Genomic DNA, 57,032 nt, shown 5'->3' with positions numbered 1-57,032 from the left:
CGCCGAAACGGACCGGATCGGCGATCCTGTGCTGCGGCGGCGGGCCCGCCATATCGTCGCCGAGAACGCCCGGGTGCTCGCGGTCGTCGACACCCTGCGCGGTCGTCACGATCCGCGCGAGATCGGGCCGATCCTCACCGCGGGGCATACATCACTGCGCGACGATTTCGAGATCTCCACACCGCAACTCGACACCGCTGTCGATTCGGCGCTAGCGGCGGGCGCCTATGGCGCCCGTATGGTGGGCGGTGGCTTCGGCGGTAGCATCATCGCCCTGACCGATGCCGATCGCACGCGGGACATCGCCGCTGCCATAGCGACACGGTTCCGCAGCGAGGATTTCACGGCGCCCCGGACCTTCGTGGCGCTACCGTCGGCCGGGGCACGTCGGATCTCGTAATCAGCGCCAGCCGGAATCCGTTGTGGTCGATCTCGGCGTGCGATCGTGGTCGACAGCCAGGCGCGGCACGCACAGCACGACCGCGCCGTCCGTCCATGATCGGCGACGACCTAGCCGGACGATCCGGTACCGTGGCCCTCGGGGTGGATCAACGGAATCGAGAATGGGTAGGTCCGATACGAATGAGCCTTCGAGACGTTCCGCTGCGCACGTTGTCCGGTGCGCCGACCACGCTGGCCGACTTGGTCGGCGACCGCGCTGTCCTGCTGGTCAACGTGGCCTCGAGATGCGGCCTGACACCGCAGTATTCCGGCCTGGTCGAACTGCACAAGTCCTACGGTCCCCGCGGATTCAGCGTGGTCGGCGTGCCCTCCAACCAATTCATGGGCCAGGAGCCGGGCACCGCCGAGGAGATCCAGCAGTTCTGTTCCACCACCTACGGCGTGGACTTCCCGCTGCTGGAGAAGACCGACGTCAACGGTGACAACCGCCACGCCCTCTACCAGAGCCTGGTGGAATCTGCCGACGCCGACGGCAACGCCGGTGACATCCAGTGGAACTTCGAGAAGTTCCTCATCGACCGGGATGGGAAAGTAGCGGGCCGCTTCCGCCCGACGGTGACGCCCGAGGCGCCCGAACTCGTCGCAGCGATCGAAACCGTTCTCTGACACAGCCTCGGAAACCGGAGCGGTCGTCCGCCGACGGCCAGTGTCGTGGGACGTGGCTCCGGTGGGTTCGGGTCCGGGATGAAAGCCCTCGCCGTCGAGTTCTATGCCGAGCGCGAAAACGCCCATCCGACACCTTCTTTCGTACCGCGATCGACCACAGCGCACCGATTGCGGCTGCCCGGCTCCGAGGTGACCCGGGCCGCCGCCGGCGCACCCCTTGCGAGCATGGCGTGCGGCGGCAGCCGGGCGCGATGGTTTGCGTCGCGATGATTCGAAGGTTGTCGAATAGCAGCGTGCGGTTACCGCGCCGCGCGGGCCGCGAACGCCGCGGCGAGCAGGACCGTGACGCCCTCGGCGATCGACGTGACGCCCAGCGCGTGCGCCGCGCTCGACACCGTGCTGCCCGTGAGGCCGAGGAAGAGCGACCCGAAGGTGGCGATGCCGACCACTATGCCGAGCTGCACGGTGGTCACCAGGATGCCGCTCGCATCGGCCGCCAGAGTCATCGGGACCTTGGCCAGCGTGCGCGTCATGAGCGGACTGAACGCCAGGCCGTTGCCGACGCCGCACAAGCCGAGCAGTACCAGCGCGATCACGCCGACATCGGCTCCGTCGCGCAGCAGCGTGCCGAGCGCGACCATGCTTGCCGCCCCGAGCACGAGTCCGAGCGGGATCATGGTGGCGTGGAACCGATTCGGGATTCGCTCCCAGTTCAGGCTGGCCACCGCGAAGGTCACCCCGAGCGGGACGAACAGCAGGCCCGCATGCAGCGCGCTGTAGCCGAGCGTGCTCTGCAGGTGTATCGCCATGACGAACATCCATCCGCCGAAGGTCGCCATGATCACGAACAACGTGACCGCGGTGAGCACCAGGCCCGGAGCCGGGAGGACCGGCCGAGCGAACAGTGGTTCGCCGCCGCGCGCCGCGACCAGCCGCTCGATGGTCACGAACAGTGCGAGGCCGATAACGCTGGCGCCCAACGAAATCCACGACCACAGCGGCCAATCCAGCTCACGGCCGAGCACCAGCGGAAGCACCAGCAGCAGCACCGAAACGGTGAGCGTCGCCAACCCGGGCAGGTCGAGCTTGCGCTCGACGCGCTGGGTCGCCGACGGCAGGACGCGCGGCGCCACGGCGAGCAGCACCACGCCGATCGGCACGTTCACCAAGAACACACCGCGCCAGCTGCTGCCGAACAGGTCGGCGTTGACGATGAGGCCGCCGAGCACCTGTCCGGCGACCATGCCGCCGGAGATGATCGCCGAGTACACACTGAGCGCCCTGGCCCTGGCGTCACCGGTGAAGACGCGCTGGATGAGCGTCATGATCTGCGGAACCATCGCCGCCGCGCCGACGCCCTGCGCGAACCGGAAGACGATCAACGATGTCTCGTTCCACGCCAGCCCGCAGGCCAGTGAGGCCACCGTGAACCCCGCCAGTCCCGCGATGAACGTGCGGCGCTGGGTGAACCGGTCGCCGAGCCGCGCGCCGGTGACCAGCAGGACGGCGTAGGCGATGACGTAACCGGCGACGATCAGCTGCAGAGCCGAGCCGCTGGTGTGCAACGAGCCGCGAATCGAGGGAATCGCCACGTTGACGATGGAAGCGTCGAGCACGGCCATGAACTGGCCGGTGAGGATGACCGTGAGGATGGCCAGCGGACGCCGCGCTCGCAGCGCGGCGGGCGGTGCGGCGGCGCGCGTCGCCGCCGCACCCGACGGGATGGTCTGTGTCATGCTCCGAGCTTGCGGTGTGCCGGGCACCGGTAACAGGAGCCCAATAACACTGGTACCGGCAGCACCAGGCTGAGCGCCTGTGCCACAAGGGATGGAGTTTGGGCACAGTGCCTGCTCGACCTGAGATTGCGAGAAATTAGCCGAACGGATCGACATCGTCGGGCGGCGGATCGAAAACCATTCCATCCAGCGGCTGTTCGAGGCCGTGATCATGGACCGGCAAATCTGGCTTCTGCGTGGTGCGTCCCACGTAGCGGTGCAGGAGAGCAAGTCGGGCACGCTGGCGGGTACTTCTCGGCGCTTCAGGGACGCAACTCCGTCTCCGGAGTAAACTCCGGTTTGCTCGTTAGTGTCTGAACGGTGAACACGACGGAGTGAAAATGAACATTTCCGAAGGCGCGGTGGACGTGATCACCCGGACAGCCGACGCGACGGCGGCTGCGGCCGGGGCCGTGGGCGGTGCCGCCGTCAATGGCGTTATCGGCGGCTTGCAGGGCGCCGCCTCCGGCGTGAAGAGCGGGCTGAGCAGAGGCAGCCACTCGACACCGGCGGCCGCGCTGACTTTGGCGGCGATCGGTGCCGCGGGTTTGGTGGACTGGCCCGTGCTGCTGGGTGTCGGAGGCACAGCCCTGGTGATCCGGCAGCTCAATCAGCGGTCGAGCAAGCAATCGGCGCCCGGCGCTTCCGGTCGTCCCGAACGCCTCGAGCCGCATTCGGAAAGCGGCCGAACGCCCGGCAAAGGCGACGAAGGCGTGACCCCCGCGCGTAAGAGCAAGGCGCCGACGCGGCGCTCGCCGGGCAAGGGTTAGCCGCCGACGGTGGATCTGAGCCGACTGGTCCGGCGCCGTTGGATCAGTCGACGATCTCGATGACGCCCAAGCGCCACAGCACCGCGTACATCTCGCGCAACGGCACGGTCAGTACCTGCGTCAGCGCATCCGTCAACGGTTCCGAGCCGGCTCCTACACCAGTTTTCATCACGCCAGACACCGTGCGGACGTCAGGCGTCGACTTCGCGAATGCACCATGACCGGGAGGCAACAAATGGCCGAAAAGTCGGCTACAAGCCACAGGAACGCCGTCGATCGGGTGCTGGCTGCGCAGGGTTTCGCGGTGGAGCTGCCGGTGGTCGGCCGGGTCCGCATCCCTCGGCCCGAGCAGTTGGCATACTACGGCGCACTCGGCGCGCTGGCCGCGGCGGAGATCATCGAATGGCCCGTCGCGCTGGCCCTCGGGGCCGGTCATTGGCTGGTGCAGAATCAGCACAATCGCGTCGCCCACGAAATCGGCGAAGCCCTCGAAGAGGCGTGACCGAGCGGCGACTCCTGCTCGACCGGGCGAGCACACTCATGCGGATTCGAGGGCGCCGTCTAGGACGGGGGCACGAGATCCAGCAGGGCTTTACCGATCCGCTCGGCTTGGACGAGGACGTTCGTCTGCGCTGATATGTAGTCGCCGATACCTTCCTCTTGGGCGTCCCGCAGATACGGCGGCAGCGGCTGCTGGATCTCGTTCCGGATGACGTTGTCGAGCAGCGCTTCCATCTCGCCGCGCAATGGGTTTCCGGTGGCGGCCTGATTGTCGAGCTCGAGGCGGCCGCCGTCGCTGCTGTAGTCGTAGAGTTCGAATTCCTGCTCGCTCGCCGCATCGATCTGGATCTGGCCGCGCACCCAATGCGAGTAGGAAGTGAATTTCGCGTCGGCGGTGCGCACCATCGCCACGTGGCCCGGCGCGTTCTGGTTGAACAGGATCGCGGCTTCTTCGATCGAGTCCTCGTCGGTGGTGTGCGCGACCCAGGGACGGCCCGCGGCGCCCGGGTTACGGCAGAGCGCGGCGAGGTCGAGTCGCCCGCTGAGGTGTTCGTAGCGTCCGTCGCCGCGCCAGCCGTTTCCGCCGGTGGCGATGGTGAGCAGCAATGGCGTGAAATCGACGCTCGAGGTGAGCTGGGTCCTGGTGCTCGTACCCGCGACCGGGCTGAGGTAGCCGCGCGGATCGTGGACGTAGAGCGGAACCCGGATCGCCTCGTCGTAGGCGGCGCCGCCTTTGCCGTGCAAGCCGTGCGAACCGGCGTAATCGCCGTGGTCGGAGGTGAAGACGATGACGGTGTTGGCCGCGACCTCTGGACGGGAGTTCAGGGTGTCGAGCACGCGCCCGATCTGGATGTCGACCTGCTGCTGGGCCCAGAGATAGAGGTTGCGCATGTCGATCCACGCGTGCACGGCTTCCGGCGTTCCATAGGGCGCCGGCCCGAATGCCACGGCCGAGACCTCGACCAGCGCCATCTGCAGCCGGGGCTTCTTCGATAGTTGGTCGAGCGATTCGAAATTGGGCGGAAGATCGTTCATCCAGCGCGGGATGTCGGCGTTGAATTGGTCGCGGCGGGTCCAGCGTGGCCACCACTGGATGTCGTGCGGGTTGACCAGCGACACGGTGGTGCACCACGGTGCGCTGCCGGAATCGTTGTGGAACCAATCGACGAATTGGTCGACGATCTTCGGATCCGCTTGCAGCCCTTGGCCCGGAGCGCCATTGGGCGAGGGATAGGTGCCGCCGTGAAACCCGTACGCTTCGAGCGCGCCCGGCGTCCGATCCGGGTAGCTACCGAGATGCCACTTGCCCCAGTAGGTGGTGTCGTACCCGTGCTCGCGCAGCATCGACCCCCACGTCGGGAACAGCGGTGTCAGCGTCGACTCCGACACGACCATCACGCCGGTCTGCTGCGAGTAGAGGCCGGTCAGCAGGCAACCGCGAGCCGGTGTACAGTCGTTCGCCGCGGTGTAGTGGTTCTCGAATGACACACCGCCCTCGCGTATCCGGGCGATATTCGGCAGCACGCCATCCAATATTCCCTGATCGGGAAACCACATCGGTGTCCGCATCTCGTCCACGATGATCACCAGGATGTTCGGCTTGTCCGGGTCGATATCCGCTCGCGCTTTGCCCGGGGCGGCCCCGGCCGAGACAGCGGCCGCGGCCGTTGCCGACGTGGCCGCGCTGGTCAGGAATCCCCTTCGAGTGAACGAGCTCGGCAATGTTCCTCCACGAGTGAGTGATGTTCGGTCATCGAGCGGAACGCGGCGTATCTCGGTGCTGTCACCGTAGCGTCGAGCGGCGGATGGCCGCCCGAACCGGCCGCAGACACGCCGTTGCCGAGCCGGACCGGCTACGGCAGGCCCACCAGATCCGCCATCAGGTTCATGTGGTGGGCGAAGTACTCGGCACGGGCTTCGATGATGGTGTCGAGGCGGCCGAAGATTTCGAAGTTGAGCAGGCCGAACAGGTGGGTCCAGGCGACGAAGACTCGGTCGAGCACCTCCTCGGGCAGGTCGGATGATTGCTGCTCGATGAGGCGGCGCAGGTCGGCGCGCACGGGCGCGGGCAGCGGAGTCGGAAGCGGTGGCGGCGTCAGCTCTTCCGCGCCGGCCTGCGCGATCGCGACCAGCCGGAGGACAACGGCGGCCGCGGGCGCCACGGTGTCCTCCGGTGCGTGGTAACCGGGTGCCGGACTGCCGTACAGCAGGCCGTACTCGGCCGGATGTGCCAGCGCCCAGTCCCGGACGGACGACCACACCGCAAGCCATCGCCGGCGAAGGTCGGTGGCGGGCGGCCTCGCGTCGGCGGCTTCGGCGGTGGCGGCGAGCGCTCGGTACGCCTCCATGATCAAAGCCGTCAGCAGGTCGTCGCGGCTCGGGAAATACCGGTAGAGCGCGGAGGCGACGATGCCGAGGTCGCGCGCGACGCCGCGGAGGGACAGATTCGCGCCATCCACCGCCAGTCGTCGGCGCGCGGCCGCCTTGATCTCCTCGGTCATCTCGGAGCGGACGCGGGCGCGCAACGACGAAGCGGACATGCCCGAAGTATAGAGAACAAGTAACCGTTCAGAGAACATCTGGCCGGATAGAGAACGGTGTTCTTGACTCGGGTCGGTGTTCACGGCTATGGTCATCGAGAAAGAGAACAATGTTCTCGGAACGGAACGCCAGACAGGATGGATTGCCATGTCTCTGCACGTCGTCATCGGGGCCGGCCCGGTTGGATCGGCGACCGCCCAGTTGCTCGCCGCGCGCGGCGACCGGGTGCGCTTGATCACCCGCAGCGGTAGCGGCCCGGGTCACCCGCTGGTTGAGCGGATCGCCGCCGACGCGACCGATGCTGCTGTTCTGAGCAGGCATTGTGCGGGCGCGGGCGTCGTCTTCCAGTGCGCTCAGCCCCCGTATCACCGCTGGATCACAGATTTCCCGCCGCTGGCCGCCGCAGCGCTCCATGCGGCCGAGGCGACCGGCGCGGGATTGCTCAGTGTCGGAAACCTTTATGGCTACGGGCAAGTCGACGGGCCGATCACCGAACGGCAACCGCTGCGCCCCAACAGCGAAAAAGGTCGGGTGCGTGCGGAACTATGGGGCCAGGCGCATGCCGCCCACGAGGCGGGCCGGATCCGTACCGCCGAGGTGCGCGGGTCGGATTATCTGGGTGCCGGGGCGAAATCGGTCTTCACCGCCATTGCTCTGCCCGCCTTGCTCGCGGGCCGCCGGGTGCTGTTCCCCGCCGATCTGGACGCAGCGCACAGCTGGACCGATGTCGGCGACACCGCGCGCACTCTGGTGGCGGTTGCGGATGACGAAAACGCCTGGGGTCGAGCATGGCACACGCCGACAGCGCCGCCGATGTCCATCCGCGAGCTTGCTGAACTAGCCGCGACGGTCGCCGGTGCATCATCCGCGCGCGTGCGCAGAATGCCCGCCGCGATGCTCTGGGCCGCCGGGCTTTTCGATCCCGACGCCCGCGAGCTGCCCGAGCTGCGCTACCAGTTCGATCGTCCGTTCGTCATCGATTCCTCCGCCGCCACCGCGGAATTCGGCATCGAACCGACTCCTACCGCAGACGCGCTGCGCGCCACTATCGCCGCCTTTCGTGCCGAACCGGCACCCCACTAGCCAGGCATGGTGCTCAGGTGCGGTCACACGCCCGCCCCTTACTGGTGGAGCTGTCCGGGGACGAGCACGATTCAGCCGATCCTGTCGTGACTCCGCCTGCGGCTTGCGTTCCGTTATGAGGCGGAATGGTGCCGCCCGGCCACAGCGCGCGGTGATGTGGGAATGGTCCGGTCCTCCAGCGGCACGCGCCGGTCAATCGGCGAACGATCCGGGTGAGGTCACACGGTCGTGCAGAGTCAGCAGGAGATGGTCGAAACGGGTGCGCTGCTGCACCAGCGCACCGCCCATCGCGACGATGTCGGAGACCAGTTGCTCGGCCAGCGTGCGGATCTTGATGTTGGTTTCCTGGGAGCGCCAGCGCAGCACCCGGAACGCCTGATCGGCAGTGATGCCGTAGACGAACATGACGATGCCTTTGGCCTGTTCGATCACCGCGCGGGCGTCGATGAGATCGGGTAGCAGGTCATCGAGGGTTTCCTGCCGGTTGTCCTGCAGCGTCTCGGTGACATCGAGATAGTAGCCCGCGGTGCCGACGACGGTGCCGTCCTCGTCGACCAGTTGATCGCCGATCACGATCACGTCGTGCGTGTCGCCGGACGTGTCGATGATCCGGTGGCGGCTGCAGAACGGCGCAGCCGTCTCGATGGCCTCGGTGAGCGTTTCGGTGACCTGCTCGCGGTCGTCGGGGTGCTGATGCCTCAGCACCAGCTCGGTGGAAGGCTCGGCCTCACCGGGGGAGTAGCCGTGCATCGCGGCGACGTCCTCGGACCACTCCCACCTATGATCGGCGAACCAGAATCGAAAGCTGCCGATGTCGGGGCAGCCGCCGAGCACCGTGTGAGCGGAGTCCTGCTGGCACCGTCCCGTCTCTGTCATTTGTCCAGTATGGCTCCGCCACCTGCTCGGCTCGGGCCGAGGTCCCCAGTGGCCCGGGTACCCGTGACCATTGCGTTTCGGCCGCCGCCGGGGGTCAGGGCATGCGGCGGACCCAGAAGCGGATCGCGGCGAGCGGGCCAGGGCGCGGACAGCGATGCCGATGCCACCTGGCCATCGGACGGGTGTCGTCCGCGTGGGCATCGGAAGCATCGCGTCAGTGTTCGCCAGTCCATCGAAATTCCGATGTCTGAAATCGGTCCTCTTATCCGTCAGCCATGGATGTGCAGGACTACCGTCGACGGTGTCGCGGCTGATGACCAGCGTGCCTGGAGAACCGCCGAGAAGTGCGGGTCAAGCGCGACCTTGTTCGATGATCGAACCCCGGTTACCGGGTTCCGGACGACGGAGACAACATGTCGAAGATCCTTTTCGTGATGACCGGCGTCGACCACTGGACGCTCGCCGACGGGACGAAGCACCCGACCGGCTTCTGGGCCGAGGAGTTCGTGGTGCCCTTCGAGAAGCTGAAGGCCGCGGGCCACGAGATCGTCGTCGCCACGCCCGGGGGCGTCGTACCGAGCGTGGACGAGAGCAGCCTCGCCGCGGAGGTCAACGGCGGTCAGGAGACCGCCGAGCATCGGGCGCAGGTGATCGCCGCGAGTGCCGAGCTGAACAACCCTGTCGTCCTGGCGGACGTCGGCCTCGCGGACTACGCGGCGGTGTTCTACCCGGGCGGGCACGGACCGATGGAAGATCTCGCGGTCGACGCCGACTCCGGACGCCTGCTCACCGCTGCCTTGACATCGGGCAAGCCCTTGGCGGTGGTGTGCCATGCACCGGCCGCATTACTGGCCGCCACCGAGGACGATGGCGCCGACAGCTTCGCGGGCTACACCCTGACCGGCTTCACCAACGCCGAAGAGACGCAGGCGGGTTTCGCCGGAAAAGCCAAGTGGCTGCTCCAGGACCGCCTGATCCAGATCGGTGCCGATTTCCGCGAGGCCGACCCGTGGACGCCGAACGTGGTGGTGGACCGCACGCTGATCACCGGCCAGAATCCGGCTTCGTCGGCGGGCGTCGCGGACGAGTTGCTGAAGACGCTGCCCTGATGACGGTCGCCGGCCGGCTCCGGTGACGTGCTCGGCGGCCGGGGCCGCTCAGAGCCCGGTCTGGATGTCGGTGTGTCCGACAGTCGATTCAATTCTCAATTAAACAAATTGTATGACCCATAAAGGACTCCTTTCGAGTAGTTCGCTACTCGTGCAGCTCGCTGTCCGGCGAGCCCAGGATGGTGGTGGCTGGTGACTTGCGCCCGGCGTCACCAGGTTCGTCCGAACATGGAGTCGACAATGCCTGCGAAAAACCCTTTATCCGACCGTCGGCAGGGCGATCTGATCCTCGCCCTGCGAAAGTTCCTCCGGACCACCGGTGAGGATTTGCTGGCGGATCCCGACATTTCCTCGATCGGGGTCGGCTGCAAGGAGATCGACGGGGAACCGGCCACCGAGATATCGGTGCGGTTCACCGTGAACGAGGAGGTATCCGAACCGGAAGTGTTCGAAGCGCTGGCAACGTCGGTTCCGGAGCGCCTCACCGTGACGGAGGCCACGGCCGCAACCGGATACGACCCGCGGTTCCTCGCGTCGCAGATTTCGCCACCCGTGGTCGACGCGGCGGTTCGTCCCGACATCGCGACGTCGTTCGACGGCTCGGAGGTGCTGCATTACACGCATTTCTCCCTCGCGATGCGCCGCTCACGCCGGTTTGCCGTCTGGGTGGCATGGAACATCGACGGCGCCTCGATGAAGAAACTCTCGCGAAAGAAGATCGACTTCGTCAAAGACCCGAGACTCGATGCGGATGCACAGGTCGGCAACGAGTTGTACCGCGAAAACCGGCTCGATCGCGGCCACCTTGCGCGACGGGCCGATCTGCTCTGGGGCAGTCCGAGTGAGGCCGCGAAAGCCAACAAGGACTCGTTCTTCTACACCAACATCACCCCGCAGATGGACGACTTCAACCAGAGCGCGCGCAACGGGATCTGGGGCCGTCTCGAAGACGCGGTCTTCGCCGACGCCAGCGTCGACGACCTCAAAGTGAGCGCGTTCGGCGGCCCGGTCTTCGCCGACGACGACCGGGAGTTCCGGCAAGTCAAGATTCCGCGCGAGTTCTGGAAGGTCATCGCGTTCGTCGAGAACGGCGAACTGAAGGCCCGCGGATTTCTGCTGAGCCAGAACCTGCAGCCACTCGAAGCGCTGGACCTGGACGAGTTCCGCGTCTTCCAGGTTCCGCTGACCGAAATCGAGCAGCGGGCACTGGTCCACTTTCCGCAAACCCTGCGAGACGCAGACCTCCACGTGGCGCCGGAGGAAGTGTCCGGTCCGTTGAGCGCGGTTTCGGAGATCCAGTGGTGAATGGAAGGCGAATATTGCCCCGGGATCACGTACTGGGCTACTCGTGTCAACAGTTCGTGGTATGGGCATGATTTCTGCTATGGGGCAGCCGAAATCCACCGGCCCGCCGTACGTCATCGAAATGAAGACCGACGTCGCGATCGAGTAGTGAAATGGTGCTCATCGACCACAATGCCATGAATACAACATGTTTCCAGCTCACGTTGGTCGAGGAATTCGCCGTGCGCGGCGGCGGTCGCCGGCTTTCCGTTCCGCACGCGGCAGAACGGGTGCTGACCTATCTGGCACTGCTGAATCGACCGGTCGCCCGTGGCCGCCTTGCCGGGGCGTTGTGGCCGGAATGTGCTGATCGTTGCGCGGCGCAACGTCTGCGAACCGCTCTGTGGCGCTTGCGCCGCGTCCAGGACGCACTCGTGGAGATCAGCGGTGATCGGCTTCGTCTCCACCCGGATGTATCCGTGGACCTGGCATACCTCACCGAATTGGCGCACAAACTGGTTCACCAGCCTTGTTCGGAGGATCTCGCGCGAGTTCCGCTACTACTGACTCGCGGGGAGCTGCTGCCGGACTGGGACGAGGAGTGGGTGGTCGTCGACCGGGAACGTTATCGATTGGCCCGGGTCGCGGCGCTCGAATCGGCGGCCGAAGCATTGCTGGAACGTCGGCAGGTCGGCGCCGCCCTGATGGCGGCGTCGGCGGTCGTCGCGGCCGAGCCACTTCGAGAAAGCTCCCGCCGCATTCTGATGCGGATTCATCTCGCCCAGGGCAACAAGGTCGACGCCCTCCGCGAATACCAGCGATACCGGAACCTGTTGTGGGCCGAGTTCGACGCGGAGCCGTCGCCTGAGATCGAGGCACTGCTGCTTCGCGTCCACGAGTGCGATGCCGTGACGATCGAGCGCCTCCCGGATCACGGGCACGAGGCACTGCGAACTCCGTGACGACGATGGCGAACCTCATCGGGTGAGACCTTCCGCGCCGGGGAGACGGCGAGGTGACGGTGGTGTGACGCGCACGAGGAAGACTCCGCCGGGAGCGAACGTGACAACACCAACTTCTGTTCGAGGCGGATGGACCATGAATTCTCGCGAAGAAATCCAGGCGGCGTTTTTGAAGCAGATCGAGGCCGCCGCAGGGCGTTACGCTGCGACCGAGACCAAGCGCGAGGACATCGAGCAGCTCCGCAAAATGAAGGACAGCCCGGTTGTCGACTCCCCGGAACAGATCAGCGCCCGCGCGCAGCGTCTGGCGGCCAGCGGCGAGATGCCCGTCGAGGCCATGATCGAAGTCGGCCGGACCGAGCCCGCCGACCGGATCACCACCCTCGAGCGGATCATCGGCGCCAGCAACGAACTCCAACCGGCCAACTTCCTGGCCCGTGGCGCTCGCACGGCGGCCACGGTCGGGCGGATCTCGCTGCTTCGCAACGGCCGGGAGATACCTATGGGCACCGGGTTTCTGGTCTCGCCCAGACTGCTGCTGACCAACAATCACGTCCTGCCCGACCAGGACACCGCCCGGCAGGTCGTGGTCGAATTCGGCGCCGAGACGACGATCGACAACGACCCTTGCCTTCCCCTGCGGTTCCGTCTCGATCCCGGCTTTTTCGTGACCGATGAACACTTGGACTTCACGCTCGTACCGGTCCGTTCCGGGACCGACGGCAAACCGCCCGGGGACGTGGTCGGCTGGTGGAACCGCCTGATCCTGCAACAGGGAAAGATCGTCATCGGTGAGGCGATGAACATCATCGGTCATCCGATGGGCCGGCTCAAGGAGATCGGGATCCGCAAGAACCAGCTCGACCTGCAGCTCGATCACTTCCTGCACTACTCGACCGACACCGAACCGGGAAATTCCGGCTCGCCGGTCTTCAACGACCAGTGGGAGGTCGTCGCGCTGCACCACTCCGGCGTGCCGCGCACCGACGAGCAAGGACGAATTCTGCGCCGCGACGGCACACTCTGGCACCAGGGCGACGGCGACGACGCGATTGCCTGGACAGCCAACGAAGGTGTGCGAATCAGTGCGATCCTCGAGCATTTGGCCGGACTACAGCACTCGGCACGCGACCAGGAGCTCCTCGCCGAACTCGGTCCCGACTGCGGGCTTTCCGCCGGACCATCGGCAATCAGCCCCCAAATCGCACCTACCGAGGACCACGCCGAGTTGGTGACGCGACCACCAACGCCACGTGAGAGCACCGGACTGCGCGGCGGCCTGACCGCCCGGGCAGGCGCCTTCGGCGGCACACGTCATCTGTTGTTCCTGCATGGCCGCAGCCAGCATGGTCGCGATCCCGAGCTGCTGCGCCGGGAGTGGACCGCCGGACTCAACAAAGGCCTCACCCTCGCCGGGCTCAGCCCGCTCGATCCCTCGGATGCGTACTTTCCCTACTACGGCGATCGTTTGGCGGCGCTACTGCAGCCCCTCGGGAGGGCCACCCTCGCGCCCGAAACCATGGCCGTCGACCACGCCTTGGCAATGGCTCCGACCGCACCGCCGGCTCGCCGGCTGTACGAGCAGATCTTGCAGAACGCGGCCGCGGATGCCGGCATGCCCGTCGACGTCGAAGAACCTGCACGTCCCATGGAAGTGGAGGGTTTCGGTTCGCTCGGCGCTGCGATCGTGAGCACCCTGCAGCGACAGCTCAGCTGGGTCGCTGCCCGCAGTGAGCTGGACGAACTCATCATCGCCCAAGTGTTCCGTGACGTCGCCACCTACCTCGCCGACGAGCAGATCCGCCGAGCGGTACTCGACTGTGTCCTCGAGACCGTCCCCGCTTCTGGGCGGCTGACCCTGGTCAGCCACAGCCTCGGCACCGTGGTCGCGATGGATCTGCTCACCCGGCTCCAGCCCCAGCTCGACGTCGCCGTATTCGTCACCCTCGGCAGCCCCCTGGGGTTGGACGCGGTCCATGACAAGCTCCTGGTTCGAGGGCCGCACCGGCCAGAACGCGTTGGCGACTGGCTCAATGCCTGGTCCGCGGTGGATCCGATCACCATCGGATGCCCACTACGCCATATCTGGAAGGGGCAGCTCCGGGAAATCCCCGTCGACAATCCCAAGGAACGGGCACACAGCATCGCCGAATACCTTGCCCATCCAGCTGTCGCGCAAGCCATTCACAACGGTGTCGTGTCACCGACGACGTGAACATGACGGGGGAGTCCGATTCCGTTTACCGCGTCCACGTCGGTGGGGCGGTAGCCGGTCAGGTCGTCGTGGGGAATCACAACGTTGTCATCAACGCGCAGAATTCCTCTGTCGTAGTCCGCGACGAACCGGCGCCCGTCGTGACGCGGCGGACGCGGCCGGTGAGCACGGCGCTGCCCAGAGTAGGTGCCGGTCTGCTCGGCAGGCGAATGGAATTGGCGCTGCTGATGCAGTGGCTCTCGGAAGGACTGCCGGTCGAGGTATGCGGCGGTCCCGGAGTCGGCAAATCTGCACTGCTACGGCGGTTCGCCGCCGATCGTGCGGCCGAAGGCCGCGACGTGGTGTTCCTGCACGCCGCCGGGTTGGCGGCGCCGGATGTGATCCAGGAGCTGTTCCAATCCTGTTATGACGCCCCGGGATACCTTCCCGACCTGCGACGGTTGCGCAGCCTGATGATGTCCATCCACGCGCTGGTCGTGGTCGACGATTTCGAGGGTTCCGTGGAGGAGTTCTCGACACTCGTCGACGTGCTGCCTGCGGGTGACCTCGTCGTGTCGACCAGCCGGCGAGTCGCCTGGGGGCGGGGTCGTTCGCTGGAGCTGCAGGGTTTGGACGAACAGGCGGCCCTGGCGCTGATGGCCCGCGAACTCGACCGCGGGTTGGACGAGAACGTGGCGGCGGCACTGCAGTTGTGCCGAGCGGCCAACGGCTATCCGCGCGGCTTACTGCAGGCCGCCGCATGGCTTCGGAGCGGCGGCGCGGCCACGATGCCGGCTGCCCCCGAAGTGCCACAGCGCGCTTTGGCAGGCGGCCTCGGAGAGCGGTCGCGTCGCGTTCTGACCGTGCTGTGTGCCGTGGCGGGGGCCCATCTGTCGCCAGCTCTGTGCCGGGCGATGACTCGCGATGCGGGAAGCCCCTCGGCGCTGGAAGAACTGGCTGGTCTGCATTTGGCCGAACGCTCCGGTGCGGGCTACCAGCTGGCCGTGGACCCCCGTACGGTGGCCGGCGAATGGGGGATCCCGCCGCCGAACGCCGCCGACTACCTCGACGCCCTGCTCGACTGGACGAACCGGGTGGCCGCACCGAGGGACATCGCGGATGCCGCACCGGTTATCGAACGTGTGCTGGAGGCCGCGGTCGCACATGGCCGGCCCGCGCCCGCGTGCACCCTGGCGCGCAAGGTCGCGCCGGTGCTCGGCTTGACCCTGCTGTGGGGTGCGTGGGGGACGGTCCTGAAACTCGGTCGAGATGCCGCCCTGGCCAGCGGATCCGCCGCTGACCTGGCCTACTTCGAACACGAGGACAGGGTTCGCCGTCAGGCACTGGCGGCGGCGGCCGGTGCGGTCGTGGTCTCCGGGGCGGCCGGGAAGTTGCCCGGCGTCCATCTCGCTTCCACCCACACGGAACGTAAATCCGTTCCGGCCATGATGTCTTCCCATCCGGTCGCGACCGGATGGGTCGTCGCGCTGGTCGTGGCGGCCGCCGTTGCGGGGTTCATGCTCGCCAACGGCCGGCCGGCGGAGGTCGAATCGGAGGCTTACATCACCAGGCTCCCTCCACCGCCGACGGATACCGGCGGAGAGCTGCCCGGGGCGTCCGTACCCGCGTCGGGCGGGTCGCGTCCGCTGCCGCCGCCCGGTGGTGATTCCTGTACGCGGTATGCGGACAGCGTCGACTTCGGTGCGGTCGCCGTCGGCACCGCCACCGATCGGGATGTCTCGTTCCCATCGCTGGACTGTGACGACGAGTCAGCGGCTTTCCTGGAGGCCGACTCCACATTCGCCGCGAAGCGAGCCAGTTGCCCACCGTCAGGCGGTTCCGGGACCTGTGTGTTCCGAGTGACTTTCAGCCCGCGGGCGCCTGGCTCGTACACCGCGACATTGATCGTTCCGGACGACAACGGCGGGCGAGCGGTGACCATCGCCCTCACCGGCCACACGCCGGGGCCGGGTACCAGCGCGAATTCGGTATCACCGACACCATCGTCGCCGGGTTCGCCGTCGCCGAAGGTGAGCGCGGTATCGCCGTCGCCGAAGGTGAGCGCGGTATCGCCGTCACCGACTGTGCCGCAGCCGCCGCCGACTGTGCCGCAGCCGCCGCCGACTGTGCCGCAGCCGCCGCCGACTGTGCCGCAGCCGCCGCCGACCGTGCCGCAGCCGCCGCCGACCGTGCCGCAGCCGCCGCCGACCGTGCCCCAGCCGCCGCCGACCGTGCCCCAGCCACCGCCTTGGGACTGGCCGAACCCCGCCCCGAACCCAGATTGAGAAACTCCGATGACCGATACACCAGGGGATCGCTACAACATTCGCGTGGACGGCGGCGTTCCCGGGCAGTTCACCGTCGGCTCGGGCAACACGGTAAGCCGAACCGAGGCCGGACGAGACGCCATCCAGGTGACACCGGCCGACATGGACTCGCTCCGAAGCGAATTCGCCCGCCTGCGTACCCAACTGCCCCCGGACACCGCCGTCGCCGATCAGGCCCGCGAACGCCTCGACGAACTGGAGGAGGCGGTCACCGCGCCGGAGCCGGATCTGTCGACCATGGATTACGTCCGCAACTGGTTCATCCGGAACGTCCCCGAATTCGCCGGCGCCGTCACCGGATTGATCGTGCACCCGATCGTGGGGCGGCTGGTCGCAGCGGTCGGCGGCAGTCTCGCCGCTGAATTCCAGCGCCGCTTCGGATCCGGCGCCGCTTCCCGATGAGAAGAACGGACAGAAAGAGTACCGAGAATGTCAGCATCACTGGAATCTCTGCACTACCACGTCGCCGACGATCCGGTAACGGGACCCGACGTCTCCGCACGCTCACGCGAGTCGTTCCCGGCCGGTGCTGCCCCGCCGGAATTCGACGCGCCCGCAGTGCCTTTCACGAGTAACGAGGCGGCGGCTCGGTTCTACCTCGACCAAATCCTTCGTCGCGACAACCGGCCCGCACTGGAGTCACTGGTCGAACCCCAACGTGCCGAACGGGTGCCGAGCTTGATTCTGGAGAGCGAACAAGATCTGCGGCGCCTCGGAACTCGGCAGGTGCGTTTCGCGCAGACCGCCCGGAGCATCCCTGTCTTCGGCGCCGGCGCTGTGGTCGAACTCACCGAGTCCCGGGAACTGGTGAGCGTGAACGCACGGCTCGACGAGGTCTCCGGTGTGGACCCGGTCGAGTCGCTCAGCCGTTCCGAGGCACTGGAGCGGGTGGCGCGGTACACCGGAGTGGATATTTACCCCGAGGCGGGCGTGGGCGGCAGGCTCAATTTCTACAAGGACGAAGACACAGGATCATGGCACCTGGCCTGGTTCCTTCCCGAAATTCCTGCCGAACCTCCGAGGCCGGCGGCAGACGTGGACACGGATATCGAGGCAACCGAGGGCCACGGATTGGGGCGTCGGCCGATCCCACCGAGCTTCCATTACCTGGTCGACGCACACGACGGCGAGATCCTGTACTACTACAGTGCGGTCCCCACGGCACTGCCGCGCCCGACCCGGTGCAAGGGAACCGACGAGAACGGCGTGGAGCAGACTTTTCTCGGAAAGCTGGCCTCGCCCGCTGGAACGACTTGCCAGCTGGATGACCCCCTGCGAGCGGTAAGGACCTACGACCTCGAGTTCGCGGATCTCGACAGCGGTCCTCCTGTGCCGAATCTGCCTGTGCAGGCGGACAGCAGCGATTTCGGTACGGCGAACCGCGCCGCTGTCTCGGCTCATCTCAACGCATCCCGGGTTCAGGACTTCTACAAGGCCGTTCTGCAACGAGACGGCATCGATGACCAAGGTATGGACCTCGTGTCGTTGGTCAACGCCACTGCTTCGAGCATGGAGCGACCGCCCGGTCTGCTCAACGCCTTCTGGTGGAAGCGCAAGATGTGGTACGGACAGATCCAGCGGAATGGCCGACTGGTCAGCCTTTCCCGCTATCTCGACATCATCGGTCACGAACTCACCCATGGCGTGATCGAGTCGACGTCGAAACTGGTGTATGCGACGCAGTCGGGTGCGTTGAACGAGTCGTTCGCCGACATCGCCGGCATCATCATCAATAACTGGTACAACGCGCCCGACTCGGAAGACGTGGGAACGTGGAACTGGGAACTCGGTGCCGGTCTGCGCAACGATGGTCGCCCACTGCGCGATTTCGCGGACCCGGCTCGCACCGGACATCCCGGGCACATGGACCAATTCCGCGCGCTCAGCCCCGGTGAGCGTCCCGGTCCCGGGAACGATCAGGGATGGGTGCACCGCAACAGCAACATCCACAACAAGGCGGTGCACAACCTGCTCACCATGTCGAAGAATGGCGAACGGGTGTTCCGCGTGCAGGACGTGGCGGTGCTGACCTATCTGGCAATGGCCCGTTTGACGCCACGTGCGACGTTTGCCGAAGCGCTGCAGTCCATAGTGGATGTCGCCCGAACCTACTTCGGTGGCGACCCCGATCGGAAAGACAAAATCGACGCGATTCGCGAGGCGTACCGATTGGTAGGGATCTCCTCTCCCTGAAACCGTGCCCGGCGCCTGTTGGTCTGCCCGGTTGACCCGGGCGCCGCTGGCGGGCATGGTGGGCCGATGGGCAGCGAAGAGGTCCGTCACGGGGTGGCATTGACCAACCTCGATCAGCCGCTGTTCGATGGTGCCGAGGCGACCAAACGCGACCTGCTCGACTATCTCGAGGCCGTCGGGGAGCGCCTTGTGCGGGTGTTGCGCGACCGGCCGCTGTCGGTGGTGCGCGTGCGCCCTGGTCAGGACCCGTTCATGGATTAGAACTGCTCGCACTTGGTGGACGCCTGCGGCGCTCTCTGCAATCACCTGCTGAGATCCTGTGCCGAGCTGCGGATCCTGACCACCAGCCGCGAGTCCCTCGGGATCGTGGGCGAGCACGTGTACCCGGTCCTGCCGCTGTCGATGCCAACCCCGGACACGCCGGTCACCCCGGCGGCGCTGGCCGCCTACGACGCGCCGGCGCTGCTGGTGGAGCGAGCCCAGGCAGTACGCCCGGACTTCACGGTGACCGAACGTGATGTAGATCCAGTGGTGCGGGTGTGCCAGCGGCTGGACGGGATCCCGCTGGCCATCGAGCTGGCCACATCCCGGCTGCGATCGCTGTCGCTGCAGGCGATACTGGACCGGCTCGAGGACCGGTTCGCGCTGCTGACCGGCGGCGCCCGGGCCGCGGTACTGCGGCAGCGGACGCTGCGGGCGCTGATCGACTGGAGCCATGACCTGTGCACCCCGCCGGAACGGCTGCTGTGGGCGCGGCTGTCGGTGTTCGCCGGAGGATTCACCCTGCCCGCCGCCGAGGGCGTGTGCGCTGGTCCCGACCTGCCGGGCGAGCAGATTCTCGACCTGATCGACCCTCTTGTGGCGCGATCGATCCTGACGCTCGTCTCGACCGACGACCCGCCGCGGTACCGGATGCTGGAAACGATCCGCGAATACGGGTGGCGCCAGCTGATCGAGCGAGGCGAGACCGATTTCCTGCGCAAGCTGCACTTCGACCATTACCTCGCACTCGCCGAGCAGCTCGCCGGCCGATGGAACGGGCCCGGGCAGGCAGCCGGGCTGGCGCAGCTGCGCGCCGAGCACGGCAACCTCCAGGCGGCACTGGGCTGGGCAACGAGCGAACCGGCCACTTCCCGCGACGCGCTGGCCCTGGTCACGGCACTGCGCTATCACTGGGCCACCGATGGGTTCCTCGGTGACGGACGCCGGTGGATAGACCGAGCGCTGCGGATCGCCGACCCGAATTGCCCCGAGCGGATCCCGGCGCTGTGGGTGGCCGGATGGGTGATGCTGCTGCAAGGCGACCACGACGCCGCCGACCAGGCCCTCGACGAGTGCGCAACCCTCGCCGCCGTGGCAGACCACCGTGCCCTGGGCTGGGTGAGCAGCCTACGCGGCACATCGCTGTTTTTCCGCGGCCGCCTCGCGGAAGCCATCCCGGAATACGAGCGGGTTGTCGCGGATTTCCCGGAGGACGACAGCCTGGTCCAGCTGACACTGTTCCAGCTCGCGTTGGCGCAAGCGCTGACCGGTGATCGCCGGGCTGGCGCGACGGCCCGGCGGGGGATCGAGCTGGCCGACCGGCATGGCGAGCGATGGACCAAATCGTGCAACCTGTGGGCTCTCGGCTATCACCAGCACGCCCAAGGCGCGCATGAGCAGGCGGCCGCAACGGCGCGCACCGCGCTCGAGATGCAGAGCGAGTTCCACGACCCTGTGGTCACGGCACTGATCCTCGAGCTGCTGGCATGGATCGCCGCCGCTCGCGGCGACCACCGACACGCAGCGCGACTGCTCGGCGCGGCTGCCTCGGAGTTCCGGCGGAACGGTACCGCGATCACGGCCTTCGCACCGTACGGAGGGAAACATGCGGACTGCGAGCGCCTTCTCGCCGAATCGCTGCCCGTGGCGGTGCTGCGCGCGGAACGCGCCCGCGGCGAAGGGCTCGACCACGACCAGGCGATCGCCTACGCGCTCGACCGCCACCAGCCCGCGCCCGAACCCGCCAAGCCGGACGACACCGTGCTGACCGAACGCGAACAGCAAGTGGCCGGACTCGTCGCCCAAGGCCTCGGCAACCGTCAAATCGCCCAACGGCTCGTGGTATCGCCACGCACCGTCGACCGGCACGTCGGAAACATCCTCACCAAACTCGGCTTTTCCGGTCGAGCCCAGATCGCCGCCTGGACAACGCTCCCGGCCATGCGGCGATAGAACGCCCGCCACCCCGCGTGATCGAACAGGATGGCGCGAGCTTGACGGACCTGCTCGGCGGCGATTCACCGACGCGCGCGCGAGGCGTTGCCCGCAGACGCGGGTGGCGGCGAAGCCCTCATAAGTGCCCTGCGCGAGAAGATCCCACCCGGAGCAGCACGCGAAGTCAACCCGATCAGCATTACCAGAAGCCCACAACAGCCACACCCACACCTGACCACTCCGCATCCCCCAGACTCCTCTGGTCAATGGTCGACAAGCAAACCCTGTCCATAATCCAGGCCGCGGCGGCTGCGCCGTTATCTGCCGGACGCGGCGTGGCCGACGTGGCTGAACGGACCTGCCAGCACGCCCGTCGGATCTCGGGTGCTGCCGCCATGAGGTACGCGGCAGCACCTGGCGACTCCAGTCAACGCACGCCGCTGCGCCCGGCCGCCGGTGACATTTGCGCCGCCGCCTGGGCTGAGCTACGACGCAACGTGAGCGATCACAACTTACGAAACGGGTGAGTTCTTGACAACGGGCAAATGTTCACGCTAACAATGTTCGCGTTAACATTGTTAGGAGCGTCACAGTGGCGGACACGTATGTGGTGGGCGTCGACTTCGGCACGTTGTCCGGGCGGGCAGTCGTTGTCAGGGTGCGGGATGGGGCTGCGTTCGCCAGTGCGGTAAGCGAATACCGGCACGGGGTCATCGATCGAGTCCTGCCTGCGACGGGGGTTGAGCTTCCGCCGGACTGGGCGTTGCAGGATCCTGAGGACTATCTCGATGTGTTGCGGACGGCGGTGCCTGCGGCGCTGGTCGAATCCGGGGTCGACCCGGCCGATGTCATCGGGATCGCTACGGATTTCACAGCCTGTACGGTGCTGCCCACGCTTGCCGACGGGACGCCGCTGTGTCGGGTGGCGGAGTTCGCGAGGCGTCCGCATGCCTATCCGAAGCTGTGGAAACACCATGCGGCGCAGGCACAGGCGGATCGGATCAACACCCTTGCCCACGAACGGGCCGAACCGTGGATCAGCCGGTATGGCGGGAAGATCTCGGCGGAGTGGGAGTTCGCCAAGGCGCTGCAGATGTTGGAAGAGGATCCGGAGACCTACGCCCGGGCCGAGCGTTTCATCGAAGCGGCAGACTGGATCGTTTGGCAGCTGTGCGGCACGGAGACCCGCAACGTCTGTACGGCTGGTTACAAGGGAATTCACCAGGATGGAAGCTGGCCGAGCGGCGACTACCTTGCCGCGCTGAATCCGGACTTCGCCGACTTCGCCGTCGGCAAGCTGGTCCACCCGCTGTCACCGCTCGGCGGCCGTGCCGGAGGCCTGACCGAGCGGGCAGCGGGATGGACGGGACTGCGGCCCGGGATCGCGGTCGCGGTAGGCAATGTCGACGCGCACGTCACCGCGCCCGCCGCGCAGGCCGTTGGCAATGGGCAACTGCTCGCGGTGATGGGTACCTCCACCTGCCACGTCATGAACAGCGATCACCTGGCCGAGGTGCCGGGCATGTGCGGGGTGGTGAATGGCGGAATCGTCAGTGGCAGTTGGGGTTACGAGGCGGGGCAGAGTGGTGTCGGCGACATCTTCGGTTGGTTTGTCGACTCGTCGCTGCCGGGGCGCTATCACGCCGAGGCCGCCGCGCGCGGCTTGGATGCCCACGCCTATCTCAGTGACTTGGCGCAGCGGCAGCGGGTCGGCGAACACGGACTTGTCGCGCTGGACTGGCACAGTGGAAATCGCTCGGTGCTCGTCGACCACGATCTGTCCGGAATCCTGGTCGGCCTCACGCTCGCGACGAAACCCGAGGACATCTATCGCGCATTGCTGGAGGCCACCGCCTTCGGCACACGCATCATCATCGAAGCCTTCAATGCCGCAGGCGTTCCCGTTCGCGAACTGGTGATCGCCGGTGGCCTGTTGAAGAACTCGTTGCTGATGCAGATCTATGCCGATGTGACGCGGTTACCGCTGTCGATCATCGGTTCGGATCAGGGCCCGGCGCTCGGCTCGGCCATCCATGCCGCTGTCGCTGCCGGGTCCTACCCGGATGTCCGTGCTGCCGCCAAGGCGATGGGCCGGGTGCACCGGAACGCCTACCTCCCCGATCCTGATCGCGCGGCCGCCTACGACGCGATCTACGCCGAATACCAAGCCCTACACGACCATTTCGGCCGCGGCGGCACCGAGGTGTTGCACCAGCTGCGGCGCATCCGTAACGACGCACGAAGGGAAGTCGCCACCGCATGAGTGAGCGAACCGCCATTACCGGGCTGCGCAAGCAGCTGGTCGATCTGCATCGAGAACTACTGCGCTGGGGTCTGGTGGTGTGGACCGCGGGCAATGTATCCGCCCGCGTCCCGGGCGAGCAATTGCTGGTCATCAAGCCGAGCGGGGTGTCCTATGACGAACTCACCCCGGACTCGATGGTGGTCTGCGATTTCGACGGCAAGCTGGTCGAGGGCGATCTGTCACCGTCCAGCGACACCGCCGCGCACGCCTATATCTACCGGTCCATGCCCGAGGTGGGCGGTGTGGTACACACCCATTCGACCTACGCGAGCGCGTGGGCCGCACGCGCGGAACCGATTCCGTGTGCGCTGACCGCGATGGCCGATGAGTTCGGCGGCGAGATCCCGGTCGGCCCCTTCGCGCTCATCGGCAACGACGATATCGGCCGGGGTGTGGTCGCGACGCTTACTGGGCACCGCTCGCCCGCCGTCCTGATGCGCAATCACGGCGTCTTCGCGGTCGGACGCGACGCCCGCGCCGCGGTCAAGGCGGCCGTCATGTGCGAGGACGTGGCTCGCACCGTGCATATCGCGCGCCAGCTCGGTGAAGCGATCCCCATCGCGCAGGCCGATGTGGACAGCCTGCACGACCGCTACCAGAACGTATACGGCCAGCACTGAATTCCGGTCGCCGACAAAGGAGTACGTCCTCGATGAACCCGAAACCACACATCGGCCTACTTGGCATCATGCAGGGCCTCTACGACGACATGATCCCGGGTATCGCCGAGCGACAGGACCGCTACGCCCACGACATCGCCGAACAACTGGCCGATCTCGCCGACTGGACCGTCGGGCGCCCGGTCAAGGACCGGCACGACGCCGAGGCGGTAATGCGCGAATTCGTCAATGCCGATCTCGACGGTGTCATGGTCGTGATGCTCACCTACGGTCCGGCGATGCGAGTGGCCCGGTTGTTCAATGAGAATCGACTTCCCGTGCTACTGGCCAATATTCAGCCCGAGCCGACCGTCACCCCCGCCTGGGATATGGCGGATATGACCTACAACCAGGGCATCCACGGCGCTCAGGACACCGCGAACGCTATGGTCCGCGCCGACCGTCCGTTCACGGTCGTCACCGACGATTGGCGCAGCCCGGAATTCGCTGTGCGCGTCGATCGTTGGGCTCGCGCCGCACGCGCGGTCACCGCATGGAGGTCGCTGAAGGTCGGCGTATTCGGCTATGCGATGAACGATATGGGCGATATCCGCGTCGACGAGAACGCGCTCTTGCGGGCCCTCGGTCCGGAGATCAGCTTCGTCGCACCCGGCGACCTCTACCGCGGCAGCCAGGCGGTGACCGATGACGAAGTAGCGGCGCTGATGGCCTGGGAGGACCGGGAATTCGCGATCGATCCGGCACTGACCGGCGCGGAACGCGAAGACCACGCCCGGATGCAGATCGCCATCGAACGCATTCTCATCGACCGCGGCTACGGTGCGTACTCGACGCATTTCGATGCGATCGGCGAGGACGGCCGGTTCCAGCGACTGCCGCTCGCCGCGGCATCGAGTCTGATGGCAAAGGGCTACGGCTATGGCGCCGAGGGTGACGCGCTGGCCGCCGCCATGGTCTACGCGGGACATCAGTTGATCGGCGACGGCCATTTCACCGAAATGTATGCGATGGACTTCCCCTCCGACTCGATCCTGATGAGTCATATGGGCGAGGGGAATTGGCGCATCGCACGCACCGATGAGCCGGTCCGGCTGATCCGTCGCGAGCTCGGCATCGGCAAGCTCGACGAACCGCCGACCTTCCTGTTCCGCTACCAGCCGGGGCCCGCGACGCTGGCCTGTCTGGTCTCGCTCGGCGGCGAAAAATTTCGCATGGTGGTGGCCGAGGGCGACGTGCTCGACAGCCAGCAACTGCCCGCACTGGAGATGCCATACGGCCAGTTCCGCCCCGCGAGCGGGGTACGTGCATGCATGGACGGCTGGCTCACCGCGGGTGGGCCGCACCACCAGGTCATGAATATCGGCCACCGCGCCGCCGACTGGCAGGTCTTCTGTCAGCTCGCGGGTATCGAGTTCGTTCAGGTCTAGTCAAGGAGTTGTGCCATGCCCACCATCAACCGACGCGGACTCTTCGCCGGCGCCGCCGGTGTCGCCGCGCTGTTGGCCGCGGTCGCGTGTTCCGTTGAGGACAGCGGGAATTCGTCCGTAGCCCGCGGCATGATCGGCATCGCGATGCCGACGAAATCCTCCGAACGCTGGGTCGCCGACGGCAACAATATCGTCAAGCAGTTCAAAGACCTCGGCTACGACACCGATCTGCAATACGCCGAGGACGTCATCGAGACGCAGGTTTCGCAGATAGAGAACATGATCACTCGGGGCGTCAAGGCCTTGGTGATCGCGGCGATCGACAACAAATCGCTCACCGGCGTGCTGCAGCAGGCCAAAACGAACAAGATCGCGGTGATCGCCTACGACCGACTCATCCGCGACACCACGAATGTCGACTATTACGCCACCTTCGACAACTTCAAAGTCGGTGTGCTGGAAGCGAATTACGTCGTGGATCGACTCGGTCTGCGCGATGGCAAGGGCCCGTTCTCGATCGAACTGTTCGCCGGTTCCCCCGATGACAACAACACCTACTACTTCTTCAACGGCGCCATGTCGGTGATCCGGCCCTATCTCGACTCCGGCAAGCTGGTGGTCCGCTCGGGGCAGATCGCCATCGATCAGGTGACCACCCTGCGCTGGGACGGGGCCACCGCCCAGTCCCGGATGGAGAACCTGCTCAGCGCAAACTACTCCACCGCGAATATCGATGCCGTACTGTCCCCCTACGACGGCCTCAGCATCGGCATCGTCTCGGCCCTCAAGGCGGTCGGTTACGGCAGGGGCGATAAGAAGATGCCGGTGGTCACCGGTCAGGATGCCGAGAAGGCGTCGGTGAAGTCGATCATCGCGGGCGAGCAGACCATGACCGTGTTCAAGGACACCCGCGACCTCGCCAAACGCGCCGTGCAGATGGTCAATGCGATCTTGACCAGCGGCACGCCGGAAACCAATGACACCACCTCCTACGACAACGGCGCCAAGAAGGTTCCGTCGTATCTGCTGCAGCCGGTATCGGTCGATAAGGACAACTACCGGAAGGAGCTCATCGACTCCGGATACTACTCCGAGCGCGACTTCGCCTGACGACCAGGAAACGGCTGCCCGGATGGCCGACTCAGGGCCCGAAGGAGGCGGCCTGCGTGACCACGGAGGGGCCCTCGGGCATGCAGAAAAGGACACAGCATGACCAAGCACATTCTCGAAATGCGCGGGATCACCATGGAATTTCCGGGTGTGAAGGCGCTCGACGCGGTGGATTTCGCGGTGGCCGACGGCGAAATCCACGCTCTGGTCGGCGAGAACGGCGCGGGCAAATCCACGCTCATGAAGGTGCTCAGCGGCGTCTACCCGCACGGCTCGTACACCGGGCAGATCTGCATGGACGGTACCGATGTGGCGTTCAAGGATATTCGCGGTAGCGAGGCGGCGGGTATCGCGATCATCCACCAGGAATTGGCGCTGGTGCCGCAGCTTTCGATCGCGGAGAACATCTTTCTCGGCAATGAACGGCTACGCAGCTGGACCGTAGACTGGCACGAGACCAACCGGCAGGCGATGCTGCTGATGCGGCAGGTCGGTCTCGTCGAGGATCCCGAAACCCTGGTCGCCGCTTTGGGTGTCGGCAAGCAGCAACTCGTGGAGATCGCCAAGGCCCTGTCCAAACAGGTGCGGTTACTCATCCTCGACGAACCGACCGCTGCGCTCAACGAGACCGACAGCGCGAGCTTGCTCGCCCTGCTGCGACAACTGCGCGGACAGGGGATCACCTCGATCCTTATCTCGCACAAGCTCAATGAGGTTTTGGCAGTTGCCGATTCGATTACCGTGCTGCGCGACGGCCGGACCATCGAGACCCTGGATGCGGCGGCCGAGGAGGTCACCGAGGATCGCATTATCAAGGGGATGGTCGGGCGCGATCTCGATCACCGGTTCCCGCCGCGGGCGGATCCGCAGATCGGTGAGGTGTTCTTCGAGATCGCCGATTGGAATGTCGATCACCCGACCATTGCCGATCGCCGCATTGTCCGGGACGCGGCTCTGAATGTGCGGCGCGGTGAGATCGTCGGCATCGCCGGATTGATGGGCGCCGGGCGCACGGAATTGGCGATGAGTGTTTTCGGCCGATCCTACGGTCGCAATATTCGCGGCACGATCCGCAAAGATGGTTCGGTACTGAACGTTTCGTCGGTACATGACGCTATCGGCGCCGGGATAGCCTATGTCTCGGAGGACCGCAAGCAATACGGATTGATCCTCGATGAGGACATCCGGCGCAATATGACTCTCGCCAATCTTCCCGCGGTCTCCCGGCACACCGTCATCGACACCCATCGCGAGATCGTCGAAGCCGAGCGCCTGCGCACCCGGCTGACGGTGAAGACGCCGACGGTGTTCCAGAAGGTGGGTAACCTCTCCGGCGGGAATCAACAAAAAGTCGTACTCGGCAAATGGATCTTCACCGAACCCGATCTGCTGATCCTCGACGAGCCGACCCGCGGCATCGATGTCGGCGCTAAATACGAGATCTATCTGATCGTTCAGCAGCTCGCCGCCGCCGGAAAAGGCGTGCTGATCATCTCCTCGGAACTGCCGGAACTACTCGGCCTGTGTGACCGCGTCTACGCGATGAGCCAGGGCCGCATCACCGGTGAACTACCGAAACACGAAGCCACACAGGAGGCTGTCATGAAACTGATGACGCGCGGCAACGCCACGGTCGAGGCGGTACCCGAATGACGTTGCTGGACAAACTGAAAGACGACGACTCCACCGATGTTATCGCGAAGGCCGTCGAGCAGAAACAGATCGGAGCACTCGCGGCCCTGCGCGGCACCCTACGCGGCAATGTGCGCCAATACGGCATGATCGTGGCGCTCGTGGTTATCACGCTGCTGTTCCAAATTCTCACCACGGCGAAACTTTCCGACGGTGTCAGCCTATTGACGCCGCTCAATGTCACGAATGTCATTCTGCAGAACGGCTACATCCTGGTGCTGGCCATCGGGATGATGCTGGTGATCATCAACGGGCACATCGACCTATCGGTCGGATCACTGTGCGCGCTGGTCGGCGCGGTGACCGGTATCGCCATCGTGCAGTGGCACTGGCCGTGGCCACTGGTCGTGCTGGCGGCCGTCGCGATGGGCGCGGCCATCGGTGCGTGGCAAGGATATTGGATCGCCTACGTCAAGATTCCGGCGTTCATCGTCACCCTGGGCGGCATGCTGCTGTTCCGTGGTCTGGCGCAGTTGGTGCTCGAAGGCCAGTCGATCGGCCCGTTCCCACAGGGCTTCGTGAATATCGCGGGCGGGTATCTGCCGAATTGGCTACCGCTGCATGCGGTCCAGTTCGCCGGGTTCAACGGAATCGCCATCCGGCTGCGCGTGGGCGAGCTGAACGGTTTGACCTTGCTTATCGGCGTGCTCGCGGTGGCAGCCCTGGTGTGGTCGCAACGGCGGGTGCGCCAGCGCCGTCACTCCTACGGCCTGCCTGCCGGACCGCGGTCGCTGTTCATCGCGAAGTTGGCGGCGCTCGGCGCTGTCATCCTGGCCTTCAGCTTCGTATTGGCGTCCTACAACGGGATTCCGATTATCGGCGTTATCCTGATCGTGTTGATCGTGCTGTATTCGTTCGTCATGAGCCGCTCGGTGATCGGACGCCGGATCTACGCCGTCGGCGGCAATGAGAAGGCCGCACAGCTGTCCGGGGTGAACACCAAGGCCAATACATTCTGGGTTTTCGTGAATATGGGTGTGCTCGCCGCACTTGCCGGCGTCATCTTCGCGGCCAGGCTCGGCGCGGCGACTCCGAAGGCGGGCCAAAACTTTGAACTCGACGCCATCGCCGCGGCTTTCGTCGGTGGCGCATCGGCCAGCGGCGGTATCGGCACGGTCGTCGGCGCGATCGTCGGGGCACTGGTGATGGGCGTGATGAACAACGGCATGTCGATGCTCGGCGTCGGCAGCGACTGGCAATTGGTCATCAAGGGCCTGGTGCTGCTGGCCGCGGTAGCATTCGACGTCTACAACAAGAAGCGCGCGGCGGCCTGAGCCGGCATCACCGCTGGGCCGGTGCCGCCGTGCTGTCGCGGGTAACCAGCGTCGGCACCACCGAAGGCGACGCCGGTCCGGCGGTGGTGCCGTCGAATTCCAAGAGCCGCAACAACATCTGCATACTGCGACGGCCCACCTCGTCGAAGTCCTGTCGGATGGTTGTCAGCGGCGGCGAAAGGTAGGCGGCCTCCGGGATATCATCGAAACCGACCACCGAGATGTCGGCGGGCACCCGGATGCCGCGTTCGGCGAAAGCGCGCAGCATGCCGAGCGCCATTTGGTCATTGGCCGCGAATACCGCGGTCACATCGGGCTGTGCGGCGAGCAGCAGGCCCGCTTCGTAGCCGGAGCGCGCACTCCAATCCCCGCCGATCACCGGGGGAATCGGTGCGCCCGCGGCCTCCAGCGTGCGTCGCCAACCCTCGATCCGGTCGCGTGCCTCCAGCCAGTCGCTGGGTCCGGCGACCTGCCAGACTGTGCGGTGACCGAGGTCGAGCAGATGCTGCACCGCCAGCCGTGCACCCTCGACCTGATCGACCGAAATCGACGGCAAGCCACTGTCCTGCCCGGCCTCGACCGCGACGGCCAGCAGACGTTCGGGCAGATTGTGCAGTGCCGCGGCGGCAGCCATCTGCGGGGCGATGACAATGATCCCGTCCACACCCTGATCGGCCAGACTGTTCGCGGCCGCAAGCACACTGGAGCGGTCCACCGTATCCAGCGCGAATATGCAGATGCCGTAACCCGCTGTGCGAGCGGCATGTTCGATACCGAGCAAAGTGCACGCCGGACCGTACAGGATGGTGTCGAAACTGACCACGCCGAGCATATTCGAGCGTCTGCTGACCAGCCCCCTGGCCATGGCGTTGGGGCGGTAGCCGAGTTGTTCGACGGCGCGCAATACCCGCTCGCGGGTCTCCGGGCGCACGTTCGCGCTGCCGTTGAGCACCCGCGACACCGTCTGGTGGGAGACTCCGGCGAGTTTGGCGACATCGGTCATGACCGCCGGCCGCGCCCCCGTCGGCCGAACCGCGGTAGAGGTATCCCCGGCGGCAAATCCGTCCCTATCCCTCACATGCCACCTTCCAAGCGTCGCGCCGAATAGTCGTCCCGGTTACACCAGGTTAACGCTCACACGCCGATGACCGCAGCACGACCCGAACTGCGGCGCCGACCTCGGCAACCGGCATCCGGTCGTCGCCACCAGATTACGGCCGTCAGAGCTCTTGACTAGAAGAATGTGAGCGCTAACACTAACAGGACTACCGCACCTCGGTGCAAGACGTTTCACAATCCAAGGGAGAGCCTGATCGTGTGGAAGAGGCTTCTGATCACCGCCAGCGCACTTGTCTTCACCGCAGCAACAGCCGTCGGCTGCGGCAGTTCGGGAAGCGACCAGACCGTACTCGGGTTCTCCCAGGTAGGCGCGGAAAGCGGTTGGCGCACCGCGAATACGAAATCCATCCAGGACGCCGCGTCCGCAGTCGGCATCCAGCTGAAATTCGCTGATGCCCAGCAGAAACAGGAAAACCAGATCAAGGCGATCCGCACCTTCATCCAGCAACGCGTGGACGTCATTGCCTTCTCGCCCGTCGTCGCATCCGGATGGGACACCGTCCTCAAGGAGGCCAAGGACGCCAAGATTCCGGTGATCCTCACCGACCGCGCGGTCGACTCGGCCGACACCTCGCTGTATGTGACCTTCCTCGGCTCGGATTTCGTCGAAGAGGGCCGCAGGGCGGCGAATTGGCTCGTCGACGCGACCAAGAACTCGAACGACACCGTGAATATCGCGGAACTGCAGGGCACCACCGGATCCGCGCCCGCGACCGATCGGAAGAAGGGCTTCCAGGAGGTCATCGGCGCCGATCCGAAGTTCAAGATCATCGCATCGCAGACCGCTGAGTTCACCCGCGCGAAGGGTAAAGAGGTCATGCAGGCGTTCCTGGCCGCGCACCGGGATATCAACGTGTTGTACGCGCATAACGACGATATGGCGCTCGGTGCGATCCAGGCGATCGAGGAGGCCGGGCTGAAGCCGGGTAAGGACATCAAGATCATCTCGATCGACGGAACCCGAGATGCTTTCCAGGCCATGGCCGACGGCAAGATCAATGTGGTCGTCGAATGCAATCCGCTGCTCGGCCCGAAGCTGATGGAGATCACCAAGGAGGTCGTGGCGGGTCACCCCACGCCCAAGCGGATCGTCACCGACGAAGGCGTCTACACTCAGGACCAAGCCGCAGCCGCGCTGCCCACCCGGACGTACTGAGCCGGAGCGAGTGCATGTCGGAACCGACTGTCACACCGGCACTTCGGATGTCGGGCATCGTCAAACGATTCGCCGGGGTCACCGCGCTGTCCGAAGTGGTCCTGCGGCTCTTTCCCGGCGAGATACACGCACTGGTCGGTGAGAACGGCGCGGGAAAATCCACCCTCATCAAGGTGCTCACCGGAATTCACGACGCCGATGGCGGGACGATCGAACTCGACGGTCGACCAGTGCGATTCACCGGCCCGCAGCAGGCGCTGCGGGCCGGGGTGAGCACCGTCTATCAGGAGGTGAATCTGTGCCCGAATCTGTCGGTCGCGGAGAACATCTACATCGGACGGGAACCGCGGCGGGCCGGTCTGATCCGCTTCTCCGCTATGCGTCGCGATGCCGCCCGACTGCTTGACAGACTGCGCTTGAACATCGATGTGGCTGCCCAACTCGGCTCGTATTCGCTCGCAGTGCAACAGCTTATCGCTATCGCTCGAGCCGTCGACCTGGATGCGAAGGTCCTCATCCTGGACGAGCCCACCTCGTCTCTGGATACCGGTGAGGTCGAGCAGCTGTTCGCGGTGATGCGCAGGCTCGCCGCCGAGGGCGTGGCGATCGGATTCGTCACCCACTTCCTCGATCAGATCTTCGAAATATGCGACCGGGCCACGGTGCTGCGCAACGGAAACCTGGTCGGCGAATATCCGGTGGCACAGCTGAATCAGAAAGATCTCATCGCGCACATGCTCGGCACGGCGCTCAGCACGCTCGACGAGATCGAGCACGAGAAGCCGGATCCGGCGGTGGTGGCACGGCAGGATCCGTTGTTGCAGGCAGCGGGGATCAGTGGGCGCCGCAATTCCGTCGCGCCGTTCGATCTCACCGTTCGGGCCGGCGAAGTCGTCGGGTTGGCCGGGTTGCTCGGCTCCGGCCGCACCGAGGTGGCGCGACTGCTCTTCGGTGCCGACCGCGCGTCCACCGGGAATCTCAGCGTGGCGGGCACACCCACGGCACTGCGCTCGCCGCGCACCGCGATCGACCATCGGATTGCCTTCTGCCCCGAAGATCGCAAATCCCAGGGCCTGATCCTCGACCTGTCGGTGCGCGACAATATCGTGCTCGCGGTCCAGGCCGCGCGCGGCTGGGCACGGCCACTGTCGGCGCGCAAGCGCGACGAACTCGTCGCCGGGTACATCGCCTCGCTGCGGATCGTCCCGGCCGACCCGGATACGCTGGTGAAATTCCTCAGCGGCGGCAACCAGCAGAAGGTACTGCTGGCCCGCTGGCTGGCCACCCGCCCGAAACTGCTGATCCTCGACGAGCCGACCCGCGGCATCGATGTCGGTGCCAAGGCCGAAATCCAGCGGCTGGTCATCTCGCTGTCCGAGGAGGGCATGTCGGTGCTGTTCATCTCCGCCGAACTCGAGGAAGTGCTGCGGCTGAGTCACAAAGTGGCGATCCTGCGCGATCGGCGGTTGGTCGCCGAATTGGTCAACGATGCCACCCTGACCATGGATCGGCTCACCGAAACCATTGCAAGCGGGGCGATTTCATGACGGTCAACCGTAACCACCTGTTCTGGCCGGCGGCCGCGCTCATCGCCCTGCTGATCGTCAACGTCGCGTTCACGCCCGGCTTCCTCTCGATCCGCATCCAGGACGGACACCTCTACGGCAGCCTGATCGATATCCTGCGCTACGGGGCACCACTGGCGCTGATCTCGGTCGGCATGACGCTGGTCATCGCGACGCGAGGTATCGACCTTTCCGTCGGCACGGTCGTGGCAATCGCGGGTGCGCTGGCCTGTCTGCATATCAGCGACATGCCGGATCAATCCGATGCCGGTGGCGTCGTCGTCGCCGTGCTTGTCGCACTCGGCGTTGCGGTAGCGCTCGGACTGTGGAACGGGCTTCTGGTGGCGCGCTTCGGGATTCAGCCGATCGTAGCGACATTGATCCTGATGGTTGCCGGACGTGGTGTCGCACAGCTGATTACGTCGGGCCAGATCATCACGATCAATAGTCTGCCGTATAAGGTCATCGGTGGCGGCTATTTGCTCGGGCTGCCGGTGCCCGTCCTGGTCGCCGCCGCTGTGTTCGCTGGGCTGGCCGTGTTGTTGCGGCGCAGTGCGCTCGGGCTGCTGCTGGAATCGGTCGGCGGCAATGCCGAGGCGGCGCGTTTGGTCGGCATCCGGGCAGGTGGTCTGATCGTCGCCGTGTACGCGGTCTGTGCGTGCTGTGCGGCTATCGCGGGGCTGATGATCAGTTCGAATGTATCTGCGGCGGATGGCAATAACGCCGGACTGTGGATCGAACTCGATGCGATTCTCGCAGTTGTCATCGGCGGTACCGCGTTGACTGGCGGGCGATTTCAACTCGGCGGCACCGTCCTCGGGGCATTGGTGATCCAGACGCTCACTACAACGATCTACACCGTCGGGGTGCCACCGGAGACGACGCTGGTTTCCAAGGCGGTCGTGGTGATCGCGGTGTGCCTGATCCAGTCGCCAGCTTTCCGCGCCAAGGTCTTTCGCCGCCAACCCCGACGCAGCATTCCATCGACAGTGACGGAGGCGAATAGATGAACGTGCTGACCCATGCCCGCACCGTCCGACCGGTCCTGCGCCGACCTATGATTCGCGGTCACCGCAGCCGATACATCCCGGTACTGGCCACCGCGGCACTGTTCGCCGTCATCTACGGCGTCGGGGTGATCCGCTATCCAGCATTCGGCTACCCGCAGGTTTTCGTGAACCTGTTCATAGACAACGCCTTTCTCCTCGTCCTCGCCGTCGGGACGACTTTCGTGATACTTACCGGCGGCATCGACCTATCCGTCGGTGCGGTGCTGGCCTTGACCACGGTGGTCTCGGCGTGGCTGGTGACCGTGCACGGATGGCCGCCGCTGCTGGTCATGCCGCTCATGCTGGTCGGTGGCACGCTATTCGGCGCCGCAATGGGCGCGGTCATCCACTACTTCGAAATTCAGCCGTTCATCGTGACGCTGGCCGGTATGTTCCTCGCACGCGGGCTGGCGTATGTGATCAGCACGGATTCGATCACGATCACCGACCCCGTTTATACGGATCTGGCGCAGCGTCGATTCCGGCTCGGCGGGGACGGCTTCCTGACGGTGGGCACGATCGTCGCGCTGGTGATCGTCGCCGTGGCCTTCCTCGTCCTGCACTACACCCGTCTGGGTCGCACCGCGTATGCGATCGGCGGCAACGAACAGTCGGCGCTCATGATGGGCCTGCCGGTGGCCAAGACCAAGGTCGCCGTGTACGCGATCAGCGGCTTCTGCTCGGCACTCGCGGGCATCCTGTTCACGCTCTATACCTTGTCCGGCTGGAGCCTGCACGCCGTCGGCATGGAACTCGACGCGATAGCCGCGGTCGTCATCGGCGGCACCCTGCTCACCGGCGGCTCCGGATTCGTCCTCGGCTCAGTGCTCGGCGTACTGACCCTCGGCGTAATCCAGACCATCATCAGCTTCGAAGGCACCCTGAGTTCCTGGTGGACCAAGATCTTCATCGGCGTCCTACTACTCGCCTTCATCCTCCTGCAACGCACCATCGGAACCCGCGACGGATAATGGGTGCCGTTGGGTGTCCGGGTGAACGCGCTGAATATGCTGTAGGCACGCGATGACCTGGCCGCCATCTCCGACCTGTCATCGTTGGACAGCACGGTGATGCCGAAGGGTCGAGACCGCTGTCGATCTGATCCGGGTCACAGCAGTTCGCGGGGTCGGGTCGTCCGCACAGCCACCATATCGTTGGTGTCCGGCCGTTCGTAGGGTGGTCGGTCGGCCTCCAAAGTAACTATTCAACAAGGGTTTCGGAACGGCCCGTGCTTCTGCACCAAGTGGTCTGAGGGAAGGCGCCGCAGTGGGTGCGGGCGATGGTAAGGAGCGCAGCGCAGGCTGATTGTCTGTATCAACGGCGGCAATCCATGCTCTCGAGGTCGCGGCCGCGGCGCTCGTTCATGATCGTGGCGAACGTGCGGACGCCGCTGGCGAAGGAGTCGAGTTCGGGGCTGGCGTCAGGATTGCGTCGAGGCTGGGTCGATAGTGGCGGGATCGGTCATGCTCCAGACCGTGACCGGACGGACCGGCGGCGGGTTGGGTGGCGGTGCCGGAACCTGGGCGGTCGCGCGGAACGGCTGCGGGTTTGCGCGCATCAATTTGTCCCTGCCTTGGTAGACGCGCGATCGGATCTTTTCGAACAGCCCACTAACGCGTCCGGTAGCGACCCCTCGACAGGACGATTACAGGCGAGCCACATTGCCTCTGCCACCGCCAGCAACGTCCTAGCAGCTCGCAGGCATGGATGACGACCGCGGCGCCCGGATTCGGTGCCAGGCTGGTCGTGGCCGCCACAGTATCTATCAGGAGTCGTCGTCGTTGTGCCCAGCGAGCTGCCGCCCCAGCCGCCTGGCGGCGTTCACGATCATGTCCAACGGGGTCTCATACTCGAGGTCGTAGTCGTAGTCGTCGTCCGGCTCGAGAGCGTCGGTGAGCAGGAGCGCATGTCGCAGCATGAGGTGCTCATCGGTCACGACGAGCCCGCCGATAGTGGCCGTGCTGCCGACCTTGGTGAGTACGGCCGGGAAATCGACCTTGTCAGCCTTGGCGAACGGCCTGTCGATCTGGATCCATTTCTCGTCCGCCCGTCCGATCACGACGTCCGGGGCGGCCCAATCCTCTTCAGCATCCTCGACTTTGATGCTGATTTTGTCGGGCTCCACATGCACGCCGTAGCTGTTCTCGGAAATGCGCTCGACCAGAGTTCCACTCGTAGCTGTCTTCCACGCGTCTCCCTCCACAGGCGCCAGCATTCCGGATGCAAAGCGTTGCAGCATCGGCTGCGGCGGAATGGAATTCGTCCGATACTGCAGACAGTGGTGGTGGTATGCGGGCCCATACGAACGCGGGGTTGGCCTGGAAGGTCCAGAGCGCGATGTGTCGTGATGAACGCCTCGCGGCGCTCCCGCGCGGTCCAAACCCTGGATCGTCGCCGAGGAAACAGATCTGGGGGTGGCCGTGAGCGACCAAGTGCTCCATTGCACTGCGAATTCGACCGCGGTTGTCGCCGAGGACAGCGTCCGACGCCTGACCTCGTACCGGACGGTCAACAAAGACGATGGGAATTCCGCTCGCGGCAATGGACGGATCCATACTCGGCGTCTCGCCGGCCGGAACGATGACGAGGCCATCAACGCGCCGTTCAACGAGATCTTCGAGCACGCCCCGTTCCCGGATGGGTGAGCCTTCTGCCGACGCCGTGATCAAATGGTGGTGGCGGATCCGCGCCTCGCGTTCCACGGCTGCGCCGATCTGCGCATAGAATGGGTCAACCAGATTCTCGACAACGAGAGCAATGGTCAAGCTGCGTGCTGATCCAGGCTGGGAGCCGCTAAATCGGCGAAAGCCGAGGCGGTCCATGACCGCCTTGACTCGCTCCACGGTGTCCACTCGTACCCCGGGCTCGTGATTGACCACCCGAGAAACTGTCTTGACTGAGACATGGGCTTCGGCTGCCACGTCAGCCATCGTCGGCCGCTGACGTGCCTTACGGCCAGACGATTCTTTCATCCCGAGATTCCAGCACAATGTTCATCCGCCCGCACTGCGCAACTCATCTCGCAGCCTCAAAAGACTCACATGTCGGCGCAATTGAGGCAATGTCCTTCCACAGATCCAACCCGACCGCGGCCGCAGCCCGCAGCAACGCCACCGACCCCGGCTGCGACACCACACCAGCACCGTCGGCGTCAACTTTCAGCGAACGGGTACCACGACGTAGGCTGCCTCACCAGAAAGGTGCTCCTGAAACCTCGATATTCGACCCTCAGCAAGTCGAATTATCGCAGCTCAGAGCACCTTTCGCCATTTCAAAGCCACAATCGGCTCACCTGGCGTGATTGGCCGAGGTCAACTGGACAGCCCCCAGCTGCTGTCGGGGCCGATACCGTATGTCGAGGTGGAAGGCCTGGTGGAGATTCGCTTTGTCGGCTTGGGCGCCCGCGGCGAGGACGGCTGCGATGTCGCCGAGGGAGTCGATGAGCTTGCGGATCTCGGTTTCTGTCAGTTGGGGGATGGTGGGCAGTGCTGGCTTGCCAGCCGTCTTGGGATCGGTGCCGGGTTCTGCTCGGGCCGGTGTGCTGACGGGCAGGGATGTCCTCGCGGTTGAGTTCGTGGGCGATGGCCTTGTCGCCTCGGCCTGCGATATAGTCGCGGAAGATTCGTTGGACCACAGACCGGCCCGATCGCGTCGGCGGTCAGTACAACAGCGGCCCAAGCGCTTTTGCGCACAGTGCAGCCGCATCCACATGCGCCAGGATCGCTGGGGTTCGGGTGGAAGGCCCCGCCAGGCACAGAGCGCCGCGCACCACACCCTCCGCATCAATGATCGGCAGTGCGACGCAGCTCAGTTCGGCCTGGAGCTCGTCGGTCTGGGTGGCGACACCATCGCGGCGCACCGCCTCCAACTGGACGTGGAGGGCGGTGTGGCGGACCACGGTTGCGGGCGTGAGGCGGGGGAGCCGGGCGGGCAGCGCTTCGAGCGCGCCGGGGTTGTGGGTGAGCAGCAGTTTGCCTGCCGCGGAGGCGTGCGGGTGCCGGACGAGTTCACGCTCGGCCCGCACCGGATGGTCGGGGTCGGCGTCGATGATATGCAGGGTGGTCCCGCGGAACCCGATCACATGCACGCCGAACCGCACGGTCGCGCGGAACGCTTCGATCGCCGAGCGGGCCGCGAACGGCATGCTCGGGCGGGCGGCGGCGGTGACCAGCCCGTCGAGCCGCGCGCCGAGGCCGAAGCCGCGCAGATCGGACGTGCGCACCAGGTACTCCTCGGCCACCAAGGCGTTGAGCAGTCGGTAGGCGGTGGCCGCGGGCATGTGCAGGGCGGCGGCGATCTCCTTGGCCCCCACGCCGAGTCCAAGCGTGGCGACCGCTTCGAGGATGAGCAGCGAGTTGGAGACAGTGCTCGGATGGTGCCGGGAGGGATCACGCAAGGGGCTCATCGGAACGCGGCCACCTGTGCCAGATCGGAGCGCTGCGTCTCGTCGTAGATGCCGACCGCGGCCAGTCGCCGGGGCCGGAGGACCGCTAGGTAGCCGGTGTAGAGGGCCGCCGCGACCATGATGAGGCCGTACACCAGGATCACCCTGTTGCCGTCGCGCACAGTCGAGATCGCCGCATTGCCGGCGAGGAACAGCAGCAACGCCGAGGTGAGCGCGCCGAGCACCCATATTCGCGCGCTGCCTTCCCCGATGCGCCGCAACAAGACCGGCGCCGATACGCACACGGCGAAATAGCTGCCGAGATACCCGCACGCGCTGAGGGTGAGGAACGCGCGCAGCCCGTCCTCCGGCGTCGCCCCCACGGCCAGCACCACCACAGGCACCACGGCCACCACCGCGAGCGCGGCGAGCGCCGCGTGCGAGGGTGTGCGGAAGCGTGGGTGCACGTGACCGAAGGTGCGCGGTGCGACCCCTTCGCGGCCCATGCAGAACAGCACCCGCACCAGCGCGTTCATCGAGGCAAGCGTGCAGGCGAAGAAGGATGCGGCGATGCCGAGATCCAGGAACGCGGCCAGCACACGGGAGCCGTCGGAGACGAGCAGTTCGACCAGCGGCGTGGAGCTGTCGCGTACCGACGGCGGCGCGTGCCGTAGCGCGATCGCCAGGATCGGCACAGCGGTGAGGTAGATCGCTGCCGACAGCTTCGGCGTCGAGGTGACCGCGCCGGGGATCGAGCGAAATGGTTGCTGTGCTTCCCCGCTGAGCGTCGTGGAGCTTTCGAAACCGACGAACGCGCTCACCGCGACGACCACGCCGACGGTCAGGAGTTGCAGGTCGCCGTCGAAGGTGAACGCCGAAGTCACCGGGGCGTCGGTGTGGTGGGTCGTCAGCAGTACCAGCAGCACCGCGGCGATGACCACGATCGACACGCACTCCACCCCGAGGGTCGTCCACGCCGACATCCGGATGCCCCGGATGAGGACCAGGCCCACGGCCAGCGCCGCCACCACCGCGACCGCACCCACCGTCACGGCGGACACCTCGCTAACGAGGCCCACGCTTGCCGCCACATGCGCGAGGTAGGCGCCGACGGCGATGAGCCCGGCGATGGACACCGCCCCGTAGCCGACGATCGCCGACCATCCCGTTGGCACCGCAGCTTTCGGCCCGAGCCCCCTCGCGACGTAGGTATAGAGCCCGCCCACCGACGCCATCCGCTGCGCCATCGGCCGGATGCATGCCGAGACGAGCACCGTGAGGACCGCGGCGCACACGAACGCGACCAGCGCTCCGCCGCCTCCTGACGTCGCGAGCACGAGTGCAGGCGTCACTCCCGCGGTACCGGCGGGCGCGACGGCGGCCACCGACTGAGCCAGCACGGGCGCGAACGGCAACCGTCGCCGGTCCAGACCGCGGACCGGTGACTGCTCGGCGATCAGCTGCCGCTGCTGCGCGTCGGGCATTGTGCTCCGTTCTCTTCGGACGACTCCGCCGGTCGGCACCGCATCGACGAATATCACAAGCGCACTCGATAAATGTTTCCGGCGCGTTACGCCGGGTGGGAATTTCCGCCGCTCGATTTCTCGCGCGAGATTCGACAAGCGTTCGCAACCCGTCATATCCGCTCGGTACCTTTTGCCGACGTGAGCAAACCCCGTTCCCGGGTCGAATCCCGCGGTCCCTGCTCACGGCCGAATTTCCGATGTCCGTATGGAGCCGCAGATGTCCGTTCTCGACGCCGACAAATCCCGGAATCAAGGGAGTCAACCTCACGAGGAAACCAGCGATTACCTGGCTAGACGCCAGCTGAAGCGTGGCAGCGCCGGCTGGATGCTGCTGGCCGGGCTCGGCGTGAGTTATGTGATCTCCGGCGACTATTCCGGCTGGAACTTCGGGCTGGAACAAGGCGGCTTCGGCGGCCTGGCCATCGCTACGGTGATCATCGCCGCCATGTATCTGGCGATGGTGCTCGGCATGGCCGAAATGAGCTCGGCGCTGCCCGCCGCCGGCGGCGGGTACACCTTCGCGCGGCGCGCACTCGGCCCGTGGGGCGGATTCGCCACCGGCAGCGCCATTCTCATCGAATATGCCATCGCGCCGGCCGCGATCGCCACGTTCATCGGCGCCTATGTGGAGTCACTCGGGCTGTTCGGCATCCAGGACGGCTGGTGGGTGTATCTGGCGGTCTACGCGGTATTCATCGGCATCCACCTCAGCGGTGTCGGTGAGGCGTTGAAGGTGATGTTCGTGATCGCCGCGGTCGCGCTCGTCGGCCTGGTCGTGTTCGTCGTCGCCGCGATCGGCAAGTTCGATCTGGCCAACCTGACGAACATCCCGGTCTCCGACGCCGCGGGCGCCTCGAGCGTGCTTCCGCATGGCTATCTCGGCATTTGGGCGGCGATCCCGTTCGCGATCTGGTTCTTCCTCGCGGTGGAGGGCGTGCCGCTGGCAGCGGAGGAAACGAAGGATCCCGAACGCAATGTCCCGCGCGGCATCGTCGCGGCGATGGGCGTGCTGCTCGTGGCCTGCGCGCTCGTGCTGGTGCTCACGACCGGCGCGGGCGGGGCCGAGGCCATGCAGTCCTCGGGCAACCCGCTGGTCCAGGCCCTCGGCGACAGCGGGGCGGCCACGGTGGTCAACTACATCGGCCTGGCCGGTCTGATCGCCAGCTTCTTCTCCATCATCTACGCCTACTCCCGCCAGCTGTTCGCACTCTCGCGGGCCGGATACCTGCCGACGTCGCTGTCGGTCACCAACTCTCGTAAGGCTCCGGTCCTCGCGCTGATCGTGCCCGGCGTGATCGGTTTCGGGCTCACCTTCACCGGCCGCGGCGCCATGCTGCTGAACATGGCCGTGTTCGGCGCTGCGCTCAGCTATGTGCTGATGATGGCCAGCCATATTCTGCTGCGCCGCCGCGAGCCGGAGATGCCGCGGCCCTACCGCACCCCGGGCGGCATCGTCACCACCGGTTTCGCCCTGGTCGTCGCCACATTCGCGGTGGTCGCCACCTTCCTGGTCGACACCATGGCCGCACTGTGCTGCCTGGCGGTGTTCGCTGCCTTCCTGGCCTACTTCGGTCTCTTCAGCCGCCACCGGCTGGTTGCCAACTCGCCCGACGAGGAGTTCGCGGTGCTGGCCCGCGCCGAGAAGGAACTCGAATGACCCACCACCAGAGCGTCTCCGGCCGGAACTACAGTTTCGGGTCGCTCGTGGAGGTGATGGCCAAGGCGACACCGCTGCGCTCCGGCGACCAGCTCGCCGGCTGCGCGGCAGAGTCCGACGCCGAACGCGCCGCCGCCTCCTGGGTGCTGGCCGACCTGTCGCTGAGCGTGTTTCTCGACGAACAGGTGGTGCCGTATGAGACCGACGCAGTGACTCGGCTGATCATCGACGGACACGACCGGGCGGCCTTCGCACCGATCGCGCATCTCACCGTCGGCGACTTGCGCGACTGGCTACTGGCCACCGCGGCGGCCCCCGACGCCGCGGTCACCCTCTCGGGAATCGCCGCGGGTCTGACGCCGGAGATGGTGGCGGCCGTCTCGAAGATCATGCGCAACCAGGATCTGATCGCGGTCGCCAAAGCGACGACGGTGACCTCGGCGTTCCGCACGACCATCGGCCTGCCCGGCCGCATAGCCACTCGTCTGCAACCCAACCATCCCACCGACGACCCGCGCGGCATCGCCGCCGCGACCCTCGACGGGCTGCTCATGGGCTGCGGCGACGCGGTCATCGGCATCAATCCCGCCACCGATTCGCCCAGGGCGACAGCGGATCTGCTGTATCAGCTCGACGACATCCGCACCCGCTTCGGCATCCCGATGCAGTCCTGCGTGCTCTCGCACGTGACGACGACGATGGAATTGATCGACAAGAACGTCCCGGTCGATCTGATGTTCCAGTCAATCGCGGGCACCGAGGGCGCCAACGCGAGCTTCGGTGTCACTCTGCCGATGCTGGCCGAGGCGAACGAGGCGGCCCGGTCGCTGGGCCGGGGCACGGTCGGTGACAACGTGATGTATCTGGAAACCGGTCAAGGGTCGGCGCTGTCGGCCGGTGCCCACCTGGGCACCGGCGGGCTGCCGGTGGATCAGCAGACGCTGGAGGCGCGGGCCTACGCGGTGGCCCGCGTGCTCGACCCGCTACTGGTGAACACCGTCGTCGGGTTCATCGGCCCTGAGTACCTCTACGACGGCAAGCAGATCATCCGGGCAGGGCTCGAGGACCACTTCTGTGGAAAGTTGCTCGGCCTGCCGATGGGTGTGGACGTCTGCTACACCAATCACGCTGAGGCCGATCAGGACGATATGGACACGCTGCTCACCCTGTTGGGCACGGCGGGGTGTGCGTTCGTCATCGCGGTTCCCGGCGCCGACGACGTCATGCTCGGCTATCAGAGCTTGTCATTCCATGACGCGCTGTACGTGCGCCAGGTGCTGGGGCTGCGGGCCGCACCCGAGTTCGAGACCTGGTTGCACGGGCTCGGGATGGCCGACGACTCAGGCCGCATTCTGCCGGTTGATGCGGCCGTCTCGCCGCTACTCGCCCTCACCGCTCGCTGACCAGGAGGTTCCATTGGAGATCGACAAATCCGCCGACTCCCCGCAGGACGTGTGGGCTCCGCTGCGTCGTACGACCCAGGCCAGGATCGGGCTGGGTCGCACCGGTAACGCCTTGCCCACCAAGCGGGTGCTGGAGTTCAGCGCCGCGCACGCCGGCGCCCGCGACGCCGTGCACCTGCCGTTCGACGTCGCCTCGTTCGCCGAGCGGATCACGGGTCTCGGCCTCGGCGCCCCCGCCGTCGTGCGCAGCAACGCGAGCGACCGCGGCGAATATCTGCGCCGACCCGATCTGGGCCGCACCCCGGCCGACCTGTCACCGCTGTCCCATAGCGGCGCCGATGTTGGCATCGTCATGGCCGATGGGCTGTCCCCGCGCGCACTCGACGAACACGGCCAAGGCCTGCTGCAGGCCCTGGCCGACGAATTGCGGCCGCACTACAGCCTCGCCCCGCCGGTGCTGGCCGTGCAGGCACGGGTCGCGCTGGGCGACCACATCGGCGCGGCCCTCGGCGTGCGGACCCTGATCATGCTGATCGGCGAGCGGCCCGGTCTCTCGGTCGCCGACAGCCTCGGCATCTACCTCACCCACCTGCCGCAACCGGGCCGCACCGATGCCGACCGCAACTGCATCTCCAACATCCACCCACCCGGAGGACTCGATTACCGCCGGGCTGCGGCCATCACCACCGCGCTGGTGGCGGGGGCACGCAGGCTCGGCCGCTCCGGTGTCGCACTCAAGGACACCGCGAGCGACGAACTGGCAGGTACGGAATTCATCGAGCTGCTGTGACGCTATGAGCCGTCAAACAGTACCGACGAGAACGCCGGGACCCGGCAGATCGATGCTCGGCCAATGCCATGACCGACTACCCCGACCCGGGGATGAGACGGCATGGTTCGGGCGCCGGTCATGGGGCGTTCGGCGCTGGCGGTGCGGGGGAAGCGGCCGCGATAGCGCTGGCCAGACACGATCGACCAGGGTGGTGACCGACGCGCCGGAGGGAACGCGCCATGACGGGTGGGCGCGAATTTCCCGCGCACATCACCGCACCGGTGGTTGTTGTACTAACGGGCGCACCCACTAGTGAGTTCCGCAGCAGCGCTGGACTTTTCGGGTGGAACCGGCTGCACGCGAGTTCACGCCAGGGCGCGGGGCCGCTCAGCGGTGCCCGCCAGTGTGATCGTGGGAGCAGGTATCGGTGCGGCGGCTGTCCACGGTGGTGGCCGCCTGCCCTGCGCCGTGGCCTTCCAGGGCCGCGAACGGTCCGCACTGGTTGGCGGTGATCCAGACATGGACCATCGGATTGCCCGCGCCAGGGTTGATCGAGTTGAGCGGGCAGTTGCCCTGGGCGTCGGTGACACCGGCGACCTGGGGACCGTCGGCACCGGCCTTCCAGCAGAGGTTGTCGTGGACGTGCCATTGCATCAGCGACCCGCCGTAGTCCACCAGCTCGCTGTCGTCGATCTTCTTGCCTTTGGCGATGTACATCGCCGAGACCAGGGTCCGATCGGCGCCGTCGACCCGGTAGACCAGCGACTCCGGGTGGGTGGCGTCGAGGAATCGGTCGTCGCGAATGTAGCCGGTGTTGACGTAGTGCTCGTAACCGGTGGCCGAGTCGCCGATGGAGCGAAAGCCCAGTGTGCCGATGGAACCGACGTCGGCGAACGCGGGCAGCTGGTCGAGGGTGCTGCGAATCAGAGCGGTCGCGCGCTGCTCCTGCGCGGCGGTCACGCCGGGCACGCGGGACACGTCGATCTGGGTCGCCGGATCCCACGGCCGCGGCCATGCGGCGTCGGTCCCGTGGTCGGTGTGGTCGCCGCCGGCGGCATGGGTGTGGTCGCCCTCGTCGTGGCTGTGCACATGTCCGGCGCCGCCGAGCATCGCCGCGACGGCGAGGGCGCCGGCCAGACCAGCGGCGGTCGCGGTCGATGCCGTGGGCAATGACGCGCCAGGATGCGCCAGGACGACGGTCGCACCGGCAATCGCGAGCACCCCCAGTGCCGCGCAGGTGCTGTCGAGGAACTGCGGCGCTTCCGCCGCGCCGAGGGCGTCGGGCCACGGCAGCCCCGCGAACCGGGTATAACCCCAGATCACCACCGCGACGAGGTTCACCCCGATCACCATGACCGGCATGGCCTTTCGCGTGCCCACCGAAGCCGGCAGCCCGACCGCGCATTGTGCTGCCGCGAGCACGACCATCAGCCGGGCGAGGGTGGCGTGCTCGGTATGCAGTCCCGCGGCGAACAGGTGCAACGCACCCGCCCCGACCGACGCCGCACCACCGAGCAGCAGGAATCCGTTGCGCCCACCAGTCATGTTCGATCTCCTTCGGTAGCCCTGGACGCTACCGGGCCCGGGTCGGGCGTCGCTCCCATGACTTATGAGAGATCTCCGGTTACCAGCCGAAGTAGCTGCGGATGGGCAATTCGTCCGGGCGCGGCTCGGGTATGTGGAGCTCTTGTGGTGCGAATCCGAGCAAGGGGTGGGTGTCTGCGGTGGCGGCGATTGGGTGGTGGAACAAGATCAGTTCGATCACGGTGTTGACGTAGTCGAGTGCCGTGGTCATCAAGGTCACAGCGAAGGTGGCCAGGTCGCCGACGGTCGTCGTTTCGGCCGACAGGATCGCGGTGCTGGCTTTCCAGACGCCGAGTTGGTCGGCTTGTTGCTGGGTGAGTTCCACATCGTCGAGCAGGTCGAGGTTGACCGCGATGGTGGTGGCGCTGCCGTATCCACGGCTGGGTACCGGCCCGGTCGGCAGTACGGCCTCGTGGATGTAGTTGCGCAGTGTCGCGGTGATGTGGGCGTAGCTGCGGTGCTCGACGATCCGGTCCACGATCTCACCAGCGGCGTATTTATCGACGACGTGGCTGGTGATCAGGGCCGGGGAGTACAGGGTCTTGGGTTCGTTCCTCTTCGGCGCCCTGCCGTCGTGCAGCCGTCGAAACAATCGGCCGAAGGTGTCGAATACCGCGGTCAGGTAGAGCAGTTCACGGTCGAAGGCCTCGCTGACCCGCTCGGTGGTATCGAGGGTGGGTGTGTGGGGGCCGTTGTGGGTCGACAGCGCGGCCAGCAACTCGTCGAGCGCATGCAGTGCGCGCTGGGCCCGCGCCGCGATCGAACCGAGGTCGGAGACTAGGCCATAACGGTGTCGCGTACTCCGTTCGGGCATCGCAATTTGCGTGAATGTGCGAGAACCAGTGGGAATCCAGTTCGCCACCTCCGGTGATTGACCGGCGCCCGGTGGTGGGGGAGGGTGGAGCGATGGCGGGAGGCGAGCCGCGTCACGGGGTCGAACTGTCCAATCTCGATCAGCCGTTGTTCGGCGAGGCCGAGGCGAGCAAACGGGATCTGGTGGACTATCTGGAGTTCGCCGGGGAACGGTTGCTTGGAGTGCTGCGCGGACGGCCGCTTTCGGTGGTACGGGTGCGGCCGGGACAGGAGCCGTTCACACAGAAAAACCTCCCGAAGTACACGCCGGAGTGGGTGGCGCGGACGAAGGTCTGGGCGGCGAGTTCGCGGCGGGAGATCACCTACGCGCTCTGTGACGACCTGCGGACCCTGATCTGGTTCGGTAATCAGCGGGCGGTCGAATACCACCCGACCCTGTTCCTCGCGGAATCCGCACCGGAACCTACACATCTTGTGCTCGATCTCGATCCCTCACCGGGACAGACTTTCGCCGACGCCGTAGCAGGTGCCCGGTTGATCCAGGAAGCGCTGACTGCGGAAGGGCTGTCCGGAGCGGTGAAGACGAGCGGTTCCAGGGGATTACATGTGTTCGTGCCGGTGGTTCCGGGGATCGATGTCGAGGACGCCGCCGCGGCCACTCGCGCGATCGCGGCCCGAGCCGAGCGCATCGATCCCGGCCTCGCCACCACCGCGTTCATCAGGGACGATCGCGAGGGCAAGGTGTTCCTCGACTCGACCCGCGCCGGCGGTGCGACAGTTGTCGCGGCTTACAGTCCCCGCATACGTCCCGGCACCTCGGTATCGTTCCCGCTCGCGTGGTCGGACCTCGATGATGTGGCGCCCGCGGACTTCACCCTGCACACGGCGCCGGACCTTCTCGCGGACGCGGACCCGTGGGCCACGGCCATGCCCGCCCCGCAACGACTTCCGGCGGATCTCGTCGCCGAGGGCCACACCATTCCGGTGGCCCGGGTGCAGGCGATGCACGAGGGCAAACGGCGCGCCCGCGCCCGCCGCGCGACCTGAAACGATCGTCGCCGAAAGGCTCAGATCTCGAGGGGTTCGTAGATGGCGATATGCCACGGCGAACCGGGGGTCGGCCGCAGGACCGCGCGGCGCTCATGCGGTCCGATGGCCGGTTGTCCTATCTCGAAACCCTTGGCGCGCAGACGATCCAGAGTCGCATCCAGGTCGTCGACCTTGATCGCGAGGAAGGGGGTGTCGTCATCGCGGTCGGTGTCCGCGAGCATGACGCGGACGCCGTTGGTGTCGAACTGCGCCCAGCGGTCGCCGTCGACGACGGTCGGTTCGGCGCCGAAGACGGCGGACAACAGCGCTACGGCGGCGGGCAGGTCGTCGGTGGGGTAGGCGGAGCCGATCCGCTGGATTGTCATTGGTCTCCGTAACGGTTCCGTGGTGACGGCTTCAGGGGCGGCGCTCGGCGTGCGCGGCGCGTACGACCGAGAAGGCGGCGGTGTTCGCTCGCACGGCCTCGGGCAGATCGCCGGCCATGCTCATGAAGCCGTGGAACATACCGTCGTAGCGGCGGATTTCGACAGCGACACCGGCTTGCCTCATGCGCTGCCCGTAGCATTCGCCTTCGTCGCGCAACGGGTCGAACTCGGCGGTCACGATGTGGGCAGGCGGCAGCCCGGACAAGTCGGCGCACAGCGGGTTCGCGTACGGGTCGGTGCCGTCGTGCGAGTCCAGGTACTGGCTCCAGTACCACCGCAAATGCGCGGCGGTGGTGAAGTAGCCCTCGGCGTTCTCGCGGTAGGACTCGGTGGCGCAGGCCGGGTCCAGCATGGGATACAGCAGCAGTTGCCGGGCGATCCGCGGCCCGCCCCGATCGCGTGCCATCAGCGCCATGACGGCGGCGAGGTTGCCGCCCGCGCTGTCCCCGGCCACGACCAGACAGTCGGGATCGCCGCCCAGGGATTCGGCGTGGTCGGCGACCCAGCGCAGTGCCGCGTACGCGTCTTCGGCAGCCGCGGGGAACCGGTGTTCGGGAGCTTGCCGGTAGTCCACCGACACGACGATCGCGTCCGTTCCGTTGGCCATGGCCCGGCAGAACTGGTCGTGGCTGTCGAGGCTGCAGATCACGAATCCACCGCCGTGGCAGAAGACCACGACCGGTGCCGGGGTGGCAGCGCCGGCGGGCCGATAGATCCGGACCCGGACCTCCGGTGCGCCCGGCGGTCCGGGAATCCACCGCTCCCGTACCTCCGCGACGGGAATCGGCTCGACAGCGGGAGCAGGACGGTCTGCGAGTAGCCGCCGCGCCTCGGCGGCATCGAGCACCGCGGTGCCCAGTTCGGGAAACGCGGCACTCGCGGCATCGACGATCACCTTTGCCCGAGGTGTCAGCGGCATCGGACCTCGCTCCTTCGGCTATTGGTGGGCTTCCGGCGGCAGGAACTTGCCCGCTGCCAGGCCGCCGTCGATCGCCACCTCGGCGCCGGTGATGTAGGCCGAGGCGTCCGAGGCCAGGAACGCGACCAGTTCGGCGACCTCCTCCGGCACGCCGGTGCGCTGCAGCGGCAAAGTCGGGAAACTGCCCGGACCGGTGGTCAGGTACGGGACCATCGGGGTCGCGATCGGGCCCGGGTGTACCGAGTTGAACCGGATTCCGGCCGGGCCCAGCTCGAGGGCCGCCGTTTTGGTCAGACCCCGTAGTCCCCATTTCGAGGAGCCGTAGGCGGCGTGACCCATGAGTCCTTCGAGGCCCGCCTGCGAGGAGATGTTGACGATCGAGCCGCCGCCCGCCTGCGTCATCGGCCCGGCAACCGCCTGGATGCCGCGGAATGGGCCGATCAGGTTCACGCGCAGGATCCGCTCGAGTTCCTCGGGCGAGGTCTCGGTGAGCGGCCGGGCGGTGTAGATGGCGGCGTTGTTCACCAGGACGTCCAGCCTGCCGAAAGCCGAGACCGCCGTGGCGACGGCGGCCTCCCAGTCGTCACCGCGGCTGACATCGTGCCGGACGAAACGTGCCGCATCGCCGAGGGTTTCGGCCAGCTCCTCGCCTTCGGGCGCCAGAACGTCGGTGATCACCACACGGGCGCCGCGCTCGACGAACAACCGCGCTTCGGCAGCGCCCTGTCCCCGGGCGGCGCCGGTGATCAGCGCGACTTTTCCATTCAGGTCAACCATGGTGTTCCTTGATGTTTCGCCGGATCAGCTGTTGCGGAAGTGGGGGATGACCTTCTCGCCCCAGTGCCGGATGGTCTCCAGGCAGGCGTCCTGCGGCACCGTGCCCATCTGAATGAGGCAGAGAATCTCGTCGGCGCCCGCGGCTTGCAGACGTTCGACGTAGGCGATGGCGTCCTCGGGGCTGCCGTAGGCGTGCTCGACATTGAAGACCGAGGTGGCACCGGCTTTCACCGGGATCTTGGCCTCGTGCAGGTAGGCCACGTGGTCGTCGGCGGCCTGTCTGATCGCGGCGACCTCGTCCACGTTCGGATCGACGGCCTCGTCGGGGGCAGGGCCCGCACCGTAGTAGTGCTTGATGGACTGGGCGAAGAAGCGCTGCCCGCGGGCGCCGATCTGCTGGGCTTTCTCCCGGTCGTCGAGGACGATGGTCGGGCACAGCGCCGCGAAGTGATCGTTCACGACGCTCGACACGAAACGCTCACCGGTGCGGGCGGCGATCGCCTCGTCATAGGTGCGGCGCAGTTCCGCGATCTCTTCCACCCCCGCGAAACCCAAGACCAGCGCGCCGATGCCATAGTCGGCGGCCATCTTCAGGGTGTCCTTCTTGGTGCAGGCCATGAACAGCGGCGGATGCGGCAGCTGCTCCGGTCGCGGCAGCAGCGAATGCGGCGAGACCTGGAGCAGCTCGCCGTGGTATTCGAATTCGGCTTCCGGGTCCTGCCACGCCTTGCCGATCATCCGCAGCGATTCCTCGACCTCCTGGTAGGTGCGCTCGGGGTCTACACCGCACATGGAGGTCTCGACCGGAGTCGCGCCGCGGCCCGCGCCGAGATTCAGCCGGCCACCGGACAGCACGTCGAGCATCGCGGCGCGTTCGGCCGCCCGCACCGGGTGGTTGAAGTTGAACGGCATGCACACCACGCCGTGCCCGATGCGGATCCGCTCGGTCTTGGCGGCCACCCAGGTCAGGAAGACTTCCGGGGCGCTCATGTGCGCGTACCACTTCAGGCCGTGGTGTTCGACCGCCCAGACGGTGTCGAACCCCATCTGGTCGGCCAGCACGGCCTGCTCGACGCAGTCGCGCAGCACTTGGTGCTCGTGCTCGCGCGACGGGTCGGCCATCTGGGCCTCGAAGATCATCGAGAACTTCATCCGGTCTCCTTCTCGCATCGCCCGGTCCAGGGCGTGTGGTGGTTTCGTCGGGTGGCTCGTCCGGCGCCGGACGGATGGAACTTGTATGCCTAATCGAAATATGACCGCTGGAAGCGTCTACGTCAGGAGCTGGTCCCGCTGGCCGGGACCGTCCCGTGCCGGGCGCCGATGGCCGTCTTAGCGTCGGTGCCAAACGACGGTCAGAGAGGACGGGAATCGGTGGGACAACTCGACGGCAAGGTGGCGCTGGTCACCGGCGGAGCGCGCGGTATGGGCGCCGAGCACGTGCGGCGGTTCGTCGCCGAGGGCGCGCGAGTGGTGTTCGGCGACGTGCTCGATCACGAAGGGATGGCGCTGGCCGCCGAACTCGGTGCGGCCGCACGATATGTGCACCACGACGTGACCAGTGCGGCCGATTGGTCTGCCGCGGTGTCCGCGGCGGTCACCCACTACGGGTGGCTCGACGCGGTGGTGAACAACGCGGGCATCCTGCGATTCGTTCCGATCGCCGAGATGGGCCTGGACGACTTCACCACGATCATGAATGTGAACGTGACCGGCACCTGGCTCGGCATCAAAACCGCCGCGCCCGTGCTCGCCGAGACCGGCGGCGGATCGGTGGTCAACGTTTCCTCCGTGGAAGGCTTCGTCGGCGCCGCCGGTCTATCCGCATACAGCGCGAGCAAGTTCGCGATTCGCGGCATCACCAAGTCGGCCGCTCGCGAGCTGGGGCACGTGGGCATCCGGGTCAATTCGCTGCATCCGGGCGGCATCGCCACGCCCATGACCGCGGGGGTGGCCGGAGCGTCCGGCGTCGACGGCGACGAGTTCTTCGCGAGCCTGCCGATTCCGCGCTGGGGGCAGCCCGTGGAGGTCTCCCATGTGGCGGTGTTCCTGGCGTCGGACGCCGCCAGCTACTGCACCGGGAGCGAATTCGTCGTCGACGGGGGCATGCTCACCGGTTGCGGCTACTGACGGAAGCGATGCGATGACTCAGGAATTCGAATTCGACGTGGTGGTGGTCGGTTCCGGTGCCGCGGGCATGACCGCCGCCCTGACGGCCGCCTACCGCGGACTGTCGGTGACGCTGATCGAGAAGAGCCGATCCTTCGGCGGTTCGACCGCACGTTCGGGCGGTGGTATCTGGATCCCCAACAACCCGGTGCTACAGCGCGAAGGCGTGCCCGACAGTCCGGAGCTGGCCCGCACCTATCTCCGGGCGGTGGTCGGCGAGCGGGTTCCGGAGGCCAAACAGCGGGCGTTCCTCGATCGCGGTCCCGAGATGATGCGCTACCTCGGCGCCCGCAGCAAATATTGGGAATTCCTCTACGACCGCGGCTATTCCGACTATCACCCGGAGTTCCCCGGCGGTCTTGCCCAGGGACGCAGCATCGAGCCCGCGCCGCTGGACGGACGGCTGCTCGGCGACGATCTGCACAAGATCAACCAGCCGACCATGTCCGGGCCCAAAGGAATCGCCTTCACCGTCAGCGACTTCCACGATCTCAACATGATCGCCCGCACCTGGGCGGGGAAGCGCACCGCCATCAAGGTCGGTTTACAGGCGGTGCGCAACCGGCTGCGGGGGCGGCTGCCGCTGAGCCTGGGCAAGGCGCTCGTGGCCCGGCTGTGGTTGTCGCTGCGTGATGCCGAGGTGCCGGTGTGGCTGAACACGCCGCTGACCGAACTGATCACCGAGGGGAACGCGGTGGTCGGCGTGCGCGCCGAGCGCGACGGGGCTCCGGTGGTGCTCAGGGCGCGCCGTGGCGTCGTGCTGGCGGCCGGCGGCTTCGAGCACAACCTGGAGATGCGCAAGCAGTACCTCAGCGGGCCACAGTCCACCGACTGGACCGTGGGCGCCACCGAAAATGTCGGCGAGGGCATCGTCGCGGGCCAGAAGGTCGGTGGCACCGTCGATCTCATGGATGACGCCTGGTGGGGCCCGTCCGTGCGCAACCCGGATGGGCCGCCGTTCTTCTGTTTGGCCGAGCGCTCCCAGCCCGGGGGCATCATGGTGAACCACGCCGGTGAGCGGTTCGTCAACGAATCCGCCCCGTATGTGAACGTGGTGCACACGATGTACGAGCAGGAAGCGACCGGCATCGGCCACATTCCGTCGTATTTCATCATGGATCAGCGCTTCCGGGACCGGTACCTGTTCCTCGGGAATTTCCCCAAACGCCCCCTCCCACAGAAGTATCGGGATGCCGGGATCATCGAGCAGGCCGACACCCTTGCCGAGCTCGCGGCGAAGATCGGCGTGCCGCCCGCGACGCTGACCGCGACGGTGCAGCGGTTCAACCGCTTCGCTCGTGCCGGTCGCGACGAGGACTTCCGGCGCGGTGACTCCGCGTACGACCGCTACTACGGCGACCCGACCGTGCGGCCGAATCCGTGTCTCGCCCCGATCGAGCAGGGCCCCTTCTACGCGGTCGAGATGGTGCCTGGCGATCTGGGCACCAAGGGCGGTCTGGTCACCGACGAGCACGCCCGCGTCCTCGACACCGATGGCCGTCCGATCACGGGCCTGTACGCGGCGGGCAACAACTCGGCCTCCGTGATGGGCAACGACTACGCCGGTGCGGGCGCGACCATCGGACCAGCCATGGTGTTCGGCTACATCGCGGCCGATCACATCGCCGGCGGCGAGCCCGGCACTACCGCGACAAGCACTGCGATCCAGGCGGATGCACATAGCAAAGGACGGCGTTGATGGGACGGGTAGACGGTAAGAACGTCATCGTCACCGGCGGGGCCCGCGGCATGGGCGCTGCGTTCGCGCGGCGGCTGGTCGCGGAGGGCGCCACGGTCGTGATCACGGATGTTCTGGTGGAAGAAGGTGTCGCGCTGGCCGCCGAGCTGGGCGACGCCGCGGCCTTCGTCCCGCTCGACGTCACCGAAGAGGCGGCCTGGACCGACGTGGTCGCTCAGGCCGAGACGGTGTTCGGGCCGGTCTCCGGCCTGGTCAACAACGCGGGCATCGTGCACGTCGACCCGATCGAGAAGCTGTCGGAAGCCGACTTCCGCAAGGTGATCGACGTCAACCAGGTCGGGGTGTTCCTCGGCATGAAGGCGGTGCTGGGGTCCATGCGCCGGGCGAGACGAGGCTCGATCGTCAACATCTCCTCGATCGGCGGCCTGATCGCCTTCTCCAACATCCTCGGCTACACAGCGTCGAAGTGGGCGGTGCGCGGCATGACCAAGACCGCCGCGCAGGAGTTCGCCGCCGACGACATTCGCGTCAACTCCGTGCACCCCGGGGTGATCGCCACGGAGATGACCGCCGATTCGGCACGCTCCCAGGGCATGTCGGCCAACCAGCCCATTCGCAGGCCCGGCCGCCCGGAGGAATTGGCCGATCTGGTGCTGTTCCTGATCAGCGATGAGTCGAGCTTCAGCACCGGCTCGGAATTCGTGGCCGACGGCGGCTACACGTCCCTGTGACAACCCCCCGGCAGGGCAAACCGGCGGGCCGACCGCCACGTGAGACAAGGAATCAACCGTGCAGAACTTCGAGGGCAGGACCGCGGTGATCACCGGCGCGGGCGCCGGAATCGGCCGCGCATTGGCGGTGGAGCTCGCCCGCCGCGGCGCCCGGCTGGCGCTGTCCGGCCGCAGCATGGACAACGTCGCCGAGACCGCGGCGCTGTGCGACAAGGAGGGCGCGCAAGCCCGCGCCTACCAGCTCGACGTGACCGATCGGGGCGCGGTCTATCGCCACGCCGACGAGGTGGCGGGCGACTTCGGCCGGGTGAACCTGGTGGTCAACAATGCGGGAGTGTCGCTCACCGCGAACGTCGAAGAACTCAGCTGGGCGGACTTCGAATGGATCGTGGGCATCAACTTCTGGGGCGTCGCCTACGGCACCAAGGCGTTCCTGCCGCACGTCATCGCCTCCGGTGACGGGCACATCGCCAACGTGTCGAGCATGTTCGGCCTGGCGGCCTGCCCCAGCCAGGGCGCCTACAGCGCGACCAAATTCGCCATTCGGGCGTTCACCGACGCGCTGCGGCAGGAGATGACCATCGCCGGGCACGCGGTGGGCGTCAGCAGCGTGCACCCCGGCATGATCAAGACCGAGATCGCCTGGAAGGCGCGGGCGGGCGGGGAACGCGATCGCGACGCGCTGGCCGCCAACTTCGACCGCCTGGCCAAGACCACGCCCGAGCACGCCGCGCGGGTCATCGTGAACGGCATCCGCAAGAACAAGGCGAAGATCTTGGTCGGCCGCGATGCGCACGTGATCGACTGGCTGCCAAGGCTTTTCGGAGCGAGCTATCAGAAGATTCTCACCGCTCAGATGAAGAACGAAGTCGCCTAGACCAGGCCAAGCGGCAAACGGTGTTGATTCTGGCAGGGGACGCCAACGATCGAGTCGGCTACCCAGGCCATGCGCTACTCCCACGCACGCACGGGTGTGTGGGCGTAGCCCTCACCGGCCCTGGGGCCTTATCCATGCGCCATGCTCGGCCGGTGAGAACATCCGGCCGTCGCTGAAACCCGGTGCCAATCGGGTGTAGGTGTTCTGGGGGTTGACGGTGATCACGTCTACGACCTTCACCAACTCCGGAGGCACTTCCCAACCGAGGTGCTGGACACCGGGAACGATCACGGCGCGTGCGTCCACCCGGCGAACAACGTTCAGCAGACGACTCAGGGGGCTGTCGGTCTCAGGGCCGAACACAACGGTTTTCGCAAGCTCGTACCCGAGCCGCTTTGCGATACTTCGAATCTGGATCTCGTCCGAGGTTTGCGAGACACCGGAAACATCTCGGCGCAAGTATCCGATCGCTGTTGGCCGTGCCCTCATCTGCTCACCTCGCTCGTAGCCGTTGGTGAGCATCCGACGCCGGGGAACAACCGTCCCGATGACCCACTGAGTGGACTCACCCGGCGTCGTGTGCTGCTGACTGACGCTACGAACCGGCAACCAGGCTTGTCTTCCAACTTGCGGATACTTGCGGAAATGGCTTGATCCGCACAAATCGCCGGAAAGCAGCGGAATAATGGGGATTTCCATTGCAAGGAGGCGCAAGCCGCAGACAGGAGTATCGATCATGCGTTTGCAGTTCCTCGGAAGCGGGGGGTCCGACAGGAACGGATGCCCCACCTTGTTCGCCACTGACCACGGATACGTCGTGCAGGCATGGAAGACCGACCGGCCCGATACGGTCGAGCTTCCTCATCTCCTGCTGGGCTTCGTCGAGCCGGATACCTTCATAGGCGCAGTCCTCACGGACACCGGGCGAGGTACGTTCCTCTTGGCGGGTAGGCCGGTCACGGATCTCGAGACGCTGGGGCAGATGGCGATCGAGGACAACGAGACCGCTATCGAAGTACCGAAGGCTGAAAGGACTTACTACGGTGGAGTTTCGCGGAGTCGATGACTGGGTTCATCCGTTCCACGAGTGCCGACATTCGGCCTTCCATATGGAGGTTCGCGACTCATACGCCGAACCTGCCGAATCGGAGGCGCTGCGACGGTTTCTGAACAACGAACCACCGCCGGAATACGACAAGAGTGATTGGCTCGGACTCATCCGGGACATGACCAGCCGAGGTGTCACGGTCAGTCGCATTCGAGTGGTCACCGTGCCACATGTCGGATATCAGCGCTGGCTACTATCGGTCACAGGGGAGAACGTAGAAGCGGGTGAAGACATTCGATATGTCCCGCGCCATTCGGTAGACCCCGAGATCGTACCGAGTGATGATTGGTGGTTGTTCGATGACGAATCGGTAGTCTTCAATCTCGCACACCTGGACGGAAAACCTGCTGGGACCGGGACAACAACCGACCCGGGAATTGTCGCATACTGCCGAGAAGTCAAGAATAAGCTCTGGCCATTTGCGACACCTTATCGGGATTACTACGTCGACTCGGCGAACACCCGGTAGTGACCAGTTCAGTTCAGGAGGCAAGACAGGCTTTCGGCCTGAGACTGCGAGAACTCCGTAAGAATTCGGGAATCTCGGGCCGGGAGCTTGCCGCACATCCCGGCGTACACGAATCGAAGATAAGCCGAATAGAGCACGGCAAGGCCACACCTTCCCCCGGCGATGTGCGGGCCTACTGTCGGCTCTGTAATGCCGACGACGAGTTGCCGGAACTCCTGGCGAGTCTGCACAATATCGACGCTGCGTATATGGAGTGGAGGCGGGTACTCGGCGCGGGAATCAAACGTGCTCAGCAGCTCGTCATGAAAAACGAGGCCGCCGCCGAGTTCATACGAAACTATGAGCCCCAGGTAATTCCTGGACTGCTCCAGACCGCCGAATACGCCGAAGCCAAGCTCCGAAGCGTCATCCAGTTCTACAATCTTCCAAACGACTTGGACAGCGGCGTATCGAAACGGATGGAACGTCAGCAGATA

52 protein-coding genes and 1 pseudogene (2 of these 53 cut by a window edge) are annotated in these 57,032 nt (G+C 66.1%); 35 read left to right on the top strand and 18 right to left on the bottom strand.

What is annotated here, in order from left to right; genetic code table 11:
- Both galK and AB0M45_RS05720 read left to right on the top strand, forming a co-directional pair.
- Positions 1-400, top strand: partial view of a galactokinase gene (galK, locus tag AB0M45_RS05725; RefSeq protein ID WP_364323313.1) — the final stretch only. It extends 698 nt beyond the left edge of the window; only the last 400 of its 1,098 coding nucleotides appear in the window; the start codon falls outside the window, past its left edge; the stop codon is at positions 398-400.
- Positions 401-582: 182 nt separating this feature from the next.
- Positions 583-1,068 (top strand): glutathione peroxidase, encoded by a 486-nt coding sequence (locus AB0M45_RS05720; protein ID WP_364323311.1) that lies wholly within the window; start codon positions 583-585, stop codon positions 1,066-1,068.
- A gap of 299 nt (positions 1,069-1,367) precedes the next feature.
- On the opposite strand, the gene AB0M45_RS05715 is transcribed toward AB0M45_RS05720, so the two are convergent.
- The gene (locus AB0M45_RS05715) at positions 1,368-2,804 is read right to left on the bottom strand and encodes an MFS transporter (RefSeq protein ID WP_364323310.1); all 1,437 of its coding nucleotides are present in this window, start codon (positions 2,802-2,804) and stop codon (positions 1,368-1,370) included.
- Between the two features lie 380 nt (positions 2,805-3,184).
- Between AB0M45_RS05715 and AB0M45_RS05710 the strand changes: the two genes are divergently transcribed.
- Entirely contained in the window at positions 3,185-3,613 is a 429-nt protein-coding gene (locus AB0M45_RS05710) for a hypothetical protein (RefSeq protein ID WP_364323308.1), read from the top strand.
- A gap of 43 nt (positions 3,614-3,656) precedes the next feature.
- Here the strand turns inward: AB0M45_RS05710 and AB0M45_RS05705 are convergent, their stop codons facing one another.
- Positions 3,657-3,782 carry an Rv1535 domain-containing protein gene (locus tag AB0M45_RS05705; RefSeq protein ID WP_364323306.1) on the bottom strand — a complete coding sequence of 42 codons (126 nt, stop codon included), beginning with the start codon at positions 3,780-3,782 and terminating at the stop codon, positions 3,657-3,659.
- Between the two features lie 66 nt (positions 3,783-3,848).
- Between AB0M45_RS05705 and AB0M45_RS05700 the strand changes: the two genes are divergently transcribed.
- A complete protein-coding gene (locus tag AB0M45_RS05700; RefSeq protein ID WP_364323304.1) occupies positions 3,849-4,115 on the top strand; it encodes a hypothetical protein in 267 nt (88 codons plus the stop codon).
- Positions 4,116-4,174: 59 nt separating this feature from the next.
- On the opposite strand, the gene AB0M45_RS05695 is transcribed toward AB0M45_RS05700, so the two are convergent.
- Both AB0M45_RS05695 and AB0M45_RS05690 read right to left on the bottom strand, forming a co-directional pair.
- Entirely contained in the window at positions 4,175-5,836 is a 1,662-nt protein-coding gene (locus AB0M45_RS05695) for a sulfatase-like hydrolase/transferase (RefSeq protein ID WP_364323302.1), read from the bottom strand.
- A gap of 131 nt (positions 5,837-5,967) precedes the next feature.
- Entirely contained in the window at positions 5,968-6,654 is a 687-nt protein-coding gene (locus tag AB0M45_RS05690) for a TetR/AcrR family transcriptional regulator (protein WP_364323300.1), read from the bottom strand.
- 148 nt (positions 6,655-6,802) lie between these two features.
- Between AB0M45_RS05690 and AB0M45_RS05685 the strand changes: the two genes are divergently transcribed.
- Entirely contained in the window at positions 6,803-7,738 is a 936-nt protein-coding gene (locus AB0M45_RS05685; protein WP_364323298.1) for an NAD-dependent epimerase/dehydratase family protein, read from the top strand.
- Positions 7,739-7,930: 192 nt separating this feature from the next.
- Here AB0M45_RS05685 and AB0M45_RS05680 read toward each other — a convergent pair whose 3' ends face one another.
- Positions 7,931-8,614, bottom strand: a complete 684-nt coding sequence (locus tag AB0M45_RS05680; RefSeq protein ID WP_364323296.1) for a PAS and ANTAR domain-containing protein — start codon at positions 8,612-8,614, stop codon at positions 7,931-7,933.
- Between the two features lie 413 nt (positions 8,615-9,027).
- On the opposite strand from AB0M45_RS05680, the gene AB0M45_RS05675 reads away from it, so the two are divergent.
- The 15 genes and pseudogenes from AB0M45_RS05675 to mmsB all read left to right on the top strand — a co-directional run bounded on the left by AB0M45_RS05675 (position 9,028) and on the right by mmsB (position 29,307).
- On the top strand, positions 9,028-9,723 hold the full coding sequence (locus AB0M45_RS05675) for a type 1 glutamine amidotransferase domain-containing protein (protein ID WP_364323294.1): 696 nt from the start codon (positions 9,028-9,030) through the stop codon (positions 9,721-9,723).
- 240 nt (positions 9,724-9,963) lie between these two features.
- On the top strand, positions 9,964-11,028 hold the full coding sequence (locus AB0M45_RS05670; RefSeq protein ID WP_364323292.1) for a DNA/RNA non-specific endonuclease: 1,065 nt from the start codon (positions 9,964-9,966) through the stop codon (positions 11,026-11,028).
- A 176-nt stretch (positions 11,029-11,204) separates the two neighbouring features.
- Complete coding sequence (locus AB0M45_RS05665) at positions 11,205-11,969, top strand: BTAD domain-containing putative transcriptional regulator (protein WP_364323290.1); 765 nt, start codon at positions 11,205-11,207, stop codon at positions 11,967-11,969.
- 136 nt (positions 11,970-12,105) lie between these two features.
- Positions 12,106-14,184: a serine protease gene (locus AB0M45_RS05660; protein ID WP_364323288.1), complete on the top strand. Its 2,079-nt coding sequence runs from the start codon at positions 12,106-12,108 to the stop codon at positions 14,182-14,184.
- Positions 14,185-14,186: 2 nt separating this feature from the next.
- Positions 14,187-16,448, top strand: a complete 2,262-nt coding sequence (locus tag AB0M45_RS05655; protein ID WP_364323286.1) for an ATP-binding protein — start codon at positions 14,187-14,189, stop codon at positions 16,446-16,448.
- Between the two features lie 9 nt (positions 16,449-16,457).
- Positions 16,458-16,892: a hypothetical protein gene (locus AB0M45_RS05650; protein ID WP_364323284.1), complete on the top strand. Its 435-nt coding sequence runs from the start codon at positions 16,458-16,460 to the stop codon at positions 16,890-16,892.
- 27 nt (positions 16,893-16,919) lie between these two features.
- Positions 16,920-18,683, top strand: coding sequence for a M4 family metallopeptidase (locus tag AB0M45_RS05645; protein WP_364323282.1), 1,764 nt, complete (start codon positions 16,920-16,922; stop codon positions 18,681-18,683).
- A 66-nt stretch (positions 18,684-18,749) separates the two neighbouring features.
- Positions 18,750-18,938: pseudogene (locus tag AB0M45_RS05640) on the top strand (ATP-dependent DNA ligase); the annotation flags it as partial.
- A gap of 111 nt (positions 18,939-19,049) precedes the next feature.
- Positions 19,050-20,897, top strand: a complete 1,848-nt coding sequence (locus tag AB0M45_RS05635) for a LuxR C-terminal-related transcriptional regulator (protein WP_364323280.1) — start codon at positions 19,050-19,052, stop codon at positions 20,895-20,897.
- A gap of 574 nt (positions 20,898-21,471) precedes the next feature.
- On the top strand, positions 21,472-23,142 hold the full coding sequence (gene araB / locus AB0M45_RS05630; protein WP_364323278.1) for a ribulokinase: 1,671 nt from the start codon (positions 21,472-21,474) through the stop codon (positions 23,140-23,142).
- On the top strand, positions 23,139-23,804 hold the full coding sequence (locus AB0M45_RS05625; protein ID WP_364323276.1) for an L-ribulose-5-phosphate 4-epimerase: 666 nt from the start codon (positions 23,139-23,141) through the stop codon (positions 23,802-23,804). The genes araB and AB0M45_RS05625 overlap by 4 nt, the downstream gene beginning before the upstream one ends.
- Before the next feature lie 32 nt (positions 23,805-23,836).
- Entirely contained in the window at positions 23,837-25,231 is a 1,395-nt protein-coding gene (locus AB0M45_RS05620; RefSeq protein ID WP_364323274.1) for an L-fucose/L-arabinose isomerase family protein, read from the top strand.
- 15 nt (positions 25,232-25,246) lie between these two features.
- Positions 25,247-26,341 carry a multiple monosaccharide ABC transporter substrate-binding protein gene (gene chvE, locus AB0M45_RS05615; RefSeq protein ID WP_364323273.1) on the top strand — a complete coding sequence of 365 codons (1,095 nt, stop codon included), beginning with the start codon at positions 25,247-25,249 and terminating at the stop codon, positions 26,339-26,341.
- Positions 26,342-26,440: 99 nt separating this feature from the next.
- Positions 26,441-27,994, top strand: a complete 1,554-nt coding sequence (gene mmsA / locus AB0M45_RS05610; RefSeq protein WP_364323272.1) for a multiple monosaccharide ABC transporter ATP-binding protein — start codon at positions 26,441-26,443, stop codon at positions 27,992-27,994.
- Positions 27,991-29,307, top strand: coding sequence for a multiple monosaccharide ABC transporter permease (gene mmsB / locus AB0M45_RS05605; protein ID WP_364323270.1), 1,317 nt, complete (start codon positions 27,991-27,993; stop codon positions 29,305-29,307). Before mmsA ends, mmsB begins: the two co-directional genes overlap by 4 nt.
- 7 nt (positions 29,308-29,314) lie before the next feature.
- On the opposite strand, the gene AB0M45_RS05600 is transcribed toward mmsB, so the two are convergent.
- Positions 29,315-30,310, bottom strand: coding sequence for a LacI family DNA-binding transcriptional regulator (locus AB0M45_RS05600; RefSeq protein WP_364323268.1), 996 nt, complete (start codon positions 30,308-30,310; stop codon positions 29,315-29,317).
- A 312-nt stretch (positions 30,311-30,622) separates the two neighbouring features.
- Between AB0M45_RS05600 and AB0M45_RS05595 the strand changes: the two genes are divergently transcribed.
- The 4 genes from AB0M45_RS05595 to yjfF are packed head-to-tail and all read left to right on the top strand — an operon-like array spanning position 30,623 to position 35,167.
- On the top strand, positions 30,623-31,582 hold the full coding sequence (locus AB0M45_RS05595) for an ABC transporter substrate-binding protein (protein ID WP_364323266.1): 960 nt from the start codon (positions 30,623-30,625) through the stop codon (positions 31,580-31,582).
- A gap of 14 nt (positions 31,583-31,596) precedes the next feature.
- Entirely contained in the window at positions 31,597-33,129 is a 1,533-nt protein-coding gene (locus AB0M45_RS05590) for a sugar ABC transporter ATP-binding protein (protein WP_364323264.1), read from the top strand.
- Positions 33,126-34,157: an ABC transporter permease gene (locus tag AB0M45_RS05585; protein WP_364323262.1), complete on the top strand. Its 1,032-nt coding sequence runs from the start codon at positions 33,126-33,128 to the stop codon at positions 34,155-34,157. The genes AB0M45_RS05590 and AB0M45_RS05585 overlap by 4 nt, the downstream gene beginning before the upstream one ends.
- Positions 34,154-35,167, top strand: a complete 1,014-nt coding sequence (yjfF, locus tag AB0M45_RS05580) for a galactofuranose ABC transporter, permease protein YjfF (RefSeq protein ID WP_364323260.1) — start codon at positions 34,154-34,156, stop codon at positions 35,165-35,167. Before AB0M45_RS05585 ends, yjfF begins: the two co-directional genes overlap by 4 nt.
- A 794-nt stretch (positions 35,168-35,961) precedes the next feature.
- Here yjfF and AB0M45_RS05575 read toward each other — a convergent pair.
- The 5 genes from AB0M45_RS05575 to AB0M45_RS05555 form a co-directional block, all read right to left on the bottom strand.
- Complete coding sequence (locus AB0M45_RS05575; protein ID WP_364323691.1) at positions 35,962-36,399, bottom strand: hypothetical protein; 438 nt, start codon at positions 36,397-36,399, stop codon at positions 35,962-35,964.
- Positions 36,281-37,126, bottom strand: a complete 846-nt coding sequence (locus AB0M45_RS05570; protein ID WP_364323661.1) for a LacI family DNA-binding transcriptional regulator — start codon at positions 37,124-37,126, stop codon at positions 36,281-36,283. Before AB0M45_RS05570 ends, AB0M45_RS05575 begins: the two co-directional genes overlap by 119 nt.
- 341 nt (positions 37,127-37,467) lie before the next feature.
- Positions 37,468-37,830 carry a recombinase family protein gene (locus tag AB0M45_RS05565; RefSeq protein ID WP_364323258.1) on the bottom strand — a complete coding sequence of 121 codons (363 nt, stop codon included), beginning with the start codon at positions 37,828-37,830 and terminating at the stop codon, positions 37,468-37,470.
- 24 nt (positions 37,831-37,854) lie between these two features.
- On the bottom strand, positions 37,855-38,601 hold the full coding sequence (locus AB0M45_RS05560) for an IclR family transcriptional regulator C-terminal domain-containing protein (RefSeq protein WP_195068117.1): 747 nt from the start codon (positions 38,599-38,601) through the stop codon (positions 37,855-37,857).
- The gene (locus AB0M45_RS05555; RefSeq protein WP_364323255.1) at positions 38,598-40,064 is read right to left on the bottom strand and encodes an APC family permease; all 1,467 of its coding nucleotides are present in this window, start codon (positions 40,062-40,064) and stop codon (positions 38,598-38,600) included. Before AB0M45_RS05555 ends, AB0M45_RS05560 begins: the two co-directional genes overlap by 4 nt.
- Before the next feature lie 259 nt (positions 40,065-40,323).
- Between AB0M45_RS05555 and eat the strand changes: the two genes are divergently transcribed.
- From eat to eutC, 3 genes are read left to right on the top strand one after another with little or no spacing between them, the layout of a single operon-like run.
- A complete protein-coding gene (gene eat / locus AB0M45_RS05550; RefSeq protein WP_364323253.1) occupies positions 40,324-41,763 on the top strand; it encodes an ethanolamine permease in 1,440 nt (479 codons plus the stop codon).
- Entirely contained in the window at positions 41,760-43,166 is a 1,407-nt protein-coding gene (locus AB0M45_RS05545; RefSeq protein WP_364323251.1) for an ethanolamine ammonia-lyase subunit EutB, read from the top strand. The genes eat and AB0M45_RS05545 overlap by 4 nt, the downstream gene beginning before the upstream one ends.
- Before the next feature lie 13 nt (positions 43,167-43,179).
- Positions 43,180-43,956 carry an ethanolamine ammonia-lyase subunit EutC gene (gene eutC / locus AB0M45_RS05540; protein WP_364323249.1) on the top strand — a complete coding sequence of 259 codons (777 nt, stop codon included), beginning with the start codon at positions 43,180-43,182 and terminating at the stop codon, positions 43,954-43,956.
- 369 nt (positions 43,957-44,325) lie between these two features.
- Here the strand turns inward: eutC and AB0M45_RS05535 are convergent, their stop codons facing one another.
- Both AB0M45_RS05535 and AB0M45_RS05530 read right to left on the bottom strand, forming a co-directional pair.
- On the bottom strand, positions 44,326-45,483 hold the full coding sequence (locus AB0M45_RS05535) for a hypothetical protein (RefSeq protein ID WP_364323247.1): 1,158 nt from the start codon (positions 45,481-45,483) through the stop codon (positions 44,326-44,328).
- 79 nt (positions 45,484-45,562) lie between these two features.
- The gene (locus AB0M45_RS05530) at positions 45,563-46,336 is read right to left on the bottom strand and encodes a hypothetical protein (RefSeq protein ID WP_364323245.1); all 774 of its coding nucleotides are present in this window, start codon (positions 46,334-46,336) and stop codon (positions 45,563-45,565) included.
- 92 nt (positions 46,337-46,428) lie between these two features.
- Between AB0M45_RS05530 and AB0M45_RS05525 the strand changes: the two genes are divergently transcribed.
- Positions 46,429-47,382, top strand: coding sequence for an ATP-dependent DNA ligase (locus AB0M45_RS05525; protein ID WP_364323243.1), 954 nt, complete (start codon positions 46,429-46,431; stop codon positions 47,380-47,382).
- A gap of 20 nt (positions 47,383-47,402) precedes the next feature.
- On the opposite strand, the gene AB0M45_RS05520 is transcribed toward AB0M45_RS05525, so the two are convergent.
- From AB0M45_RS05520 to AB0M45_RS05505, 4 genes are read right to left on the bottom strand one after another with little or no spacing between them, the layout of a single operon-like run.
- Complete coding sequence (locus AB0M45_RS05520; protein ID WP_364323241.1) at positions 47,403-47,750, bottom strand: VOC family protein; 348 nt, start codon at positions 47,748-47,750, stop codon at positions 47,403-47,405.
- A 31-nt stretch (positions 47,751-47,781) separates the two neighbouring features.
- Positions 47,782-48,729, bottom strand: coding sequence for an alpha/beta hydrolase (locus tag AB0M45_RS05515; protein ID WP_364323239.1), 948 nt, complete (start codon positions 48,727-48,729; stop codon positions 47,782-47,784).
- Positions 48,730-48,747: 18 nt separating this feature from the next.
- On the bottom strand, positions 48,748-49,506 hold the full coding sequence (locus tag AB0M45_RS05510) for a glucose 1-dehydrogenase (RefSeq protein ID WP_364323237.1): 759 nt from the start codon (positions 49,504-49,506) through the stop codon (positions 48,748-48,750).
- A 24-nt stretch (positions 49,507-49,530) separates the two neighbouring features.
- Complete coding sequence (locus AB0M45_RS05505) at positions 49,531-50,658, bottom strand: LLM class flavin-dependent oxidoreductase (protein WP_364323235.1); 1,128 nt, start codon at positions 50,656-50,658, stop codon at positions 49,531-49,533.
- A gap of 219 nt (positions 50,659-50,877) precedes the next feature.
- Between AB0M45_RS05505 and AB0M45_RS05500 the strand changes: the two genes are divergently transcribed.
- The 4 genes from AB0M45_RS05500 to AB0M45_RS05485 are packed head-to-tail and all read left to right on the top strand — an operon-like array spanning position 50,878 to position 54,979.
- On the top strand, positions 50,878-51,633 hold the full coding sequence (locus AB0M45_RS05500) for a glucose 1-dehydrogenase (RefSeq protein WP_364323233.1): 756 nt from the start codon (positions 50,878-50,880) through the stop codon (positions 51,631-51,633).
- Positions 51,634-51,646: 13 nt separating this feature from the next.
- Positions 51,647-53,371, top strand: coding sequence for a 3-oxosteroid 1-dehydrogenase (gene kstD, locus AB0M45_RS05495; RefSeq protein ID WP_364323231.1), 1,725 nt, complete (start codon positions 51,647-51,649; stop codon positions 53,369-53,371).
- Positions 53,371-54,102, top strand: a complete 732-nt coding sequence (locus AB0M45_RS05490) for a glucose 1-dehydrogenase (RefSeq protein WP_364323229.1) — start codon at positions 53,371-53,373, stop codon at positions 54,100-54,102. Before kstD ends, AB0M45_RS05490 begins: the two co-directional genes overlap by 1 nt.
- A 58-nt stretch (positions 54,103-54,160) precedes the next feature.
- A complete protein-coding gene (locus AB0M45_RS05485) occupies positions 54,161-54,979 on the top strand; it encodes an SDR family oxidoreductase (RefSeq protein WP_364323227.1) in 819 nt (272 codons plus the stop codon).
- Between the two features lie 111 nt (positions 54,980-55,090).
- Here the strand turns inward: AB0M45_RS05485 and AB0M45_RS05480 are convergent, their stop codons facing one another.
- Positions 55,091-55,717 carry a hypothetical protein gene (locus AB0M45_RS05480; RefSeq protein WP_364323225.1) on the bottom strand — a complete coding sequence of 209 codons (627 nt, stop codon included), beginning with the start codon at positions 55,715-55,717 and terminating at the stop codon, positions 55,091-55,093.
- On the opposite strand from AB0M45_RS05480, the gene AB0M45_RS05475 reads away from it, so the two are divergent.
- The 3 genes in view from AB0M45_RS05475 to AB0M45_RS05465 are tightly spaced (each overlapping or abutting the next) and all read left to right on the top strand, a layout consistent with a single transcriptional unit that may run on beyond the window.
- Positions 55,716-56,045, top strand: coding sequence for a hypothetical protein (locus tag AB0M45_RS05475; protein WP_364323223.1), 330 nt, complete (start codon positions 55,716-55,718; stop codon positions 56,043-56,045). The genes AB0M45_RS05480 and AB0M45_RS05475 overlap by 2 nt on opposite strands.
- Positions 56,023-56,556, top strand: coding sequence for a DUF6879 family protein (locus AB0M45_RS05470; RefSeq protein WP_364323221.1), 534 nt, complete (start codon positions 56,023-56,025; stop codon positions 56,554-56,556). Before AB0M45_RS05475 ends, AB0M45_RS05470 begins: the two co-directional genes overlap by 23 nt.
- Positions 56,556-57,032: the 5' portion of a helix-turn-helix transcriptional regulator gene (locus tag AB0M45_RS05465; protein ID WP_364323219.1), read on the top strand. It continues 387 nt past the right edge of the window; the window shows 477 of its 864 coding nt (coding positions 1-477); it begins with the start codon at positions 56,556-56,558; its stop codon lies beyond the right edge, outside the window. Before AB0M45_RS05470 ends, AB0M45_RS05465 begins: the two co-directional genes overlap by 1 nt.

The sequence above is a fragment of the Nocardia sp. NPDC051787 genome, assembly GCF_040681325.1.
In the GTDB taxonomy this organism is placed as follows: Bacteria; Actinomycetota; Actinomycetes; order Mycobacteriales; family Mycobacteriaceae; genus Nocardia.
The sequence above is the reverse complement of the archived record's forward strand: the minus strand, read 5'-3'. Positions and strand labels throughout refer to the sequence as shown.

Bases quoted from the DNA above. Each gene is read 5' to 3' on its own strand.
- AB0M45_RS05720 (WP_364323311.1), top strand. From the start codon at position 583: ATGAGCCTTCGAGACGTTCCGCTGCGCACGTTGTCCGGTGCGCCGACC.
- AB0M45_RS05715 (WP_364323310.1), bottom strand. From the start codon at position 2,804: ATGACACAGACCATCCCGTCGGGTGCGGCGGCGACGCGCGCCGCCGCA.
- AB0M45_RS05710 (WP_364323308.1), top strand. From the start codon at position 3,185: ATGAACATTTCCGAAGGCGCGGTGGACGTGATCACCCGGACAGCCGAC.
- AB0M45_RS05705 (WP_364323306.1), bottom strand. From the start codon at position 3,782: ATGAAAACTGGTGTAGGAGCCGGCTCGGAACCGTTGACGGATGCGCTG.
- AB0M45_RS05700 (WP_364323304.1), top strand. From the start codon at position 3,849: ATGGCCGAAAAGTCGGCTACAAGCCACAGGAACGCCGTCGATCGGGTG.
- AB0M45_RS05690 (WP_364323300.1), bottom strand. From the start codon at position 6,654: ATGTCCGCTTCGTCGTTGCGCGCCCGCGTCCGCTCCGAGATGACCGAG.
- AB0M45_RS05685 (WP_364323298.1), top strand. From the start codon at position 6,803: ATGTCTCTGCACGTCGTCATCGGGGCCGGCCCGGTTGGATCGGCGACC.
- AB0M45_RS05680 (WP_364323296.1), bottom strand. From the start codon at position 8,614: ATGACAGAGACGGGACGGTGCCAGCAGGACTCCGCTCACACGGTGCTC.
- AB0M45_RS05675 (WP_364323294.1), top strand. From the start codon at position 9,028: ATGTCGAAGATCCTTTTCGTGATGACCGGCGTCGACCACTGGACGCTC.
- AB0M45_RS05670 (WP_364323292.1), top strand. From the start codon at position 9,964: ATGCCTGCGAAAAACCCTTTATCCGACCGTCGGCAGGGCGATCTGATC.
- AB0M45_RS05665 (WP_364323290.1), top strand. From the start codon at position 11,205: ATGAATACAACATGTTTCCAGCTCACGTTGGTCGAGGAATTCGCCGTG.
- AB0M45_RS05660 (WP_364323288.1), top strand. From the start codon at position 12,106: ATGAATTCTCGCGAAGAAATCCAGGCGGCGTTTTTGAAGCAGATCGAG.
- AB0M45_RS05655 (WP_364323286.1), top strand. From the start codon at position 14,187: ATGACGGGGGAGTCCGATTCCGTTTACCGCGTCCACGTCGGTGGGGCG.
- AB0M45_RS05650 (WP_364323284.1), top strand. From the start codon at position 16,458: ATGACCGATACACCAGGGGATCGCTACAACATTCGCGTGGACGGCGGC.
- AB0M45_RS05645 (WP_364323282.1), top strand. From the start codon at position 16,920: ATGTCAGCATCACTGGAATCTCTGCACTACCACGTCGCCGACGATCCG.
- AB0M45_RS05625 (WP_364323276.1), top strand. From the start codon at position 23,139: ATGAGTGAGCGAACCGCCATTACCGGGCTGCGCAAGCAGCTGGTCGAT.
- AB0M45_RS05620 (WP_364323274.1), top strand. From the start codon at position 23,837: ATGAACCCGAAACCACACATCGGCCTACTTGGCATCATGCAGGGCCTC.
- chvE (WP_364323273.1), top strand. From the start codon at position 25,247: ATGCCCACCATCAACCGACGCGGACTCTTCGCCGGCGCCGCCGGTGTC.
- mmsA (WP_364323272.1), top strand. From the start codon at position 26,441: ATGACCAAGCACATTCTCGAAATGCGCGGGATCACCATGGAATTTCCG.
- mmsB (WP_364323270.1), top strand. From the start codon at position 27,991: ATGACGTTGCTGGACAAACTGAAAGACGACGACTCCACCGATGTTATC.
- AB0M45_RS05600 (WP_364323268.1), bottom strand. From the start codon at position 30,310: ATGACCGATGTCGCCAAACTCGCCGGAGTCTCCCACCAGACGGTGTCG.
- AB0M45_RS05590 (WP_364323264.1), top strand. From the start codon at position 31,597: ATGTCGGAACCGACTGTCACACCGGCACTTCGGATGTCGGGCATCGTC.
- AB0M45_RS05585 (WP_364323262.1), top strand. From the start codon at position 33,126: ATGACGGTCAACCGTAACCACCTGTTCTGGCCGGCGGCCGCGCTCATC.
- yjfF (WP_364323260.1), top strand. From the start codon at position 34,154: ATGAACGTGCTGACCCATGCCCGCACCGTCCGACCGGTCCTGCGCCGA.
- AB0M45_RS05570 (WP_364323661.1), bottom strand. From the start codon at position 37,126: ATGGCTGACGTGGCAGCCGAAGCCCATGTCTCAGTCAAGACAGTTTCT.
- AB0M45_RS05560 (WP_195068117.1), bottom strand. From the start codon at position 38,601: ATGAGCCCCTTGCGTGATCCCTCCCGGCACCATCCGAGCACTGTCTCC.
- AB0M45_RS05555 (WP_364323255.1), bottom strand. From the start codon at position 40,064: ATGCCCGACGCGCAGCAGCGGCAGCTGATCGCCGAGCAGTCACCGGTC.
- eat (WP_364323253.1), top strand. From the start codon at position 40,324: ATGTCCGTTCTCGACGCCGACAAATCCCGGAATCAAGGGAGTCAACCT.
- AB0M45_RS05545 (WP_364323251.1), top strand. From the start codon at position 41,760: ATGACCCACCACCAGAGCGTCTCCGGCCGGAACTACAGTTTCGGGTCG.
- AB0M45_RS05535 (WP_364323247.1), bottom strand. From the start codon at position 45,483: ATGACTGGTGGGCGCAACGGATTCCTGCTGCTCGGTGGTGCGGCGTCG.
- AB0M45_RS05530 (WP_364323245.1), bottom strand. From the start codon at position 46,336: ATGCCCGAACGGAGTACGCGACACCGTTATGGCCTAGTCTCCGACCTC.
- AB0M45_RS05525 (WP_364323243.1), top strand. From the start codon at position 46,429: ATGGCGGGAGGCGAGCCGCGTCACGGGGTCGAACTGTCCAATCTCGAT.
- AB0M45_RS05520 (WP_364323241.1), bottom strand. From the start codon at position 47,750: ATGACAATCCAGCGGATCGGCTCCGCCTACCCCACCGACGACCTGCCC.
- AB0M45_RS05515 (WP_364323239.1), bottom strand. From the start codon at position 48,729: ATGCCGCTGACACCTCGGGCAAAGGTGATCGTCGATGCCGCGAGTGCC.
- AB0M45_RS05510 (WP_364323237.1), bottom strand. From the start codon at position 49,506: ATGGTTGACCTGAATGGAAAAGTCGCGCTGATCACCGGCGCCGCCCGG.
- AB0M45_RS05505 (WP_364323235.1), bottom strand. From the start codon at position 50,658: ATGAAGTTCTCGATGATCTTCGAGGCCCAGATGGCCGACCCGTCGCGC.
- kstD (WP_364323231.1), top strand. From the start codon at position 51,647: ATGACTCAGGAATTCGAATTCGACGTGGTGGTGGTCGGTTCCGGTGCC.
- AB0M45_RS05490 (WP_364323229.1), top strand. From the start codon at position 53,371: ATGGGACGGGTAGACGGTAAGAACGTCATCGTCACCGGCGGGGCCCGC.
- AB0M45_RS05475 (WP_364323223.1), top strand. From the start codon at position 55,716: ATGCGTTTGCAGTTCCTCGGAAGCGGGGGGTCCGACAGGAACGGATGC.
- AB0M45_RS05480 (WP_364323225.1), bottom strand. From the start codon at position 55,717: ATGATCGATACTCCTGTCTGCGGCTTGCGCCTCCTTGCAATGGAAATC.